Source organism: Teretinema zuelzerae, assembly GCF_021021555.1.
In the GTDB taxonomy this organism is placed as follows: domain Bacteria; phylum Spirochaetota; class Spirochaetia; order Treponematales; family Treponemataceae; genus Teretinema; species Teretinema zuelzerae.
The window spans coordinates 285,576-343,246 of sequence record NZ_JAINWA010000003.1; the positions used below are offsets into that span (position 1 = coordinate 285,576).

Genomic DNA, 57,671 nt, shown 5'->3' on the forward strand with positions numbered 1-57,671 from the left:
AGTGAGGGACTCTATCGATATGGACAATAGTTCGTTCAAGATGAGCTCTTCTTCCGGAAAAAGCGAGGGGCCGAAGGAAATCGGCTTGGATTTCGCCTCTATGGCTGCATCGGGAACGGAAGATAACGCGGAAGCTTCAGGAAAATCGTTTTCGCGAAGCTTGACGTATTTTTTCGCGGCTTCGAGAACTTGATCGGGGATCCCTGCCAGACGGGCGACATGAATTCCGTAGGAGTTCGCCGAGGCTCCCGATCGCAACTTCTTCAAGAATACAACGGTTCCTTCGCTTTCCAGAACATCGAGACAGAAGTGAGCCAACCGCGGGAATTGAAGATGAGAGAGTTCGTGATAATGGGTGGCGAAGAGCGTTTTAGCTCCGATCGAATGCAAAAGATATTCAGTTACCGATCGGGCAATCGCAAGACCGTCTTCAGTGGAGGTGCCCCGCCCTACCTCGTCCATTATCACTAAGCTTGATTTGGTCGCGGTGCGAAGGATATGCGCGGTTTCCGTCATCTCCACCAAGAAGGTCGATTCGCCGCGCGCCAGATTATCAGAAGCTCCCACCCTGCAAAAAATGCGATCCACAGGAGTTAACACGACGGACTCCGCCGGAACGAATGAACCGAGCTGAGCCATGAGGGTTATCAGGGCGGTTTGACGAAGAAAGGTGCTTTTTCCGGCCATATTCGGACCGGTGATCAACGCGAACGAAGGAGCATCGGATTCTGCCGCCGAATCAAGGGTTATCCCGTTCGGCACGAAGCTTCCCGAGGGCAGATGAAGCTCGACTACGGGATGCCGTCCTCCGCGTATATCCATAACCCCTGAATCAGAGAACGCCGGTTTTGTCCAAGCATACAGCGTAGCGGCATGGGCGAACGACTGAAGCGCGTCGAGGCGGGAAATGCGTTTAGCGGCATAGGATAAAGTTTCAAGATCTGCCCCGACTCGAGCTCGAATTTCCAGAAAAAGCTGTTGCTCTAATTCGGTTATATTCGCATGAACTCCGTTCAGTTCGGTTTCGAGTTCAACAAGCCGGTCGGTCGTAAAGCGTTCGCCGTTGGAGAGCGACCTGCGGCGGATGAAATGAGAAGGAACAGCGTGAAGGTTGCCTTTTGAAACTTCAAGATAATAACCGATCAGGCGGTTATAGCGAATTTTCAGATTCTGGATTCCGGTGTTATCGCGTTCTTCCGCGACATAGGCATCCAATACAGCTTGAGAATTGTCGCGCAAAGCCCTGAGTTCGTCCAAACGGGGAGACCAGCCGTCCTTAATGAGATTCCCTTCGGTCAAAAGAATCGAGCAATCTTCCTTCAGGCTTGAGGACAGAAGCTCTTTTAATTGAAGAATGCTGTCTGCTACGGCAGCTTCCATCCTGAAAGAAGCAGGAGCGTCGGAGGAGAATATCTGTTGTATCTTCAAAAAAGCTTCAAGTGATTGTTTCAGGGCGACCAGGTCTTTTCCATGAGCGCGCTCCATGGATACACGCGCGGCCAGTCGTTCGATGTCCAATACCGTTGAAAGATGATCCCTCAGCCGGGCAAGAAGGCGCTGAGAGCGATACAGATAGTCGACAAGACTATTGCGTTCTTCTATCGCGGAGCGATCGGTAAGCGGATGATGGATCCAGGCGCGCAGCAAGCGGGCGCCCATTGCTGTACGGGTTTGATTGAGAACTTCGTACAAGGTATAGCTCGATGATCCGTCGCGAAGATTCTGTACGAGCTCGAGATTTTTACGCGTCGAATCGTCGATGGAAAGAAAATCCGTTTCGCCGTATACGGTGATTCCTGAAACATGGGACAAGGCGGCTCCGGCGGTTTGATTGAGATACTCGATGACCAGAGCGGCCGAGGCTACAAGCGGAGACGCTTCGGTTAATCCGAAAGACTGAAGGCTGGCAGTTCTAAAAGCGCCGCATAAGCGCTTGTAAGCGGACTGCAGGTTGTAGCTCCACTCGGGATAGCGGTTAATCAACATCGAAGACTGGTCTGCGAGAGCTTCCGCCAATATCGGATAAGAGTCTCCAAGAGATTGAGGCACCAGAATCTCCCTGGGCTGAATCCGGCCCAGCTCCTTTCTGAATCGTTCAGGAGAATCGGGGCCGGAAAAAACCGTTCCCGCGAACTCTCCGGTTGTAACGTCTATATATGAATAAGCGCACACGCCGTCGGGAGAAACATAAAACGAGGCAAGATAGTTATTGACGTTCTGTTCAAGATATTCTTCTTCGACAGCGGTTCCGGGCGTGATTATTTCAACGACTTTCCGTTCGGCGATGCCTTTGCCCGGACCGGGAATCGTCAATTGCTCGCAGATCGCAATTTTTTTCCCGGCTCTGAGAAGACGCGCAATATACACGCGGGAAGCGTGATACGGAATCCCGCACATAGGATTTCCCGCTCGCTGGGTGAGAGTGAGATTTAGTAAACGGCTGACTTCGATTGCGTCCTGATGAAACATTTCATAAAAATCTCCCAGCCTGAAGAAGAGCACCGCATCGCGATGATCTTCTTTGATGCGAAGATACTGGGCCATCATGGGCGTTTGTTCAGACATGAAAACCTTTCGCGGTAAATTACCTGCGGCCCGTCAAACTGCGGATTACTTTCTCGGTAATGTCGACGGTGGGGCTGTACCAGAGAATTGAATTTCCTTCCTGGAGGCTTAAAACCATGCTGTATCCGTCTGCTTCGGAGATCTTTTTGATTTCATCGTACAACATGGAATAAAAATCGTCGTCGGAAACAAGGCGTTTTTTCAAAGCATCAAGTTCCGCGTTTTTCACCTTGGAGTATTCAAGAAGAACTGAGGTTTTCGAGTCGATTTCCGAACTTAAGCGCGCGGAAAGGGCGTTGTCTCCCACAGTTTCGGCATCCACCTTTTTCTGTCTGAGATTTTTCACCTCTTCTGACATGCGTTTAATCTCGCCCTGATACTGTTCTTTTTTCGCTTCATAATCCCGTACATTCCGGGAATCCCGGTAAAAGGCTGTGTAAATTCGGGACGTATCTACCACGCCGAAGCGGGTGATCTGCTGGGAAAAAAGAGAAGCCGAAAAAAGCGCTATCAGCAAACCGATGATTATTTTCTTATCAGACATAAGTAACTCCGTAATTATTATAGATTAGAAATATTAAAGGACAACACGAACTTCCAATCAGGACCGACCTTGTTGCCCCACTCGAATTCTCCGTCCTGGATTCTGAAGGTGTTCGCCAGCATAAGGCGCAGAGGAAACTGCGGAATCGAAAAACGGATGCTCGGTCCGAAGCTGCCGTAATAATCGTTCAAACTCAGGTTTGACAAATCAGACACGCTTTCCTTCACGGCGATACCCTCGAGGAACCAATCGCCCGCGATAACGCCGGGAACGAAGGGAACGCGGAACTCGAGCCGATGATCGAGCATTACGTTGCCTTTCAGATAGGAATAGAGGGTTGTCCATCCGTATCCGGTAAACATACCGTCGGGATACAGCTTGTTGGAATCGCTTACCGAAAGATCCGTGAACGGCACCTGTACTGAAATAGACGAGTAGGCGGCCAGAATAAATTTGAGATTGAAGGATTCGGTGACCGGATAATCCAGAAGCTTCAGATAGCCTTCTGCCTTGGTGTCGAACTGGAAATAATAATCTGATTCGATTTCCGGAAGTATGCCGTTTACCGTAAACTGTTGGCTCGCGAACCATCCGGTCGTGGGATCGTAATAAATATCGCGTCTATCGAGAGAAAGGCGGGTCCAGACCGAGTTTTCCCAGCCCCAGCTGCCGTGATGTTCGCGAATGCTTCTATCGGCTGGCCGGTAGAGGGTCGAATCGTACATGTTGCGGAGAACGGAGAAGGTTACGCCGCCTTTCAGCGTTACGCTCGCAAGGCGGGGATTCCACCGATAGCCTGTCGACGAGCCGAGGCTGTAGCTCCATTGCTCGTATTGCATTCGGTACGAATCGTCGATGCTCGACGCAGACTCGTAGTCGGAGAGGGAATTGTACGGATCCGCGACGTAGTCGTCGTCGTCCTCGTTGTCGAAAAGAGGGAACACTTCGTCGCGGTAGGCGTACAGTTTCTTGTGGGACAGGGACAGATTAAAGCTTACCGTAAGAGGGCTTCCGAGAAACCAGTTTTCCGAATATCCCAGGGCGACGCTCTGCGTGTCGGGAGATGCGGTTATATTGGTCGAGAAGGTTTGTCCGTTGCCCATGAAGTTTTTATCTTCCCACTGCACAAAGGCGGAAAGCGGGAACGTATCCGCGTCGGTAACGCCTGAAAAGGTGACGCCGAACTGTACGGAAGCGGTCGACTGTTCCTCGAGATTGATTACGATATCGACGAGATTCTCTTCGGAACCCTGGACAAGATCGGGGGCGACTACGGAGAAGTACCGGAGATTGTGGAGATTTCTCAGACTGTCCATCAACTTGGATTTCGAGAAAATATCCCCGTCTTCGAGCAAAAGCTCCCGCTCGATAACCCTCAGCTTTGTTTTAGTATTTCCTTTGATAATGATGTGCTCAATGTGGGAACGCTGGCTTTCCACGACGGTTATCACCCATGAAACACGTTTCTGCTCGGTGTTACGCAATTCCTGACGATTGATGTAGTTCGATGTATATCCGTTTTCAAAATAGACGTCCGCAACGGCCTGAAAACCCTCGTCGAACCTGTTCTGGTTCATGACATCGCCTTCGTTGAGGCGGATTTTCGATAAAAGCTGGTCGGTCGTGAAAATAGTATTGCCGGAAATAGTTGTCCCGCCGTAGGTATACTGGTCCCCTTCGTTTATTACAAAGGTGAGTTTGAGCAGGTTTTTATCCTCCGAGGAATCAGCGTCTACTTCCCGTATGACGGTTTCGATTTTCGCGTCGATATAGCCGCGTTCGGTGTAATAGCGGCGGATCGCGAGCTTATCGGCTTCAAGATCCATCTCCCTGAAGGTTCCGGGAGTAAGAAGCTTCGCTTCCTTAAGGGTCATTACTCCCCGAAGGTTTTTTGCGGCCATTACCCTGTTTCCTTCAAAATTAACTGCGGAAATGACGGTTTGCTTCCCTTCGGTTATGGTAAAACGGAAAACCAGCGATGAATCCTCTGAGGGAACGGCTTCGGAGACGATTTTTACTCCGGCATAGCCTTTTTCCAGATAATAATCCCGAACGGAACGTTCGTCCATGCGGGCTTTAAGCTCGTTATAAATGTCGCCTTCTTTTAAGGCGATTTTTTCCAGCAACTCGCCCTGTCTGAGTTTTCTGTTTCCCTTGAACTCGATGCGGGAGATGACGGGAAGTTCGGCAACGGTGAACTGAAGATTAACGGTTTTCTTGTCGGGATCACCTGGAACGGCGATCGGATCTATGGTTTCAAAATACTCAAGAGCGTACATTTTCTGGAGGATTTCCCAGTAAAGCTCATCGGTAAACGGTTTTCCGAGATAAGATGAAAAAACCCCGTCCAGTTCAGAACGGGCGATGTGTTTTAATCCGTTGAAGGTTACAGCCCGGATCGGCTTGTCCTGATACCAGTCGTCGGAAGTTTGAGCGTTTACTGCTCCGAGACAAAATACCAGCAAAAGCAGGGCAACCAATTTAGTGCGCATCAGAAGAGCTCCTTAAGGGTGAACTATATCATAAAACAGGTCAGTATGAAAACTTCCATGAAAGAGTAACCGAATTGTCAGCGACGAACAGGGTGTCGCGATGTTCCGGGCTGAATCCCCATCGAAGAAGGAATAGAGGCGTATTCACCTCGAAGCCTATCTCCGGCTGGGCAAGCAGATTGCCGTACGGCTCGATCAGAGTTTCCGCCTGAACGGCTGAACGGGGATCATAATAGCTGAAATGCAAAAGAGCATCGGCATAGATCGCTGATCCCAGATATTTACCGATATAAACAGTCGTGTTGTCGAAATAGTTACCGATTGTCATGCCGGTAGAATCCGTATCAAGCCCGCTTTGGCCGAGCAACGCATTTTGCAAAACAAGCGTACGTATTGAAAAAAGATCCAGATGGAGAAAATCCCGAACGGCATTTTCCGTATTTCTAAAAATACTCAGCTGGGTTAACACATCGGAGGATGTAATTACCAAATCCTTGAAAAAGGTATCCTGTGATGCGTCCCCTGTGGTCACTTGCCCCATGAGCGTCAATATTTCAGTCTCGGAACGCACTGGATCCGACGATAAGACGGGAGAAAACAGGGAAAGCGGCTGATTGTCGACGCTCAAAATAATGCGAACGAACTCTCCGTCGATATCCCGTTCCCGGATTTCAGCGCGGATGGTTACGTAGGGATCGAAAAGATTCTGGGTTTCGTTCAAGGTGATGCTGCCCTGCCTCAAGTAAAAATTCCGCTTCAAATAAAAGATTTCGCCTCCACGAAGAGCGGCGTTTCCTTTTAGCAGAAACGAATCCTGGCTGCTGTCTATCTTGATGGACAGCGGTTCGTCGGCCTGTATCAAGCCGCGGATAAAGGCCAGTTCCGGCGAGGGCCAACGAAATTCAACCTGTTTTCCTATCGCTATATTCAAATCAAGCAGCAGATCGCGGTCGGATTCGCTTGCATCGCCGCTTTTTGACTGGCCCGGAGTGAACATTGAAAAATAACCCTTTTGAAAATCGGCTTTTCCGGCCAGGTTCACGGCGCGTTCGTCGATCAGCAAGGCAATGTCGAAGGATGCGAAACCGGCCGCTCTGAATAATGAATTATTGAAATCGACGGGAACGGCGGAGCCGATCGTACGGCCGGAGACTTTAAATATTGAAGGAAACCAACCGTCGAATTCCGCGCTTGCTTCCATCAGGGCATTCGCGCCTGATATATCAAGAAGGAGGGACGGAATGGAAACATTTTTATCCCGTGCTTCTACCGCGAAAGAAATAGGTCCATGACGGCCCTTCAACACGTTTGGAACGGCATAATAGCAGTCGGAAACGTTCAATGTTCCGGAAAAATCAGGATCGGCCATCAATCCGGTGATCGTAAGGTCGCCGGAAATTTTGCCGGAATCAAGAGAAAAAAAATCGATTCCGGTCAGGGGCCAGAGATCGGCGATGTCGATCATGAGGTTAGACACTTGCAGATCCAACTCGGAGTTCCTGATGAAACCGTTCGATTGAAACGAAACTGCAAGTCCGGGCGCGGCCGACAGAGAGAAGGTGCCGTCATCCAGAAGGTATCCGGTGACTTTTTCGTTCTCGCCTGCATATAACGCGGTGACTCCCTGCTCTCGCACCAACAACGCGGAAACGGGCTTATCGAAAACCAGAGAGCCCCACGAGAAATCTTCAAACGTCAACTCAACGGTAAAAATATCGGGAATCGAATACCTCTGATCGTCGTTGTTCGATTGAAGGCTTTGGCCCATAAAAGTGAAAGACAGACCCGAACGGGCTGTGCGTTTCCCTAGAACCGAAGTCCACTGCGAAGTAATTTCGGCGCGCTGAGAACGAAGATTGTAGCTGCCGGAAAAATCGCTCAGGGAATGACCGCTCCAATACGCGTTCAATCCGGTGACCGAAACCACGTTATCCTCTAAAGTCGCTTTCCCCTTGACCTCAAGATTCGATTCGCCCAGCCGCATTGATGAACTTACGATATCTACGGAGGAATACAGGGTATCGAGGGATCCGCTGAGCGTGCCCGAAGCAGTCATTAAATTCGCCGGCGTCTGGCCTGCCGCAATGCGCATTAAAGGGAATGCTTCAAGCGAAAAACGGGCGTCGATATACACTTCCGAGCCGCTGGATATCACCGAATCGAATGCGATTTTTTCGCCGCTATCTGCTGAAGACAACGAAGCGTCAAGCAAATACCGGGAACCGAAAACACCGCCCGGCAGAATGCCGAGAGACGCGGTCCCGGATATTCGGGAATATTGATCGATTATACTGACGTCTTTCAGGAATACGCCCGAAGGATCGATGGAACCGGAGGCCGTAAGCACGGTTCCCAGAGGGAGCAGGGTTCCGAGTTCTTCGATTTCAAGGCTGTCGATTGCCGCATCCCAGCTGGTTGAAGACAGATAGGCGAAACTCGCTTCGCTGGATAGCGAAAAAACCAATCCTGAAATCGGTACGGGCAATCCGTTCGATTTAAAGGAACCGGAAACCCCTCCGGCGACATCGAATAAAATGGAAAGCGCGAGACCGTAATCGCCGTATATCGAGAGCGTTCTGTTTCCGAACAAACCGGAAAACTGAAACGGATATTGATTCACGGAAAGAGAGCTCGAGAATAGAAGATCGTCGGAACCGCCGAAGGAGGCGAGAAAATTGCCCGTTATTTCGGCTGCTGAGGAGGAAAACTCGATATTGCTGATTTGAACTTCGTCATTGTTACCGTTCGCAGAAAGTAGCAAATAGTACGATTCAGTATCGGTAGGAGCCATTACTAGCCGGGGACAGTTGAACGAAAATCCCTGAAAATCCGTAGAAAAGTAAATCTCTGTTGTCACGGCGGCGGATGACACCCCCTCAGGAATAGCAGGCGCGGCAGAATTTCCGCCGCCTGAAGCAATAAGACCGGTAGAAATCAGGTCGGAGAGGCTCAGCGAGTCGCAAAAGAAAAACCCCTGGAGAAAGGTCTCTTCGTCCCGGGAGAAGGTTCCTTCAAACCCCAAGGAACCCATCGAGTCGCGGGCAGCAAGACGAAGATCGTACCCATCCCCTTCGGGAGCAGCCCTGAGCTCGATCGAATTATACACGATAGAGCCTATAGACAACGAAGGAACAACACAGGAAAAGCCTGAATTCTCCCGGACGAAATAAGCGTCTCCTGAGGCTGCCAGGGCATTTGGAAGAATCAGTTTCTTCACGGAAAGAAAACCTTCCGGTATCCAGGAGCCGAATTCGAGGGAAAGGCTTGTTAGTATGTCGCTGAGAGGCCCCTTGAAGGATCCTTCTGAAATAGTCAACCCGGATGAAGAAATGTTCCCGTCAAGAATCAGGTTTCCTCCGCCGTAGAAAGAGTCGGGCACTCCTGAATCGAGCGCATACGTTCCCTGAAAACCATCGTTTTCATTGAATGAAAAATCCATTTTCCCCGATACAGTCAAATCCGCAAGACCGCGAATCGAGGACTGGACAGTACGAATATTGATCCATCGAAACGGAAGAAGCTGTTCGGAACGAAAAGAGCCCGCAATAGTGCGGGAGGCGAAATCATAACTCAAACCGATATCCACCGGCTGAAGATCCTGAACAGTATCGAGAGTCAAGACAGATTCGTTGATCGATGCGACCAATCCAATCCTTGATACGCTGAACGACGGAGATTCAAGAGTCTTCACGATGATTTTGGCGGAACCCGCGGTAAGGGATCTATCGAACCTGCCTTCGAGGGATACATTGCCTTTCAAGGGAAATACCGGCGAATCGTCTCCCGATTGCACGCGTAATTTCGTCTCCATCGAAAAATCTATTTCCGAACCGTCGATTTTAGCAGAACCGGAGGAGATCAGGCCGGATACAACCGAGTCGTCCTGGGTGTAGCGAAAAGACAAATTACGTAGAGTAACCTCCGGAGCCTTGATGAAAACAGGCTTTGACGATTGGTCGGAACCTGATCGAGCCTCGTTGCCCGACCCAACCGCAAATAGCGAGGAAAGCGTATCGAAGAGTTCCTGTTGGCCGGGGAGTGAAAAAGAAACAGAGCCGTTTTCAAGCGTAATTCGCTCGACGACATTTTCGGTATTCCCCAATAAAAGCGACACTACGGAGAACCGGATTGATACCCGTTCGATGCGGGCAAGCTGCACATTCGAGAGTCGGTCGTGTACGACTAAATCATGTATTTCCAACGACCTGAAAATAGAGGGAGAAAGCGAATGATAGCTCACGCCCAAGCCGGAAACCTTCTCCAGCTTTGCAACCAGCGAATCGCGGGCATCGGACAGATAGGCATCCATTTTTTTGGTTGCGGGGACAACGAGAACCAGAGATACCGCTAACAGGGCAAGGAACAGGAGTATTTCAATCGTATAAAGTATAACGGGACGTTTCATGCCAGAGTAGTATCATAACAGAATTTCCGCTATTATCCTATCATGATAGTACGCAATTTTTTTGTTTTCGAAGGCATCGACGGAACGGGAACAACTACTCAATTGAAGCTGATAAAAGAACGATTCCTCCGCGAAGAGAATGAAGGACGGGAGCTTATCGTAACCTGCGAACCGACTACGGGACCTATAGGCGCATTGATACGCAGAGGGCTATCCGGCGAATATCGATTTACAGCGGATACGATGGCGCGGCTCTTCGCTGCCGACCGGGGCGAACACATTTACGGCTCAGACGGCATTCTTGAGCAAACGAAAGCGGGAAAAACAGTGATCTCCGACCGATATCTCTTTTCCACCCTCGCCTATCAGGGATCAGCGGGGGATCCGCAACTGGCAGAGCAATTAAACGCGGAGTTTCCCCTGCCCGAATACCTCTTCTATTTCGATCTGGACGCTGACGCGGCGATGAACCGCGTCGAGAAAAGAAATGCCCGATTAGAGATATACGAGAAAAGAGAGTTTCAGCGCATTCTGAGAAATCGCTACGCCTCAATACTCGAACACTATAGAATCGAACATCCGGAAATGAAAATCGTGGTAATAGACGCGTCGCTCGGAATTCAAGAAATCTCCGAAAAAATCTGGAGTATCATCCGGAACAAGCCGATCATTGAGACATGAGGCGCTTCCTCTCGCACTTTAACAAATTCGTCATATTCGCATGCGTTCTTTTCAGCGTTGCCGCGCCTTCGTCCTCCTGGGTAGTCCGCTACAAAGAACAGTTTTATGAATTGTATCATGTCCATTACAACCAATACCCTGACGACGCGATGGAAAACATCTATTGGCTTGAACGCGCAGTCGAAGCGGATTTCGCGAACCCCCTCTATGCGATGGGCAAAATAGAGAACGAAAAAGACTGGGAAAAGTATCGCTATCTTTTTATGATGCATATAAATCTGAAACTCGTTGAACAGCATCTCAGGCTCGGTTCGAAGTGGGATAAACAAAACGCTTATTTTTTCAACGCTCCCTGGAAAGAACAGAACCTGGACAGCCTGAAAACCGCCGAATCCTGTTATACGACAGCCCTCGTGTACTGGAACGAGGCCGCGCTCTGGGCTGAAAAAGCTAATCAGAGTCAATTCCGCTTTCTATTCTTGCAGGATCTGCAGGCTTGGGAAGACGAGAGGGAAAGAATTGCGGTTAAAAAACTTGATTACGGCAGAACAATTCGCAGAGAGCTTGCACGGTTGGAAAAGGTGCGCGCAGACTTCCTTGCAATGGACGAGAATACTTACTAATATGCACTCATGGACAGTTTTACTTTTACGGTGCAAACAGGCCCCGTCGCGGTTTTTTTTCATAAAACAATAACCATACCCGTATTGCCGCGCTCGGGCGGAATCTACGTAGCGGACGAAAACACCCTGCCGCTGCTTCAAAAGGCTAAAAACTTCGATTCCTCGATGCCTCTGGTTGTGCTTGCCCCCGGAGAGGAAGAAAAACAGCTTTCCAGCGTAGAACGAATTCTGGAAGCGGCGCTGAACGCGGGATTGGCCCGAGACAGCGTTTTCGTCGGCTTCGGCGGCGGAGTGGTCACGGATATGACCGCTTTCGCGGCGTCTCTTTACATGCGGGGAGCTGGTCTCTGTCTTGTTCCTACGACGCTTCTCGCCATGGCGGACGCCGCGGTAGGCGGTAAAACCGGCGTCGATTTCGGAAATTTTAAAAATTGCGTGGGAACCTTTTATCCAGCCCAGGAGATACACATTTCCGTAGACGCGCTGAGAACGCTCCCCCAGGCGGAATTCATGTCGGGACTCGCTGAAGTGGTCAAGACGGCAATGCTGTATGCCCCGAAACTATACCAAATCCTTTGGGAGAAAAAGGAATCGATTCTTTCAAGAGACGGCGATCTGCTTCTCGAGATCGTCAAGCGGTGCGTGCAGGCAAAAGCCCATGTCGTGGAGCGAGACCTGAAGGAAACAGGGGAACGGATGTTCCTGAATCTGGGGCATACCTTCGCCCATGCGCTTGAAACCGTCGCAGGACTCGGCACGATAAGCCACGGCGAGGCGGTCGCCTGGGGAATCGCAAGAGCGCTGGAACTCGGTAAACGAGCCGGAATAACAGACCTGGATTGGGCGAAAGAAGCAACCGGGCTTATCGCCTCGTACGGGTATTCGATTGCTCCCGTGCATCCTGTTCTGGCAGGGCGAAACGAGGCCGAGACGCCGCAGCTCCTTTTGAATGCGATGAAAAACGATAAAAAGAAAAAAGGCGGCGTCGTCAGATTCGTTCTCCAGCGCGAAATCAACTCGACCCTGGTTACGCCGGTTCCCGACGCCGAGGTTTTGGCGGTACTGGCATGAATGCATATCTGGATTGGGCGGCCGCGAGCCCTCCGGAACAGGATATCCTTGAAGAAGCGCTGACCCTCTCGATGGAAAACTGGGCGAATCCATCAAGCCTCCACGTGCTCGGTAAAAAAGCCGAGGCGAAGCTGGAAGAAGCCCGGGAGCGAACGGCTTCGGTTATGAAGGTCTCAAGCGAGAAATTGCTTTTCACATCGGGAGGAACGGAATCGAATCACATCCCCCTTCTCTCCCTGATCGGAAGATCATCGAAAGGCTCGATCGCCGTCGGAGCGACCGAACATCCCGCCATTTCAGAACAGGCGAAAATGATGGCGAACGCCGGCTGGAAGATCATCACCATACCCTGCGACAGCAGCGGAATTATCACGCCTGAGGCGGTGTCCAGAGCTATTCAAGACGATACAGCCCTCGTCGCGATAATGGCTGTGAATAATGAAACCGGCGCTATAAATCCGATTTCGGAGATCTCTAAAACCCTGGCGGCGCGAAAGGAAAACAGACGGTCTGTTTTTTTCCATGTGGACGGAGTGCAATGCGCTGGAAAAATTCCCTTCGTGCATCTGCTGAGCGAGATCGATTCTTTCTCCGTCAGCGCGCATAAAATCGGCGGTCCGCGCGGCATCGGGCTTCTCTACATGGGAAAACGTCTTGAGCCGTTTATACGCGGCGGCGGTCAGGAAGGAGGACTGCGGCCCGGTACTGAGAATCTATTCGGCGCATGGGCGCTGTCCCGCTGCCTCGAGCGAGCATGCAATCCGGAAATATACGAGTACGGCAGGAGCATAGAGGCGTATGCCTTCGAACTTCTTGCCGGAATCCCCGGAGTAAAGACCATACCTGAATCGCGTTCGCCTGGCGACGAACGCTTTTCTCCGTGGATTATTCAGCTCTCGAACGAGGCGCTTCCCGGTGAGGTGTTGGTTAGGGCTCTTTCCGGGCATAACATATGCATATCGACAGGTTCGGCATGTTCATCCAAAAAAATCAAGCGGCCGATTCTGCATGCGATGAAAATTTCTTCCGAGGTTTCTCAAAACGCGTTCAGGGTCTCGTTCGGCCATCGAACAACACGGGAAGAAATATTCTTTTTCGCCGAAAACCTGCGGCGCATTCTTAAAGAGCTATAGGAGCCATATACATGGAAAACGCGATATATCTGGTTAAGGTCGGCGAGCTGACCCTTAAAAGCGGAAATATAAAAGATTTCGAGCAAAGACTGGTCCAAAACACCCGCCTCTATCTGGAAGGAAAAAAAACGAAGGTTCAGATTCGCGCAGGCCGAATGTATGTCGAAGGGCCGGAAGATTCGGTTCCATCGATAGAACATGCGCTCACTCATCTGGTCGGCATCGCCGGCTGGGCGAGGGCCCGCGTCGTCCCGAAGGATATCCAGGCGATCAGGGAAGCAGTCGTCCTGGAAGCCCTCGACGCGAAAAAGCGCGGAGTTCGGACATTCAAGGTAGAAGCACGGCGGTCGGATAAACAGTTTCCCTTAAACTCGTACGAAATCGCGAGATTATCAGGCGAAGCGGTATATGATAAAGAAATAATGGCGGTAGATGTTCATAAACCCGACATGACGATTCGGGTCGAATTGAGGGAGCGCTGTTTCGTTTACGGTTTCGAACATCCCGGACACAGGGGCCTTCCCTGCGGAACCGGAGGCAAGGGACTCCTCCTTTTGTCGGGCGGAATCGATTCGCCGGTCGCAGGATTCAGGATGTTGAAACGCGGAATGAAAATCGATTGTCTCTATTTCCATTCACACCCCTACACCTCTCCCGAGGCTCAACAAAAAGTGGAATCGCTCGCGAAGCGGCTGGCCATCTACGGCGTAGGGACGCATCTGAATATTGTGCCCTTTACCGAGGTCCAGCAATGCATCAGGGACAACTCTCCGCCGGATTACGCTACCGTCATGCTGCGCATGGCGATGATGAAGGTTGCCAACATGCTGTGCCGCTCGACAGGGGCCAAAGCGATCATTACAGGCGAAAGCCTCGGCCAGGTTGCAAGCCAGACAATAGAAAATCTTTCGGTAACTAACTCATGCGCCGATTTTCCGGTGCTTCGCCCGTTAATCGGCCTCGATAAGGAAGAAATCATACAAACGGCGAAAGAGATCGGCACGTATGAGATTTCGATTCTGCCCTATGAAGACTGTTGCGTGCTCTTTTCGCCGAAGCATCCTGTTTTAAAAGCTCAGATAGCTGAAACCACCGAATTGTTTAACAAAATGAATATCGAATCTCTTCTTGAAAAGGCATTCGCTGAAAGAGAACATAAACGCTTCGGATGGAAATCCGGAGATTCTGGACAGGAAATAGTAAAAGACTAAGTCGAAGCCGGCGAGCCTTCAGGGGCTTCGTCCGCTTCCGACGGCTTCTGTTCAGAGGCGCCGGAGGCAGGGGTTCTTTCGCCTTCAAGATCCGGAGCAGCGCCTTCCGTCGAAGAGCTTTCAGGAGTCTCCTCGGGGGCCGCGAGCTTGGCCGCGATTTCTTCGATTCGCTTCTGTTGATCGGTGTCGGGAAATCTATTTTTTATCTCCTCGAGCACGGCCAAGGCCTTCTCTTTTTCTCCGGCGATCCGGAGAACATCGACATAATTTAAGCCGGAAACAGGATCGTCGCTGAACCTCTGCCACAAGGCTTCATAGGTTGAAAGCGCGGATTCGGTTTTTCCGGAAGCCGCGTAGGCATAGGCCAAGGCCGATGAAACTAACAGATTTTCGCTGTCTCGTGAGAGAAGCCCTTCGAGCAGCGGAATCGCGGAACCCCAGTCCCCTGACAACGCCTTGACCCGGGCGAGAGAATACTCTGCGGCATTTCGATACTCGGGAGCTGCGGCGGCCTTTTGATAGAAAAGGGCGGCTTTGTCGTATTTTGACAGGCCGGCATAGCCGTCGCCCAATTCCATATATTCAGCGCCGAAAGAGCCCTTCGCTCCTCCTCCTGATGCGCAGGAAAAAAAGCAAACGGAAAAAAGAACGAGGGCTGCTTTCAGAAGACCCGAGCGCATCAATGAGATCCGAGCACTATCTGTTCTATTTTTCGCAGCTGCGACCGGTACAAGCCGGTAATGTCGGAGCCGTAATCGGCGACAAGCTGGATGATATTCCGGGGCGTCTCTTCGGTGTCCTTGCCGTTGATGCGGTCTCCGGCATCTCCCAATCCCGGCATGATGTACGCCGACGAGTTGAGCACCGGATCCATCCACAGGGTGTATACCGTGCAGTTTTCAAGGGCGCGGACGACCCGAAGGGCGCCTTTCAGTGCCGATATAACGTTGAAGAAACTGATCGAACGGGGCTTGACTCCGTTGTCGATGAGATATTTTACTACGGTTACAAGGCTTCCGCCGGTAGCGTTCATCGGATCGGCAAAAATCAAATCCTTTCCGTTCATGTCTTCGATATTGAAAAAAGACTTATCCAAATCAAGAATATATTCCATATTATTTTCTTTCTTCGAATCGTCACGCTTGATCTTGAACAGCGCAAAAGGAGTAACATAGCCGTGAGAAGAATACTCCTCGATTTCCTTAGACATGATCATCGAAGGCAGGAGGGCGCCGCGAAGCATTACGCACATAACGGAGTTCTCGATTTTATAATCGATATCTGGAATTTTATGCACTGCGTAATTCTGAACAGGCGCAGTGACGGGGGTTTTCACCACAAGATAGTTTTTATTTTCGGAGTGATTTCTGTTATATGCCAAACGGAAGAGCATTTCATATGCGCGCTGCGTGTAGTATACGAATTCGTTATGGCCGGTTTTAATGTCCCGAAGCTTTGCGATAACCCGAGAAGCTTCTGCGTGGCTTTGTTCTTCGGTCTCAAAGGAATATACCTTAATGCCGGGCGCTTCCTTGCAGATCTCCTGCATCACATGACCCATTTCATTATATATTTCAATGACTTTTTTTTCTTCATTCGCCAGAGCGGAACTGAAACCGCCGGCGGCGAGAATCTTGAAAGAATCCATCGCCCGCGCGTACAGACCATCCATCCTGTCAAGATAGGCTAAATCTTTCTCCGTAAGATAACCATCCAACGAATCCGCACCTACAACTACCTTGCTCATATATACTCCTTCAGCATTTTCGAATCGATACTAGCATAAAAAAACCGTCCCGAAAAGGGACGGTTTGAAAAAAAAACTTACTTAAACCAGATTCTGAAACCGGCGGAAATCGGAAAGAAGAAATCCGATAACCCGAAGGAAGGCAGGAAGTTAAGACCGAAAGACGGGGCCACCTGAATGAAGGGCTCGAAGGTTCCTTTCGCAAGGAAGGCATTCAACCCTAAAGGAAGCCGCATGCCGGCGTTTATTCCGAACTCGTCGGCGAACACCGTGTTCGCGAAAAATCCGAAACCAAAAAACCAGTTGATCCCGAGGCTTCCGAGATTTCCCAGTCGATCGTTGATTGCCCAGTAATCGCCTGTAAGACCCACGGTGGTAGTATCATCTCCGATAAACCAATTCACCGCAAAAACGAGAGGAACGGAATCCAGCTTGAAGGTTATCGCGGGACCGGGTTCGAACACAGCTCCGGCGTTCCCGTTGAATTGCAGACCGACGCCGAAGGAGAAGGCTCCGGTAAGAGGAAGAAGCAGCAAGGCGGCAAGAAGAACCAACACTTTCCTTTTCATTTTATACTCCTGATAAAAAAACAGACGAATAACCCGGAACACACCCGGGATTTTGAAAATTATAGTACAAAAAAATGATGAAAACAATCAACCAAGGTAAATTTTTACCTTGCCGACATCAGAAGATTTTTAGCGGCCGAGGCGACGGTGTAATCGGGAGAATTCTCGGCCAGGACCTCGAGAATATACTGCGCCTGAGTATTAAATCCTCCGGAAAGCAATATTTCAGAGTATAAATACAACATTTTCCAAACATCGTTCCTGTCCGCCCAATCGCGTACTTCAGGCAGCTCATTCACCCGCTTCATCAAGTTGGAAATATTCGAGTAGGACCATTGAAAATCGGCATCCGCGCATGCGTGAGAGAGACGGGTGACAGCGATCAATGCCGCGAGAGACGAAACAACGGTCAACCGTTCGCCTTTCTCTCCCAAAGCAAAATACTGAACCGACAGACGCCGATAGGCTTCATACCCCCTGTAATAGTCATGCCTGTACAATAGAAAAAATTTGTCCATTGTCGTTTCGGTTGCAAGGGTTCTCATCATCGCCGACAAAAACGATCCGGATCCGGTTCCGGCCGTAAAAAGCTCGTCTTCGCTCAAAATGGTGAGCAAATATTTTTCGGCGCCGTTGTAATCACCGATTAATTCGGACAACCGGGACATTTCATACAACACGGTGTAGCGTTCGTCGGGAATATACAGCATATCGCTGTAGTCCAAGACCTTTGCATAATAACTGAGAGCGAACGATATTTCGCCTTCGGCTTCATAGATTCTACCGGTTAGAAAATCCGCTTCGGGGTATGCGACGCGTCTATCAAGCCACTTGAGGAGCCCTGATACCGACGACAGGGATTGTTTTCCCGAGCTCATGCGCAAACTGTCTTCGATAGCTTTCAGCGCAGATGTCTCATTTCGCTCGCGAAGGACGATCTGAACCTCGGCTATCGAATCTCCCGCTTTGCGGACCTCGGCGCTGTCGAGAGCCGAAACCAGATCAGCCTTCATTCCGATCACGCGCTGACGGTGCATAAGCTTCGCGCGCTCGCATAAGCTCATTGCTTCTCCGGGAACTCCCTTATCCAGCGCTGTTTGAGCTCTGGAGAGAATCATCCAGGGTTCTTCCTCCGCTGACGAAACAGAATTCAAAACGCACGAAAAGAATAGTATAATCAAAAAAACCGTTTTTTGTGCAGGCATTACAGTTTATTCAACTCTTCCCGAAAAGCCGCATCGGCCGACTCGTATCCGTCGGAGACGGATACGGTTTTAACAATTTCTCCGCGCCGGAAAATCAGAACCTTGTCGCCGGCTCCGGTGATTCCGATATCGGCGTGTTTTCCCTCTCCAGGTCCGTTCACAACGCAGCCCATAACCGCGACTGTTATGTCTTTCTTCAGCGACATCAGCTCTGTTTCCCATCGGGAGACGAAGCCGTGGACATCGAAACCGTTTCTTCCGCAGCGCGGGCAGGAAACGATGCGCACGCCGCCGGTTCTGATGCCGCACTCCGCAAGGATTTCCCTTCCGGCTATCACCTCGTTCCGAATAGAATCAGACAAACTCACCCTGACGGTCGAACCGATGCCTTTCGGCAATAGACGGGAGAACGCGAGAGTGCTTTTCACAACTCCGCTGATGAGGGGACCGGCCTCTGTAACGCCTAAATGAAGCGGAATGTCGAAGCGGGAAGCGAAGGCCTCGTTGCATAAAACCGTTTCCTCCACAGTGGAAGCCTTCATCGACACCAGGTAGTTTTGAAAGTTCAATTCCTCGAAAACGCCGACCTCCCGAGAAGCGGCTTCGACCAGGGCTTCTGCACGGATTAGTGCGGAGGAGGAGCCTTTAGCGGCCTGAGCTTCGACTTTTTCTCTCAAGTCAGCGGGAAGGGATCCGGAATTTACGCCGATTCTGATGGCGGCATTTTTATCCTTCGCCTTGGAGACGACTTCCCGAACCTTGTCCCTGGAACCGATATTGCCCGGATTTATTCTGATTTTAGCCACATTTCCGTCGAGACACTTGAGCGCGAGACGCCAGTCGAAATGAATGTCTGCAACCAATGGCATCGAAGTCATCGAAGCAAGAGAGACAAGCGCTTCGGCGCTATCCATGTCCGGAACCGCGAAGCGCACGATATCGCAGCCGAGCTGCTCTAATACCATAAGCTCGCGCGCGACTTCATCAAGACCCGTAGAAGAAAGAGGAGCCTTCCACATAGTTTGTATCGACACAGGCGAGGATCCGCCGATTTTCAACTGCTTTGTCATTCCGGAACCGCCGAGCGCGACGGTGCGGAGAGTCTTTGTGCTACTCATATCAATAACTATATCGGCAAAAAAAAAGGTTGTACAGAGCGATAATCAGAAATAAAAAAAGGCTGTCCGCGAATGTATGCGGACAGCCCATGTCGATTAACCTTCTGAGAAAAATTAGACCGAAATAAGTCCGAAAACCATGACGAACAGGGCAACGGTTTCGCACAAACCGACGACGGTGATGTACTGGGAAAAGCCCTTGCCTGTTTCTGCGAGAGAATCGGAACCGGCGGCTCCCGCTGCTCCCTGGGCTATCGCGGATGCGGCGATTCCGAGACTGCAAACGAGTCCGACTCCGAGAAGGAACCAGTCGCTTTTCTGTGAAGCGAGCATGGCGTTCATCAGAAGGAATCCGTAAATCGTCTGCGTAAGGGGAGCTCCGGCGAAAGCAACGAGGATGAAGGGAGCGGGCTTGTTGCTCATGTAGCAGCGCTTCCAGGCGCCGATAGTGGCCTGTCCGGCGAGAGCGAGACCGATTGCGGATCCTACAGCGGAAATACCAAGAACAGCAGCAGCACCAAATAATCCAAATGTCATATTTCTCTCCTATTTTTCTACCGCTTTTGCGAACGGTTCATATTTAAAGCCTGACCAGGTCAGACCAAGATGGTTTGAGAACTCAAGCGTGTTGAGTCGTACTCCGTGGACGATAACAGAAAGCGCGTTCATTACGAAATTGAGTCCATGCCCGAAGAACAGAATCAAAAGAGCGGCGAAAATAATGAAGCCTCCCAGGAATGGTCCGGCCATTGAATTGATCGTCGCGCTGATCGCCGATCCCGCCAGGCCTACAGCCCATAGACGGATATAGCTCATAATGTCGCCGAACATGTTTACGATTCCGAGAAGCATGGTGATTATGTTCTTCAGACTCTCAAGAATGCCCTTGCCTACGCTTCCGTCGTAATTGATGAATACGAAGTTGAGCAGAAATCCGACGCCGATAAGGCCGAGCACCACATTAGTGAGCGGATATTTCTGCGCATCCACCACGAGATTCAGAACGACGAAATACATGCCGATGGTCATCATCAGCGACCCCAGTTCTCCAAGGCTTTTAAAGGATTTAATGTACCTGAAAACCCCGATTACATGAGCCAGAGAGATCTGAATCAAACCGAGGGTGAAGCAGAATATCTTGATATTTGTCGCGGAATCGGGATTCTCGTTCGAAAATGCCGGCAAAGCGATTGAACGCAGTGCATCCGGAAGCGAGGCCGCCGGAATTCCGAACCAGGTGCAGGTGATCACGCCCCAGACGACGGTCATCAATCCCAGATACAGGAACATTACCAATCCGGTTGCGACCTTTTTTCCCTTTCTGAGGGAAGAGACGATCAAACCGGATGAGATCAGAACCAACAGAGACCCGTAGCCTGCGTCTCCGAAAATCATCGCAAAGAAAATTCCGAAGAACAGCAGGAACCACAGCGAAATATCGAGTTCCCGATAGCCCGGAACCGTGCCGAGAAATTCCAGCAACGGAGAAATCAGGTTTACAACCCTGTTGTTGCGAATCTTGGTCGGCACGAGATCTTCCTCGGACGGAACGTCTGAAAGAAGCGCCCACCCATGAGACGCTGCCGCCTGTTTCACCAGATGCACGTCTTCTGTCGGAACATAACCAGTGAGCCATGCGAGCGATCCCGACTTCGACGCGGAAAGTTCAATGCTCTCCATCCCGGCGCGAACGGTTTCGAATTCAAGTTCTGCGGTTATTTCTCGTTTGAGGGCTTCGATAGACGCAAGGTTAAGCGCGCATTCTGCAAGCTCTTTTTCAATCCGCGGAAGCGAAGCGCGCGCCGAATCGACCTGGGCCTTCATCTCAGCGGTGGAAATTTCAGGAAGAGCGAGCTCGACCGCATCAGCAGGCAGGGATTCCGGAAGGAGATCGTCTTCCTGAACGAGTACGCAACGCGCGACCTTGCCTTCCTTTGAAAGGAGAACCGTTTTAACGGAATCTGCGAGTTTCGCGTAACTTGCTGCGGACATTTCAAGCGGAAAGAGGTAGATTCCCTGGTCCGCCAACGAGTTGAAGGAAGAGGGATCGACCTCGCCCCAGGGCGACAATCGTTCGATCTCCGCAACATTCCGCGCTATTAATTCTATAGCGGACCGTTTTTCATCCCGCAGGATGAAAACAGAGTCGACGAGTGAAAGAGCTGAATTCCTGTCGAGCGAGGCTGATGGAGCACGTCCCTTTTCCGGTTTTATCTCGGATAACACGCCCAGGCACTGATCTATCCGCGAGAGTTGCGCCTGAAGTTCTGAAACGTCGTGGCTCGCAGCGGTGCGCTTTTCGATATGGAGAACGCCGAGATCCCTCAGGGAGGAAAGCGCCGTTCGCCTTTCCTCATCAAGCATTACGAGGGTAATTTTCTTCATTGGAACAATCATTTACCTTCCTCTCCTGCTTTCTCCAGATTTTTTTTCGAAATTTTGCCCCGTACAACCGACGCAACCTGTTGATCTCCCAGATACACGGTAATTTTCTTGATATTCGCCCGCGTTTCCGGAATTTTGACCTTCTCGAACAAATTAACTCGCTGGGTAGTCGTCCGCAGCTCCTGTTGAAGCAATCTAACCTGTTCATCGAGAACACGGGCTTCAAGATCGAGGCTCAACACTTTTTCGAGCCTGTCGGAGGCGGTGTCGACCCACAGGGGCGTGCGATATAAATCATACTGCAGGCGCTCGAAATCAGCTCCGCTGAACACGGGAATCGAAACGCCGGCGATGTTTCCGACCGACGTCCGCACCTCGCGAACCTGAACAGTGTCAGGAGCGAACGATGCGGAGTCTCCGAACACGGCGATCCAATCTTCGAATTCGGCGTTCAGACGGTCGCGCTGGGCGCGAACATCCCTGGCCCGCAACTCGATTGTGCGAATCTCGGTCTGGAGCTGCTGTTTCTTGAGCTGGAGCGTAGGTAGATAGCGCCGATACATTTTCAGGCTTTCTTTCTGCGCTTTAAGCTCATTTTTCGTCAGCTTAATTGCCATTGGCTCCCGTCCTATTTATTTAGGCCAGTACTGGTTTATCAGTTCCGACTTGATTCCGGTTTCTTCCGGTTTGAAACACTCTGCTAAAATCTTCCATCCGGCGTCGAGCGCTCCCTCGAGCGGGATGTTGACCGAAAGATCCATCATCTGCTTTTCAAACAGCAGTCCGTATTTCAGAAGCTTGTTGTCCCATTCGGACATCATGAATCCCATGGATTTTTTTTCAAGGGTATCCTTATACGAAGAATATAGCTTGATCATATTGTCCATCAGAGCGCGGTGATCGGGACGCGTTTTTCCGTTTACGTTCTGCTTGAGGCGGGAAAGGCTTCCGAACGGTTCGATGCGTCCGTTCTTGAGGTAGAACTGGCCTTCCGTGATGTAGCCGGTATTGTCGGGAACAGGATGGGTAACGTCGTCTCCGGGCATCGTGGTAACCGCGAGAATGGTTACCGAACCGGCGCCTTCGAAATCGACAGCCTTCTCGTAGCGGGCAGCAAGCTGGCTGTAAAGATCTCCGGGATATCCGCGGTTCGACGGAACCTGCTCCTGTATGATCGCGATTTCCTTCATGGCGTCCGCGAAGTTGGTCATATCGGTGAGGAGAACCAGAACGTCTTTTCCCTGAAGGGCGAACTGCTCTCCAACGGCCAGGCACATATCGGGAATCATGAGGCACTCAACGGTCGGATCGGCCGCTGTATGCACGAACATGACGGTTCTGCTCATCGCTCCGGCGTTTTCAAGGGTCTCCTTGAAGACCAGATAATCGTCGTACTTCAATCCCATGCCGCCGAGAACGATAACGTCGACTTCCGCCTGCATCGCGATGCGGGCGAGCAGTTCGTTATAGGGCTCGCCGGATATCGAGAAAATCGGGAGCTTCTGGGATACGACGAGGGTGTTGAACATATCGATCATCGGAATTCCGGTGCGGATCATGCGTTCGGCCATGATTCGCTTGGAGGGATTGACCGAGGGTCCTCCTATCTGTACGAGGTTGTCCTTGAGGGCGGGGCCGGAGTCGCGGGGATTTCCCGAACCGTTGAAGATGCGCCCCATGAGATTGTCGGAAAAGCTTACGCGCATCTCGTTTCCGAGGAAACGAGTCTGGTCGCCGGTAGAAATACCGCGTCCGCCGGCGAAAACCTGCAGGGAAACCAGATCGCCGTTGAGTTTGTTGACTTCAGCCAGCGACGTCCCGAAGGAGGTTTCGATTTCCGCAAGCTCCCCGTATTTAACGCCGCTCGCCTTTACGGTGATGACAGAGCCGTTAATTGATTCAATCTTGCTGTATACCTTTTTCATGGCTTACTCCGCAGTCCCGGCCTGCGCATGCACAAGGCCGATCATTTTTTCCGCTTCCGGATCGATTCCCTTCGACATTTCTTCCAGGGATCCGCGAATCTCGTTTTCGATCTTTCTGAACGAATCAGACTTCCATTCGGCGTAGTTGTAGTCGATGAAGAGCATTCTGATTTTATTGAACCAGGAACGAGCAGCGTCTTTATCCGCGAAATCGAACGAGGTGCCGAGGACAGTCAGAATGAACTTGAAGAGGTAATACTGCCGTTCCGTGGAAACAGCGGCATCGACGGGATCGAAGGAGTTCTGCTGCAGATAGACCGCATCCAGGAAGTTTCCCTTCAGATAGACGATGAAGTCGTCCAGGCTGGTTCCTTCTTCTCCGACAACCTTCATCATCTGCTCGACTTCTGTTCCGCGCCTCAGGAAGGAGCGCGCATAGGACACAGAGCGCGAGTCAATGATCGAAGGATATTTCGACCAGGAATCGAGGGGATGGATGGCCGGATACTTTCGGGCGTCGGACCTCTCGCGGGAAAGTCCGTGGAAGGCGCCTACGACCTTCAAGGTCGCCTGGGTAACCGGCTCTTCGAAGTTTCCGCCCGCCGGCGATACCGTTCCGCCGATCGTAACCGATCCGGTCGATCCGTCTGCAAGGCGCACGATGCCGGCGCGTTCATAGAAAGCTGCGATGTACGATTCGAGATAGGCGGGGAAGGCTTCTTCTCCCGGGATCTCCTCGAGGCGTCCGGACATTTCCCGGAGAGCCTGGGCCCAGCGGCTGGTAGAGTCCGCGAGCAGAAGGACGTCGAGGCCCATCTGCCGATAGTATTCAGCGAGAGTAACGCCGGTGTATACGGAGGCTTCGCGGGCCGCGACCGGCATCGACGAAGTATTGCAGATGATGATCGTCCGCTCCATAAGAGATCGGCCGGTGCGCGGATCGGTCAATTCGGGAAATTCCTTGAGGGTTTCCACGACTTCGCCGGCGCGCTCGCCGCATGCCGCTATGATTACGATGTCGACCTCAGCGTTGCGGCTGGTCGTGTGCTGAAGAACGGTTTTTCCGGCTCCGAACGGCCCGGGGATGCAATAAGTTCCCCCTTTCGCAACCGGGAAGAAAGTATCGATCGTTCTTGTTTTGGTGGTGAGAGTTTCCGTCGGCATGAGGCGTTCTGCATAGCAGTTTATTGCACGCTTAACCGGCCACTTGAAGCTCATCGTAACGGGGATAACGTTTCCCTTTTCATCGGTTAGCTCGGCGATCGTATCGCTGAGGGCGTAATTACCGGCCCCCTGGATGCTCTTTACCTTGTACGAGCCGAGAAAACCGAACGGAACCATGATTCTATGGGTAAAACTGCCCTCGGGGACGGTTCCGAGCGTATCGGCGCGGGCCACGGTATCGCCGACCTTCGCGACGGGAGTAAATTCCCAGCGGGTTGCGTCCGGAAGGGGATCAAGGTAGATTCCTCTTTCGAGAAAGAATCCGGCCTGCTTCGCAAGATCGGGGAGAGGATTCTGGAGTCCGTCATACACCTGGCCGAGAAGGCCCGGTCCCAGTTCAACTACAAGCAGATCTCCCGTGAACTCTACGGTGTCTCCTACCTGTATTCCCTTCGTAATTTCAAAAACCTGCAACTGAGCGACGTCGCCGCGGATGCGGATAACTTCGCTCTTCAGCTTTTTTTCACCGACTTTTACGTAGCCAACTTCATTAAGGGCAACCGTACCGTCGAATTCGACGCTGATCATGTTGCCGTTGACGGCGACTACCGTGCCTTTTGTATCCGTCATGCTTCTTCTCCAAGGATCTGGTTATAGATTGAGGTATAGGATGCTCGGCCCGCTTCTTTAGTAAAGCGATCGCCGCGTTCATGCAGAAGGAGGCTAATCGCATAAGCGAAAAGAGCCTCGGAATCGAAAAAATGATTTCCTCTCAGCGATTCGGCCCAGCTTCTTCTGATGTTTTCCAGTGCGCGTTCCGCGTCCAAAGGACTTTCCAAGCCCGAAACGTTTTTAGCCGCCTGCTGGATGTCAGGATATTTGAGGACAGATTCCTCTTCTTCCTGAGTCCAATGTACATCGCGTTTAAACCGCGCGGCCCGAAGGCGCTCGAGGCACAACCGGAGTATGCGTTCCCGTTCGTACCAGGAATCGACCAGAACAGAACCGGTTTTATGCTCGGGTCTGGGAGGCTCAAGGGAAAGCGCGGCAAGTATTTTATTATCGCGCGCCGAAATAAAACGCGAGGCAGTTTCCTTAAATTGGTCGTACGTGACGGGAAGCGGGAGATTCGGAAGGATTCCGGGCAGCTGCGCCATCAAGTAGTAATAACTGCTCACTTCCCTACAGCTCCTTCGCGGCCGACTTAAGAATTCCCGCTACCCGGGGATTCAGATAGGCTGCAAAAAGATCGGCGACGGCTTCTGCTGAAAAATCATAATAGGCTGAACCGTCTTTGGTGCCGATCCTGAAACCTTTGGAGACATCGGTACTGATCTTCAGTTCCATGCCCTTGGCGATCTGGGACTTCAATGCCGAGGTAAAACCCGACTCGAGTTTAGCCGCGTCAGAGGGAGAAAGGAGCACGGCGATATCGTCGCTTCCCTGGGACGAGCTCCAGGACTTGACCACTGCGGGAACAAGTTCGGCAAGAAGAGACTCTGAATAGGCTGAAGCGGTCTCCGCGCGGATAAGCGCGTTCAATTCTGCGATGATGCTGTCGCGAAAAGCAATGATCAGGTTTCGGCCGGCCTGGGAAATGGCGGAGACGGAAGCTTTTTCGCTTCTTTCCGCTTCTTCGGAGGCTTTTTTCACAATTGATTCGGCTTCGCCGCGGGCGTTCTTCACGATTTCCGCGGCCTTGGCCTCAGCATTTTTGATAATATCCGCGGCCTTGGCCTCGGCACTCTCAACACCGTCTTTTCTGATTTTTTCGACAAGTTCCTGTAACTGGACGTCCATAGTCACCTCTCTCAAGTTATGTTGAATGCTTATTGCTCAAAATCGAAATGCCATACCGTTTCCTGGCGATATCGGTCGCCGGGAAGAAGAATGCTGGGAGGAAATTCGGGCCTGTTCGGAGTATCGGGGAAATGCTGGGTTTCAAGGCAGAATCCCGCGTTTTTTTCATAGCGCGCGCCGAGCTTGCCGATTTCGCCGGAGAGAAAATTACCGGTATAAAACTGAACGCCGGGCTGGGTTGATTCTACGGTGAGCTTGCGTCCCGAAACGGGATCGGTAACCAAGGCGACCGGATTCAAAGGATCGCCGGCACGGTTGATCTCCCAATTGTGGTCGAAACCGCCGGGAACTTTATCAATATCGAGGCCGATTTTCTTACCGGCTCTGAAATCGAAGGGCGTTCCCGCGACATCGAGAATTTTTCCCGAGGGAATAGCGTTTTGATCGACAGGGGTGTACCGATCGGCGAAGAGCTGAACCTCATGGTTCAACACTGAACCTGAATCGTGGCCGGCGAGGTTGAAATAGGTATGATTGGTAAGATTTACATGAGTCGGCTGGTCCGTTTTAGCGGAATACCGAAGCACGATGTCGTTTGCAGCGGTCAGGGCGTACACAACCTTCATATCGAGATTTCCGGGGAAGCCTTGTTCGCCTGCGGGGCTTCGCCTTCGAAAAATAACGCCCGCTTCGCGCGAATTCGCGAAGACTTCGGCGTCCCAGACCGTCTTGTGATAACCGGGCCGCCCGCCGTGAAGGCAGTTTCCGTGATCGTTGGAATCGAGGGACCAGGTTTGTCCGGCAACCTCGAAAGCAGCTCCTGAAACGCGGTTTGCAAAGCGGCCTACCAAACATCCGAGATAGGGACCGTTCAACGCGTATCCGTCGAGGGTGGAATATCCGAGAACCACGTCTACCGGGATTCTATTGGAAGAAGGAAGAAGAATGCTGGTGATGGCGCAACCTAAATTCGTTACCGAAAAGGACATTTCGCCGTTAGTAACCGTGAAAAGAGACACTTTCTTGCCAGAAGACAAGGTGCCGAACGATCTTTTTTTGACTTTCATCTTATGACTCCCATGTACATTAGAGCATACCATGAGTTTATAGAACTGCATCGGACTTTGCAAGTGAGCTTGCTTGTAAAAGTGTTTTTTTGCGGGTATAGTTTTTTCGGGAGGCCGCTGCGTCATGGCTGAAGATTATTACGAACGTCTCGGAAGCATCTTGAAAGACAGGCTAAACAGCGATGAAGATCCGTTCGCTTCCTGGGATCCCCACGACGGAAGGGGAAGAAAGGCTGGCAACAGAACGGAAAGAAGACCCCCTCCCCGCACCGCGAAAAAACCGGAATTAATCGCTGTTCCGGCAGAGCTCTCGGCCGATTACGCCGTACTCGGCCTCCCTCCGGGCAGCTCCCTCGCGGAATGCAAATCGGCGTGGAAAAAGCTCATGATGAAATGCCACCCGGACCGCATCGAAGGCGATCAGGAACAGAAAAACGAGGCTGCGAGACGGGCTGCGGGAATCACCGAAGCCTGGAGACGCATTTCCAGATGGTTCGACACCGGCATCGTTTCCTGACGACTACGCATCGCCTTCGTTTTCATCGAGATCCAGCGAACCATCCTTTTCCACGCCGTAGTCAGATAATTTCCGATGAAGCGTTTTCCGTCCGATTCCCAACACCTCCGCAGTCTTGCTTTTATTGCCGTTCTGAGTCGATAGAGTTTGCAAAATAACCTGTTTTTCCGCTTCCGCCATGGTCACCCCGACCGGAATATGAAGGAGCGGAGTCTCGTCGCCCTGTCTGATCGACGGAGGAAGATCGTCCAGAGTGATGATCGAGCCGGAGCTCATCACCACCGCGCTTTCGATGCAGTTTTTCAGCTGGCGGATATTGCCGGGCCAGTCGTACGCGTACAAGGCGGACCTGGCCTTCGGATCGATGCCTTCGATCTTCTTCCCGTTTTCCTCGGCAAATTCCCTGATGAAGGCCGTAATCATGAGCGGCAGATCGTCCTTCCTGTCGCGGAGCGGCGGGACGTGTATCCTGACCACGTTCAGGCGATAATACAGATCTTCGCGGAAGCGGCCTTCGGCGATCTCTTTCTCAAGATCGCGGTTCGTTGCGGCGATCACCCGGACATCGACCTCGAGGGTTTCCTCCCCGCCGACGCGCTCGAACATCTTTTCCTGGAGAACGCGAAGTATTTTAATTTGCACGGTTTGGTCTATCTCGCCGATTTCATCGAGAAAAATCGTGCCCGAATGAGCCAACTCGAAGCGTCCGCGCTTTCGGGAGACCGCGCCGGTGAAAGAACCCTTTTCATGGCCGAACAGCTCGCTTTCGAGCAGGGATTCAGCCAGGGCGGCGCAATGTACTTTAATAAAGGGATTGGCGCTTCGAGGCGAAAGATTATGAAGGGCGTTCGCGATGAGCTCTTTCCCCACGCCGCTTTCTCCGGTGATGAGAACGGAGGCCTTGGTCGCCGCGACGCGCTTCACGACGTCGAAAACCTTGAGCATGGACGGGCTTTTACCGATTATGTGCTCGAAGGTTTTCCGGCCTTCTACCTCCCGCTCCAGCTCCCGATGCTGCAATACCAGTTCGCGGTTTTGCAGCGCCCTCTTCACTAAAAGGGAAAGCCGGTCGAGATTCAGCGGTTTCGTCAGAAAATCATACGCGCCCGAACGCATAGCGTCGACTGCCGTCTCGACCGTTCCGTGGCCGGTCAGCACGATGACCGGGACGCCGGGTTTTTCGCTCGTCACCCTGCGCAGCACTTCCTCTCCGCTCACGCCCGGCATCCGAAGATCGGTGATGACCAGATCGATTTCGTTGTGCAGGGCGATTTCAAGGCCTTCCTTGCCGTCGCTCGCCTGCATCACCTCGTAACCGTCCATTTCAAGGGCGGCGGCAAGGCCTGCGCGGATATTTTTTTCGTCGTCGATTACGAGTATGGTAAATTTAATCATGTGGAAAACTCCTCATAGCCGAGCAGCTTCTGCGCGCGACGGAGAACGGGCAGCGTTATGGTGAAGCAGGTACCCTTGTCGGCCTCTGATTTCACCTGTATGTCTCCTCCGTGCTCCTTCACTACTTTATACGTCATCGTCAAACCGAGTCCGGTTCCGTCGACCTTCGTCGTAAAATACGGCTCGAATATCTTGTGAATCACGTCGTCGGGGATGCCTGTTCCGGTGTCTTCCACCGCAAGCAAAATCACATCGTCCCTGAGGCGGGTTTTCAAATGGATAGAACCGCCCAACGGCATGGCCGCGATCGCGTTTTTAACCAGATTAATGAGCATCTGGCGCAGGAAACGGTCGTCGCCGCGGATCGAAGGCAACCCCTGGGCAAGATCGAGCTGCAGATGGATCTTGTGCTGTTCGAGCTCGCCTGAGAAAAAGTCCGCCAGAGAGAGCACGAGGGCGTTGATGTCCACGGGAGAAAATTCGAATTTCAGGGGTCTGACCGCGAACAGGAAATCCACCACGATCCGGTTAAGCCGCTCGATCTCTTCGTCGACGACGTCGAGATACTTTACGTTCTGAGGCGAAAGGGTCTCTCCGCAGGAGGCGATGTTTTTCCGTAAAAGCTGCACATAGATGCTGATCGATCCCAGCGGATTTTTGATTTCATGCGCGACCGTCGCGGCAAGATTCGTCAGGCTCGCCAGGCTTTCAAGCCTGCGGTTCCTCATTTCGTCGGCACGGCGGTCCGTAACGTCTTCTATCGTTATGATCGTTCCCCTGACGCTTTTGCTTCTGACGAGAGGCATGACGGCAAGGCTCAGGATGCGTCGATCAGACGCCGTATCGATGACGAAGTCGCGGGGAGCGGCGTTTTCTTCCGATTCGATGGTTTCGTGCACGAAGGCGGAAATCTCCGGATCGCGGATGCAGCTCCATACCGGCCGATCCTGAATATCGTGAAATTCCATGGGAAGTATGCGAGACGAAGCCTTGTTGTTCTGCACCATGATGTGGAAGGAATCGCAGACGATGATGCCGATGGAAACAGAATCCAGAACGGCGTCCAACAGTTCGTATTCTTCGGTGACGAGGCCGAGCAGACTCTGCATCTGCTCGTTGTTCATTCTCGAAGTCTTCTGCAGCGCCCTTCTGATGAATTCCCTCATAAGGCGGCCTTCATCTCTTCCCGAAGTTTTTCAATCGCCGCCTGGGCGCCGATATTATACACATTAACCGAATCGGAAGCGTCTCTCAGCAAAACCGTCCACCGGCTGAAACAGGAAATTTCGCGCGCGTCTGCTGAATCGTTTCGAAGCGCGTCCCGCATATAGCGGGCGATCCGGCTCAAGAACAGCGTCCAGACGATCGAAGGCTTGCATCGATTCAGGATTGCAAGTATCGAGGCCGGAGCGCCGGAATCAGAATCCATACGAGGTGCGGAATCGGAACGGAGCGACTCCTTCAAGGCCGGAAGCGGCCGGCGTCCTTCGTCGAGGGCGTCGAGAAGGATTCCGTTCAGGAAGGCCGAAGCCGCGGCGGAGATCTGCTCGGGCGAGACCGGAAGAAAGCGGTTGAAATAGGCATCGAGCGTGGAGCCTTCCTGAGGCACGTCCCTGAAAACCCGGGAAATTACTTCATGCTGAGACGCGATGGATCTCTCCACGAAGGCGTAGGTGCGAACCCTGGACAGTATCGTGGGAAGGATGGCGCCTCTGCGGTTCGTCGTAAGAATGAAGGCGACGTTTTCCGGCGGCTCCTCCAACACTTTCAGGAAAGCGTTGCGCGCGGATTCCTGCATGCGATCGGCGTTTTCGACAATCAGTATTTTGCGTTTTCCCGCCGGGCTCAGCCGAACCCAGGAAGAAGCGTTCCGCACCTGGCTGACGGGAATCGAATCAGTAAGAAAATCATCCTCGAGCTTTCCCGCGAGATTCTTCAGGGACTCGACCTTTTTCTTCAGCGCTTCGGAGTCGCTTTCTATCGGTCGGCGCGGGGAAAACTCCTCAAGCGCTTCTTCGATGTCGGCTAAAAGAGAGGCGGCTTTCGAAAAGCGGGATTCGTCGCCTTCCTGCAGTACCGGATGAAAGCGAAGCGTCAATTTACGCACGGCCCGTATGAATAGATAGCGCGAAGCCTGTGTTTGAGATCTCAAAAAAGCTTCCGCCGATGCCTGAATTTCCAGATAACAATTGCGCGAACCGATAATTAATAGATCTGGATGAACCAATTCCTTATGCCGAAGACAGGAAGGACATTCGCATTGCCAAGGCGCGTCGGCGTTTTTGCAGGATAACGAGCGGGCCAGTTCCAGGGCAGCGGTCAATTTTCCCGAAGACGACGGGCCAGAAAAGAGTATCGAAGGGGGAAGCCTGCTGCCTCGTATATCGTCCATCAATAAAACGGCAGCTGGTTGGGAAATGACGTTCTCGAACATTATGTATGCATCCTCCGGGATGGGTAATTCTGACTATGCCGGCAAAAAGCCGGAAATCGCGGATCGTCCTTCTTGAACAAAGGGCAGCAGGAGACGGGCGAACAAGCTTCCCTCCAACAGCGACGAAACGTCGAACCACGGCTGCATGGTCATGAGTGAAAGCACGACCATGACAAGCAGAACGCCCTCTGCGAAACCCAGGAAAAAGCCGAGGGCGCGGTCCAGATTCGCCATGGTTTCTCCCTCGAAGGCATTGCCCGCCAACTGTTGCAAAAGTTTTATTGCCAGATACAACACCAGAAAAATAGAAAGGAAGGATGCCGGCGCCGCGAATACGCCGGGACCGAGAATGCGCGCCGCATAGGGTTCCAGGGTGCGGAAAAAGAGAATTCCGCCCATCAGGCCGATGAGTATCGCGGCTCGGGAGAAAAACTCCGCGATAAAGCCTGTAAGCGTTACCTTTATCACCAGCAACACAATTATCAATAAGCAGACTAAGTCGAAGGGAGCTATCGTCATACCGGCCCCTGAATGGTCGTTTCAATAAGCATATCCGCGATGATTTGCGCGGGGTTAGCCTGAATCAATCTTGCCGACGCGGACGCCATGGCAGCGAGCGCATCCGGATTCTGCGCAAGGTTGCTCACGACGGCGCATAATTTCTCCGCCGACGCGTTCTCTCCTGTGAGACTAACTGCAGCTCCGCGAGTCTCGAAAAAGTGAGCGTTTTCAACCTGGTCTCCGCGGGAACTTCCTTTCTCCAGAGGAATGAGGATCATCGGTTTTCCCGCGGCCGCGCATTCCCAAACCGTATTCGCTCCGGCCCTGGCCACCACAAGGGATGCGGAAGCGAGAACGTCGGCCATCTCGTCTCTGATGAACGGATACGGCTTGTAGCGCCCGGCGGTTTCAGGGTCGTCGTAAAGCTCCGTTTGATCGAAGTGGGAAGGACCCGTCTGATGAACGACGATGAAAAATCGGCACAATTCTTTCAACGACCGGCTCACCAGTTCGTTCACCTGCCGCGCGCCGAGGCTGCCGCCGAGAACGAGCAGAATGGGAAGGCCGGACTTGTCCGCTCCAAGAAAAATCCGCCCTGCATCTGAGCGCGCGGAGTAGAAGGCGGATCGCACCGGATTGCCGACGACGACCGCTTTCTGTTGTTTGGAAGGAGAGAAGAATTTTTTAGTTTCATCGTAGGTAACCAGAATTTTCTTCGCAAACAGGGAATTGATGCGGGTGGCAAGGCCGGGAGAGAAATCGCACTCATGCGTGAACACCGGAATTCGCAGAACCCAGGCTGCGCAGCACACCGGAACGCTTACGAATCCGCCTTTCGAAAAAACGAGAAGGGGGCGATCCTTAAGCAGATATCCGAGCGAAACGAAAAAACCGCCCGCGATTCTGAATATGTCCGTGAAGTTTTGAAAACTCGCGTATCTGCGCAATTTGCCCGTCGGGATGCCCTTGAATGATATTCCGGCGCCGGAGACAAGTTCGCGGTCGACGCCGCGCGAAGAACCGATCCAATACACCGAAAGATCGGATTTTTTCAGAAACTCTTCGATTATTGCCAAACCCGGAAAGATGTGGCCGCCAGTGCCTCCGCCGGTAAACACGATGCTTTTCATGGAAGCGATTGTATCATGATGAGGTATGGTTGAAAAGCTCCAGCAATTTTTCATTTTTAAAAAGACGGGCGTAATCCTTCGAAGACATTCCAAGGCTGTCTTTAATGTCGGGACTCGCGCCGTGCGCAAGAAGGAGGGAACACATGTCCGCGTCTCCCCTTCCCGTGGCAACGACCAGAGCCGTTTGTCCGTCCTTGCTTCTAATGTCGGGGTCAGCTCCTCTTTCCAGAAGAATTCCCGCAATAGCTGCGTCGTTCTTTTGAACGGCGTCCATAAGCGGGGAATACCCGCGATCATGGGACAGTCTGTTTATATCCGCGCCCGCGTCGATCAAACGGGAAACAACCTTCGGAAATTGAGCTCGAACGGCCAAAGACAATACGGGGGTTCCTTTCGCGTCTGCAAGAGAAGGGTCGAAACCTGCATCCAAAAAAAGAGATACCGATTCGGCGTCGCCCGAGGTAACCATCATGATGAAATTCTCGTCGAAGCAGGAAATGCCGCGATCAAGCAAGATGCGCCTTGCATGGGCTTTTTTATCTTCGATGCGGAATCTTTCTATTTCAGTATATATGAAATCTTCGAATTCTTCGGGTTTTAAAACCACTCCCAGATGGCGGATGTTTTCAGGAATAACCAGTCCTTTCGCGATTTCCACGACTATTACCCGGATGCCCTTTCCCAACGCCATGCCGGCGAAAAAAAGGAAGGAGGAAAGATCGTCCGAGTCTCCGTCCGATATGTACACGAGATGGGACTTGCTGTCCAGAACCTGCACGGGATTTCTGCAGTACGCGCTGTCCCAGATTCTTTTAATATTGAAATACTCGACGCCGCATCCTTTAGTGGTCATGATGGATCCGACAACCAACGCCTTGTCTTCTGTGGAAGGAGAATGAATCAATGCGGTTCTCACAATACACCTCGCGCTTGCGGATTCTTCAATTACAGTGTCGGATTAAAAAGCAAAAAAATAAAGAACCGCCGTTTAAAACAAAAAAAAACCACCCTTATCGGGTGGTTTGCCGTCGGACAGAATTGAACTGTCGACACATGGATTTTCAGTCCATTGCTCTACCAACTGAGCTACAACGGCTTGATGAATTACTTATACCCAGTATGAAAAAAAAAGTCAATACAACCAGGAAAAAAAACCTGATTTGGCTTGAGTTGATTTTATGCTCCTTCGGGAGTATAGTTGCAGACGGAGGACTTACACTATGAAAAGACTTTCAAGTTTCCTGTTGACTCTCGTGCTTGCCGCTGGTTTCGCAAGCGCGCAGACGCCAGACGAAACCCTCGACCAGTTCAACGCAGCCCTTGAAGATTTTCTCGTCGAAATCAACACCGCCCTTCCGGACAACGCAGTCGTAGGAGGCGCATGGTCCGACGCATATATCGGCCAGATTGTGGGCATCCCCCCTCATTTCGGCGCGGGCGTCGCGGCGGGTGTTTCAAGATTTCCCGTAACAGCTCTTAAAACAGCCATTGAACTCACGGGTCAGGACTTGCCCGTTGAAGAGCTCGTTCTTCCCAATTTCGCTATCGAAGGCAGAATCGGAGGATTCCTGCTCCCCTTCGACATCGGATTGCGGGGCGGACTTCTCCCGGAATTCACGTTCGACGATGTAACAATCGGCTATATGAACATCGGAGCTGACATACGCTACGCCCTTCTGAAGGGAAACCTCGCGATGCCGAGCGTAAGCGTAGGCCTCGGATACTACTACACCTCGGGAAGCGTATCTTATATGTTTGATCCGAACGATCTTGTCGACTTTAACTATCCCGGAGCGGAAGAACCCAATCTCCCCGACCAGGAGCTCGCAATCGATTTCTCAACCCAGGTCATCGAAGCCAAGGCTCAGATTTCCAAGGGCTTGATCATCGCGACCCCCTACCTGGGAGCGGCAGCGTCGCTTTCCATGTCCGAGGCGACATACAAGCTGATCAACCAGACGAAGACCGTCAGCACCGCGGACGACCCTCAGCTGGGAATGAGGATTTACGGAGGAACTTCCTTCAATCTCCTCCTTCTGAAAATCGATCTGACCGGCATGTACAACATCCTCAGCGGAAACTGGGGAGCGAACCTCGGAGCCCGCATACAGCTGTAATGAAAGGCTGAATCCTGCTTATTACGCGCAGGAATGTTCGATTCAGGCGCGTAATGGGCGAGAATGCAGAAGAAGGCTGTCCTGCAAGTAGTTGCATGGCAGCCTTCTCTATTTTAAAGATAGGATGGGATAATAAGGGTGAAGGAAAAGTTAATGCCGCCGACCGGGGCGGAAACCGGGTAGTAGCCGCGAGTCCGCCGGTTTTCTATGCGGCAGGCTGGTATCGGTATGTGTTTTATGCTGACGACGTTAGAGCATACCAGAACGCGGCTTCCGTAATCGTGATTGATTTGGACGATAGAAGACCCGTTCGCGCCGGGAGAAACTGACTGGACCTGGAATTCCGGCAACCCGCACAGTTCTCCGTCCTGTTCGAAAAACAAAAAAGGAACGGTCAAGGATGGATTCGTCTTAATTGCGGTCAGAGGAGCCGTAGATTGGAGCAGAGGCGCATACTCGGCAACGAGCGCGCGATACTCAAGCAAAATAGTGATCAGCATCCTTCTCGATTCATGAAGCGACTTGAAGGCCCTCGCGAAGGGTATCGTCGATTGGGTCGAAGAGTCGTACACAGCGCGTCCGCAAAGGGCGTCCTCGACTCTTCTGCGGTCAATTTCCTCGATGATGATCCGGGGCGAAACGCTATGCAGAATGTTCGAAAAAATCCGCGGAGGAGCGGGCGACGTGCACATAACGGAAAGATAGTGGAGAGAGTCGTCGGATTTGATGATCGCGTCTATTACTATCGCTTTCGCCTCGATGAATCCGAGGAGCATCCGCATTCGCAGATTGCCTGAACGCACCGAGCGGAACGGTGAAGACTCTTCATAAATGCGGACCTGGTATAAATACTCGCTTCTGGCGCATGAATGCTGAAGAGGGAGAAAATTATCCGATTTATACAACCGTTCAGTCGTTACCATCTTTTCAAGTATCGACAAACTTGTCACATACTTGAATTGTTCATATCCAAAATCAGTTCGACCTCTCCAAGCGACAGCGACAGAGTCGAGGCTATTAAATCGGAAGAAAAGCCTTTTTGAAACAGATCGACGACCTTATCGCGGGTCGTTTCGGTCGGCAGAAAAGTCTTAGAAGATGGGCGGGGCGCAGGTTTTGTGTAGATTACCACCGGCTCGTCGCGGACGACCACGGGCTGAGAGTGAAGCGTTGCAGAAGGAGCATGAGGCGCTGCCGATGGTGTTGGAAGCGGCGGCTCGTAGGGAACAGAGATAATATCGGCCACCTGCCGTCTTTTTTCTGTTTCTTTACCGGCGAGGGCCGTACGCCTGTCGGCCTCGTCGATGAGAGAGCGCAGCGACGCAATCCTGCTCTCGAGAAGGGCGACGTCGCGATCCGCCTCGCGCCCCAGATCCACAAGAAGCCGGTCGACTTCCTGTCGTATATCGCGAAGAATTCTCTTTTCGGAAAACCTCGAACGCAAAATGTAATAAAAAACTATGAAAAGGAGGATATTTAGAAGTAACAGAAACACCGCGGTAAACGTCATGAATTATCCTGAAATATCTATATGTTTGCCTAAAGCAGGATCCTGTATGATCTCCTTGTCGGGAGCCGGTTCATCATTCTGTGAATCTTTTTGCTTTTTATCCGGATTCGGAGCCGGTTCTTCTCCGGAAGAACCGCGTTCATGAACCGCTCCTGCGGACTCGTCTCCCGCCTCGGTTCCGTGGACGGTACGGAGCCGCTCTGCCGCGTCCTGTACATTCTTCGCCATATCCTGGTCTCTCGCCGCCTGAGCGGCCTGTTGCTGTTGGACCTGGCTTTTGCCTATCTTATCGAGCTGAGTATACAGGGTTTGCAGGTCAATCGGCTGTATAGCCACTGGGAACCCTCTTCATATCATCGTCGGCGCCCTGATATTTTCCGTACCGGATCAGACCGTTTTCCAGATAGAACGTGGTCGCCTTGCAGTCGGCCCGGACTTCTTCCGTGAAGTCCCTGATCACGATTTTAACGCCGGCGTATACCTTGACGGAAGCGGACACCTTTCCCTTTGTTTTCAGGGTATTAAGGTAATCCTGAATCTGCTTGATTTCAAGATCGACTTCTTCCAATTCGGTTTTAAGGATGTATTGGCGTTCGCCGTACTTTTTAAGTATTGCTTCCTTTTCTTCGGGAAAGTCCTTTTTCTGCTTCTTCATATTAAGCAGCGTGTTGAAATTCAATTCTACGTCTTCAAGTTCTCTTTCAGCCGCTTGTTTGTTTGCAAGAAGAACGTCCAGGCGTTCCTTGCTTCTTGGATCGAAACCGACGTTTAGAACAGTTTCGCTCGCTCCGCCGAGGCTGCCGAGGCTTTTTGCGTGTATTTCTTCAGCTGCGCTCAAGATTCCGCCGATGATCGCCGCGCGCTTGCCCTGGCAGAGAATTTTACGGTTAGCCGCTACCTGTGAATTGATGATTCCGTCCGAGACGATGACGAATTCGCCGGCTTCCACCTTGGTGTTTTCGATGAATTTAGACCATATCGATTTTCCGGCATGGACAAAGCCCTCTCCCTTTCCGGCGATGCCCTGGCCGACGACTATATCGCCTTCGGCGTCGAGATCGGACTTGCCGACCGTACCCTTGACTTCGATATTTCCGGAAGCCTTGACGGAGAAGCCGTCTTCAACGTTTCCGCTGATGTACACATTGCCGAGGAACATGATGTTGCCGGTTTTAAGCGAAACATCGCCGTCTATATTGAGAATCGGCTCGACGTTGATTTTATTATTCAAGATCAGAACCTGGCCGTTCGTTTCCGCTACGATCGTCAAGCCGTCTTCTGCCAGCCGGGTGTTTTTTCCGAGCGGCATCGGAATATCTTTTCCGTTTTTCGCTTCGAGATATTTTCCCGTGACCGTCTTACCGCCCTTTCCCCGTTCAGCCAGAATTTTCTGGGCGAGGGGCTGGCCTTCCACGACGTTCTGGACGAGGTTGAGTTCTTTGAAGTCGACTTTACCGGAAGCGCTTTCCTTGAGCCTTATTTTTGTGCGATCCGTTTCAAAATTATAAATGATTTTCGCGTCGGCGCCGTCCTGAGGCTTTATTCCCTCCGCAACCAGATAATTCTGCTTGTAGATCGGTCTATCCTGGAATTCCCGGATCCGCTCTTCGTCGATGCCCGCTACGACGCGATTGTTTTTTAAAAAAGCTATGATCATGTCCGCGGAAAGATCCGCTCCTCCAGGGCCTGGGGGGGTTGCGAAGAGCCAGGCCTTCATTTCCTGATCAGTGATATCGACAGACATGAGAGCGTCGTTGCCCGGGTTGTGTTTATAAGGCCCGATTTTTACGTATTCTCCCGCCGCGGACTTCACCACGGGTTTAAGAACATCCTCTGCAAAGCCTGTTAAACCGCGATCCCTGAGGCGTTCCATCGCGTCCCGCACGGTAGCGTCTGATCCGTTTCCGACGGGAGGAGTTACTTTTATGAAAACACCGTCGAAGGCGCAGAAAACAAAGACATCGCCGTTGCGGTCTTCAATAACAGGTACGGCTTCGGCTGCAGTCGTATCGGCGGCCGCTTTTTTCTGGGCAGCGAGGGCTGCTTTCTTGGACTTTTGGGTTTGATACGCCCTCAAATACCAGTTTTTTTTATTTAACGCAAAAAAGCTGTTGGTTCCGCGCTGCAGAATTTCATATTCTACGTCTCGAACAGGAACATTAAGCTGTATACCGGCATTGGCTAGAGCCTCTTCCAGAGTATCTCCGGTTACCTCGACAAAAACCCGTGACTGATCTTCCTCAAGCTGACGTGCCATTGCCTCGCGGATTTGTTCAAGATTGACCACTGCGAATCTCCCCGGCCTATAGAATGCCTTTCCTGATGTTCGTCAATTTAGCCCGCAACCGCAAGTTAGCCTTTGTATGCAGCTGAGAAACCCGGGATTCGGTAACGTTTAAAACCTGACCGATTTCTTTCAATGTCAAATCCTCGTAATAATAGAGGACCAACACCATTTTTTCTTTTTCCGGCAGTTCATTGATAGCTTCGACGATGACCCGTTTAATCTCTTCTTTTTCGACGATGACGTCAGGATTCATCGAAGAAGGAGATTCGATGCTGTCTCCGATCGATATCCGTTCAGAATCGTCTCCCGAGTACCAGACATCGTTGAGCGACATGATGGAGGTGCCGGAAATCTTGAAAAGGGTTTGATGGAATTCGTCTTCCGAAACTCCGAGAGAGCCGGCCACTTCGCTGTCGCTCGCGGTCCGTCCCAGCCTGGATTCAAGACGGGAGACGGCATCCTCGATTTCGCGCGTTTTTTGGCGGACTGAGCGCGGAACCCAATCCATTGAACGAAGTTCGTCGAAAATGGATCCCCTGATTCGGGTTACCGCGTATGTTTTAAACTTAACGTTTTTATCCGGATCGAATTTATCGATTGCGTCCAATAATCCGAACACTCCGAAGCCGACCAGATCGTCGAATTCGACATTGTTCGGCATGCCGACAGCTACCTTACCCGCAACGTATTTAACCAGAGGAGCATATTGCTTGATAAAAAATTCTCGAATCGCGGGGTCCTTTTTCTTTTTATAGTCTTCCCACAATTCTTCTTCAGTTTTTTGCTCTAAAAGCGCATTCCCCATGTACTACACCCTTTTGTTATGTCTAAATCCCGGCCAAAATTCGGCGGTTCAAGGTTCCCGAGCCAATATAGTCCTAATCGCCTTTGCCATAGTTACCGCTTCTCCCGGAGACGAACCGGAATCGTCGCCCGAGAAAAGCGAAGATGTTCCTCCCGGGGATGAATCGCCAAGCCCGGAAGAAATCTCGTCTTTCTGCTCCTGTTCGACTCCCTGAGCCGGAATAAAATCATCCAGATCAGGCAATTCATCCAAACCGTCTGTTCGATGCGCCGAATGCTTTGCGGCTTGCTGCGCTGCCGGGGAAGCAGGATATCCGGGAATAAAAGCCGGTTTTTCCTGCACCGAAGCTGAACCGCCTGATTTTTGATTCGCGAGAGAATCTCCGGGCAAACCCTCTATTCCAGGCGATGATTCGGCTGATCCCAGTATACCACTTTCTGGAGAATTTTTCTGACCGGACAGAAAATCGGGCAATGGCGCATCCGAAGGAAAACCGCCGGAAGCGGAAGAAGAATCGGATAGAGGATCGTCGATCGTTATGTTTACGGACGATCCGGGAGAATCCTCATCCGCCCCTGAATCTGAAAAAGGCGAGGTAAGCTCCGGAAGAAACTTCTGAACCAGAAAAAGAATTCCGAAGGCTATCGCCCCCCAGAGAACAGACATTCCCGACGCGCGAAAAAAAACGAGGGGAAAGGGAACTCCGCTTACAAAACCGGTGAGAAGGGAAAGAAGGAAACCTGCAACTGCAGCGAATACAGGTGCTTTCGAATTGAACATGCCTCCCCCTCCCCATATAGACTATGCGAAAAAGAGGGTCTGGTCAAGGTTTTTTTAATATGAGGGAGGGCTCGCCCGTCAGCTCCAGTCGCGCCCGAGAAGCTTGCGCATGAATCGTCCGAATCCTTCGGTTTCCTGAAAATCGGTTTTCTCGATTCGCGACACAATGTGTCGGAGACAGACCGAAGCCTTGCCTTTCGGGTCGTTTATTATAAACGGTTTTTGACGCAGTACCGATTGACTCACCAACAAATCGTCGTATATGAATCCCAGATACTCGATTTTCAGATTGAGAAATTGAGCGGCGATTTGAATCATCCGATCGGCCACCCGTTTGCCTTCAGAAGCGGTTTGAACGCGGTTTACGATCATTTTAAGATTAATATTCAAATTGTCGACTTCGGTAGCGATGATTTTAATCATCCCGTACGCGTCGGTAATTGCCGTCGGTTCGGGAGTGGTGACTACGACTACTTCATCCGCTGCCGCTACGAAGCCAAGCACGTTTTTCGAGATGCCCGCGCTGGTGTCTATGATGATGATGTCGGCGTCCGAGAGCGAATACAGTTCTTCGATGAAGGAGTTGCGCTCTTCTTCGGTCATGTTCGCAATTTTAGAGAAGCCGGAGGCTCCGGCAACCAGTTTGATCCCGTATTCCGTGTCGAGAATAATCTCCGACATTTTCTTCTGTTTGCGCATGACATGGTAGAGATTATACTGGGGGATCAGGTTCATCATGACGTTAACGTTCGCCATTCCGAGATCGGCGTCGATGAGAATAACCTTCTTGCCCATCTGGCCGTAGGTGATCGCCATATTGGTGGCGACGTTGGTCTTGCCGACGCCTCCCTTCCCGCTGGTGACGGTGATGATTCTGGTTTTCCGGGCGTTCCGCGGAGCCGGATCCGAGACCGCTTCTTGAGTCTCCTCGAAACGGTTTTTGTCCTTCATGAGCAATCGCAGTGTTTCAGCCTGATCTTCCATTACTGTCTCCATTCAAATCTATTTTCCGGCAAGGGAAAGAGCTCCTCGATTTTGCTCCGGTTAATCCGGAATCCGTCGAGGTTGGTGAGGAACCGGACGACCGATGCCTGTTCGAAATCCTGCGGAACGCGCTGGCCGGTCGTAACATACGCCACAGGTTTTCCGCGCTCCTGCACTACGCTCAATATATTGCCTACATGAGCGGTTTCATCGAACTTGGTGATGATAAGGGAGGTGACTCCGAAGGTTTCATACTGCTGCATGATCTCCCTCATATCGCTCGCCTTGGTTGTCGCGCTCATCGTCAGATGCATTTCGGAAATCGTTCCCGCGGCCTCCAGAATATGCCGCATTTCGGCGATCTTACCGTAATCCTTCGGGCTTTTTCCGATCGTATCTATAAGAATAACATCGGCATCTTGATGAAGAACCATGAGGTCTTGCAGATCGCGGGCAGATTCCGCGAAAGAGACGGGAATATTCATGAGATTACCGTAAATTTCAATCTGCTGTTTGGCTCCGATGCGGTAATTATCGATAGTAATAACCCGGACATTGAGAGGCCGCGCGCTTTTTACCGGAGCGAGGGAATACGCCGCCGCGAGTTTAGCGACAGTGGTGGTTTTTCCGACTCCGGTGGGGCCGACAAGAACGATGATCCGCGGCTTGTCGTGATGAGCGAGATCGGCTATCGGAACCGACTCGCCTATCCAGGATACGACTGCATCCTGGACAGAATCGAAGGAATCGAGTTCTTCAAGGGAAAACTGTTTTTTAAGGCGGCCGATCATTGTTCTGATGAATGATGCGGAGAAATCGTTCTGTTCAAGAAGTTTTTCGATCCGGGATATGGATTCGTGTTCTTCTGAACGGGATGCGCCTTCTTCTTCCTTATCGAGGCGGGATTCGAGCTTGCGGACAACCTTCAGGATGGTTTCCAGACTGTCCGGCTCTGTTCGCCCGCTGGAAGAGGAAGAGGAACTTTTCATTGTAGTAGAGGCGGATTCGGCGGTTCTTGCGGCGAGAGCGGCCATATGAGGCGCAACCCGGGTAGCCAGTTCCGGCGATGTTTGAGCCGCCTGCCGGATGATTTTCTTACGCTCTTCATCGAAATCTACCGGCCGGGCGCCGTAACCGGACGACATAAGGCGCGACGGGTCGCGGGTAAGCATGAAGCTCAGTTCGACGCCTTCTTTTTCAAAAAAACCGAGGAAGCCGCCCATACGGATTTTTTTTTGTCGGAGAATATGTATATTTGGACCGTATTTTTCCTTGATTCGCGAGAGGCACTCGTCGTAGTCCGGCCCCTGTTCAGTCAATATATCCATTCACCCCACCCTGTATCATCTATTCTTCCAATTTAATCTCGCCGAGAGACTCTACTTTTATTTCATTCGCTATTTCAGGCACGGACAGTACCACTAGATCGGGGATTTCGCGCTCGGTCGAGCTCTTGATCAGAATTCTCGCTTCCTCGGGGCAGAGGATGATGGGCAGATACCCCGCCTGTTGGACGGCTGCGACAGAACGTGACAGAGAGCGGATCCAGCCTCTTTGAATCACCGGCTCAAGAGCGGCTATCGGACCGTTTACGGTATCAATGCGCGCATCCACTATCTTTTGCGTCAGGGACGGCTCCACCGTAAGAACATGGAGGGTATGGCTGTCGTCGGCATACTGAAGGCAGATCTGGCGTGAAAGAGATTGCCTGACCTTTTCTGCAAGTACGGTAGTATCCTTCGTTATAGGACGGTAATCAGCAAGGGTTTCGAGAATGACGACCATGTTTCTGATCGATACCTGTTCGCGTAAGAGATACTGCAAAACCTTTTGAATCTCTCCGAGCGAACAGATTTTCATGACTTCGTCGACGACGGCTGAATAATCCTTGCGGATCGCATCGACGATGGACTGGACTTCCTGTCTGCCGAGTATTTCGGAAGCATGGCGCTTTATAATCTCGGTTAAATGCGTAGCGATTATGGAGGGAGGATCCACAACGGTGTAGCCCGCGCGCTCGGCCCGCTCCCTGTTTTCCTCCGCGATCCAGATCGCGGGAAGGCCGAAGGTCGGGTCTACCGTTTTTTCGCCCGGGAGCTCTTCGGTAACTCCGCCGGGATTGATTCCGAGATACCAGCCCATGCGTATCCGGCCGTGAGCGACTTCCACGCCCTTGATTTTAAAGCAGTACTCGCTCGGTTCCAGGCGCATGTTGTCGATGATGCGGATTCTGGGAACGACGAGGCCGAGATCGAGAGCGGATTCCCGCCTGATGCGGGTGACGCGCTCCAGGAGTTCGGCGCCCTTATCCTTGTCGACCAGGGGAATAAGGCCGTAGCCCAATTCGAGGGAAAGAGGGTCGAGGGGAACTACGGGGCTTATATCGGCCGGCGCTTCTCCCGTTTTTTCCTTTTCCTTTTTTTCAGCCGTATCGAGCTTCGCCTTGAAACTGGCCGATTCGGCCTGGCCGAGCTTCCAGCCGAAATACACGAAGGCTCCCGCCAAAGGTATGAGCACATACCAGGGGAAGCCGGGAAGCAGCGCGAGAACGGCGAGAGTCGCCGCGGCGATATAATATACACGGGCATCTCGGGAAAACTGTTTTTTAACGTCTGTGCCGAACGAATCGTCGGAAACGGAGCGCGTTACGATGAGGCCGGTCGCAACCGACACGAACAGGGCAGGAAGCTGGGAGAGAAGGCCGTCGCCGATGGTCAGCGAAGCATAGGTTCCGATGGCCTTGCCGAACGGTTCTCCGCGGAAAATCATGCCGAAGATCAAACCGGCGATGATGTTCATCACCGTAATGAAGATGCCGATCTTTACGTTTCCGGACACGAACTTGCTCGCTCCGTCCATTGCTCCGTAGAAGTCCGCTTCTCGCTGAACGTCTTTTTTTCTGCTTCGGGCTTCGTCTTCTGTGATGGCGCCGGAGTTGTACTCCGCTTCGATTGCCATGTTCTTGGTTGGCATGGCGTCCAGCGTAAAACGGGCGGCGACTTCGGCGACGCGGGTAGCTCCCTTGGTGATGACGAAGGCCTGCACGGCGATTATGATGATGAAAATGACGAAGCCGATGACGATGCCTTCGGTTCCGCTGGATCCTATGACGAAGGTGCTGAAGGCCCGAACCATCCGTCCGTTGAATTTCATGCCCTGGGAAAGAATCAGGCGCGTGGAGGAAACGTTCAAACCCAGGCCGAATACGGTCGAGACGAGAAGCAGGGTCGGAAACACGGAAAAATCGGTTGCCTTCCTGGTATACAGGACGATCAGAAGGATGACCAGATTGAGGACCAGATTCAAAGCCATCAACAGATCGAGAAGAACGGTAGGAAGCGGAATGATGAGCATCAGCACGATGAGCACCGCGCTGACAGCTACTATGAGATCGCTTCTATTTCCCAAGACTCCGTTTTCAGCCATCTATACAACCGTTAAAGTTCCCTGACGATTTGAGATTTTTTACTGTTCAGGGCGTAGACCTTGGCGAGAATTACCGCTAAAGCCTGATAATATTCATCTGGAATCATATCACCGATTTCGACTTCCGCATAGAGAGCGCGGGCCAGAGGACGGTTCTCCACGATGGGGACTTCATGTTCACGGGCGATTTCCCTGATGCGCAGGGCGAGCTGGTCGGCGCCCTTTGCGGTGAGCATGGGAGCGCGCATGGTGGAACGGTCCCATTGCATGGCGACTGCGTAGTGGGTCGGGTTGGTTATGATCACGTCGGCTTTCGGAACGTTGACAGCCATGTTCTGGCTTAACAGTTCGCGCATGCGCTGGCGCAGCCGGCTTTTCACCAGCGGGTCTCCCTCCATCTGCTTGTATTCTTCCTTTATTTCCTGCTTCGTCATTTTCAGCGATTCCATGAACTGGCGGCGCTGGAAGATGTAGTCCGGAATAGAGATGGCGAGAAAGAGAAACCCGGCTGTAAGCAGCAGCCGCGAAGCCATATCGGCGATAAATACGATGGACGACCAGAAACCTGCTTCCAGCATCGTCACGAGCTTGGGGATTTCGCCGCGGATGCTCGACCAGGCTACCAGAACGATGATGGCGACCTTGATCAGGGATTTCGCGAGATTGAACAAGCCCTCCGCGGAAAACAGGGCCTTCGAAAAAAAACGGGCGAAATTGGGCGAGATCTTGGAAAGCTTCGGAGTGATGCTTTTCACGCTGAAAATAAAACCGCCGTTCTGCAAAACGTTGGAGGCGACTCCGGAAACAAGGGCCGTCAGAGTCACCGGCAGGACGAGGCGGATGAAGTAATGAAAAAAAGCTCCGACGAGGGCGGGATCGTTCAACTCGGTAGAGGCGCTTCGCGAAAAATAAAAGCGGATCAATTCGACGAAGGTGTTGAGCATCCACGGCGCGAACAGGATCAGCGATATGGCCGGCAGAAGGAGAACGAGGGCACCGTTGAGTTCCTGGCTTTTTGCGACCCGGCCCTCCTCCCTCGCTTTTCTGATCTTGTAATCGGTAGGATCTTCGGTTCTTCCCTCGTCCTCGGCTGCGAACCATTGAAGGTCCATCAGCTCGAGAACAGCGGATATTTCAATGCGCTCCTCGGACAGGAGGGAGCCGGAAGAAGCGGGGACGAAAAGGCGAGGATGAACAGGGGTTGAGGCCGTCATAAAGGAAGTCCTGCGCGCGCAAGCAAGTCTTCCAGTGACAGGAAGCCCTGGCCCATTATTTGAACAAAGAGATTTATCATCAACGGAAGAGAGACCATCAAAAGGAAAAAGGTGACCAGAATCGTTATGGGGAATCCTTCCGAAAGAAGGTTCATCTGGGGCGCCGCTTTGGAGAGGAGGCCCATCGAGACGTGTATCAAAAAAAGCGTTCCGACGATCGGAAGAGCTATTATCATGGCGTTTGAAAACAAAGAGGTTAAACCGCTCAGGAAAAAAGTCAAAAAGACGCCCTGGTTGTCCATCAGGGAAAAGCAATTGAGAGTTTGAAAACTCCGCAGAATGCCTCCCAGAAAGAGGGTCTGAAATCCGTCTATTTGAAGAAATACAAGCATGGCGATGAGATTAAGATATTGTCCGAGCAAGGGATTTTCGATCTGGGCAAGCGCGTCGTATACTTCAGAAGCTCCGAAACCCATCTGATAGGAAAAGAATTGGCCGGCCGAACTGAATGTGGCGAACAGAACGCTCACGAAAAAACCGGTAATGATGCCCAGAAGCCCCTCCCCAACGACGAGAAGGGCGAAATGCAGGGAGAAGGGTTCCACGTCCCATCCGGCGGGATAGGCTTGGGGAAGAACCAATACGGCGACGGAACCTGCCAGCGCGACTTTTGCGATTCTGGGCACCGACTGTATTGACAGCATGGGAGTTGAAAGCATCATGCCGAAAATTCGAGCCGCAACCAAAAAAAACAAAGGAGCTCGAACCAGCAGACTCTCGAAAGGACTCATACGAATTTACCGCACCATTTGAGGTATGAGGGCGAACAGTCCGAAAGTATAGTCTCTCAGAGAAGCGAACATCCACCCGGCTAAAAGCGCCAGAACGCCGAGAATGGTCATGATCTTTGGCACAAAGGTGAGCGTTTGTTCCTGAATAGACGTGGTCGCCTGAAAAATAGCGACGATCAGGCCGACGACCAGGGCAGACATGAGAATAGGCGCGGATAGAACGAGAATTTCAAAAATGCCGCCACGCATAATGGCTACGACTGTACCTAAGGTCATACGACGGAACCTCCCGGTTTATTACAGAAAGGAATTGAACAATTGCTGCGTCAACAGGCCCCAGCCGTCGACCAGAATAAACAGAATGAGCTTGAAGGGCATTGAAATCTGTACAGGAGGAAGCATGATCATGCCCATCGACATGAGGATGCTCGCAACGACCATATCAACGATGATGAACGGTATATACAGCAGAATGCCGATCTTAAAAGCTACGGTGAGCTCATGCAGGATAAAAGCGGGAATAAGCACGCGCGTCGGCACGTCCGCAAGCGTTTGCGGCTTGTCGAGCTTCGCCATCGACATAAAAAGAGCGATGTTCGACGTATCGGCGGACATCTGCCGGTACATGAACATGCGTATAGGCCCCTCGGCTTGCGTGTACGCCTCTTCGATTCCGATCTGTCCGTCCGCGAGTGGTTTAAAAGAACTGTCGTATATCTGGGTGAAGGTAGGCCACATGATGAACAGGCTTAAAAAGAGGGCGATTCCGTTGAGCACCTGGGTCGGCGGAACCTGTTGAAGTGACAGAGCTCTTTTAATGAAATCGAGAACGATGGAAATTCTGAGAAAGCTGGTCGTAAGTATGAGAAGGCTCGGTGCGATCGATAAAATCGTCAAAAGAAGCAGCAATTGTATGGAAAAAGCTACTTCCTGATTCGATTGAGGCTGGCGTATGTCAAGATTAATGAAAGGAATATTCGCCGCAGGCCGGGAACCGTTTATCGAGGTTCTTCCCTGGGCGGCTCCCGAGGGAAAGGAATCGGCGGTCTGAGCTTCCAGGGGAATCGCCGTCAGAGCGAAAAGCAGGAGACAGACTACGCCGAAGGAAGCCGGGCGTCCTTTCATTGCTGGTCTCCTTCGCCCGAATTCCGGAGCCGTTCCCGCTGTCGCCTGAGAAAATCCGCAGTATCGGCTGCCGAGTCGGAAAGGTAGTCGTCTTTCGCGGGCCGCTCGGTTTGGGTATTCTTTTTTTCGCCGGTAAACTGGGACAAAGGAAGAAATTTTGCGATCAAAGACGAAAACCCCGCGGCGGCCGCGGCCCCTCCGGTCCGTGAGGATTCCAGCAGCATGGAATCGATAAGCTCGCGGTCGGTTATTTCCGTCAAAAGAGTGCAGGAATGATCGGCGAGGCCAATTAAAAAAGCCCTATCTCCGACCGACACGACGCGGACCGACTGCGTAGCTGATAAAGGAAGAGACGCCAGAACCTTGAGGTAGGGATCGTCTGCTGCGTTGAAGCGTGTCGATTTCTTTAAAAGATTCATTATGCCCCAGAGTCCGGCGCATACGAGCAGCAGAACGAGCACTACCCGTACAAGGGCGCCCGCTCCGTTATTCGAAGACTGATACGCGGCCGGCGAATCGGTCGCTTCCTGTTCAAGAACTATCGAAGATTCGGACTGAACGGCATCTTGCCCGCCCTGAGCGGCTTGGGCGTGCGCACCGAGCGTAAAATAAAACAAGAGAGCGCCGCAAGCGAGAGCTCTCTTAGAGAAAATAGCATTCATGAAGTCCCCCCACCCGTATGCGAGTTACATTTCCGAAACCCGCTCTATCGGCGACAAAATCTCCGTAACGCGGACGCCGAAGTTTTCATCGATAACGACGACTTCGCCTTTTGCGATCGGTTTATGATTGACTAAAATGTCGACGGGCTCTCCGGCGAGCTTGTCAAGTTCGATAATCGTTCCTTCGCCCATGCCGAGAATTTCCTTGATGACCTTCCGGGTGCGGCCGAGTTCTACGGTCATCTCCATGTACACGTCCATGATGAGACCGATATTCCCCTGCTCCGTGCCCATAGGACTCATTTGCAACGAAGGATATTGGACAGCCTGTACATTGGGATTCATTCCCATAACCTGGCCCATGCCCTGCATCTGGCCCATGCCCATGTTCGGCATCTGACCCATGCCCATGCCTTGCATCTGACCCATGCCCATGCCTTGCATCTGGCCCATGCCCATGTTCGGCATCTGACCCATGCCCATGTTCGGCATCTGGCCCATGCCCATATTCGGCATCTGACCCATGCCCTGGCCCATTCCGTTCATACCCATTTGATCCTGGCCGAAACCAGCGCCGTCGCCCTGCGAGGCGCCGAAGGCGTTTGAAATATCGATAGCGGTCTGCAAGGGCATGATTTCCCAAAATGAGAAGGCCGTGCCGTCGAGGTTGACCGGATATGTAACAACTGCGAAATCCTGTTGCGGAAAACGAACCATGGCTTTCGGCACGTTCAGGGATTCTGCCGGCGCATTCGATACGCCTTTCAAGCCGTTTTTATCAAGGGCGGTGAGCTGAATTCCGACGAACTGAGAAATCGTCTCGCTGATAACCGACAGGGACATCTCGTCGAGCTCGGCGTTCGGCTCATTATTGACAAGGCTGACGATTTTCTGTGCGAACTCCTGGGGCAGAATAAAGACATGATCGCCCTGCAGGCCCGATGAATAATCGATCATGCTCGCTACGACCATTTCAGGAATCTTCCGGAGGAACCCGTCGCGTTTCAATACTTCAATAGTGGTCTGGCCGCAGGAAGCATCCTTTCCGGTCATAGAAGCAAGATTCGAGGACAGGCCGGGAATATTATCTCCTACATAGCTTTGAAGGGCTGTTTTCTGGCTTTCATTCAGCTGAGCCGAAGGAGCGGAGGAGGAAGCACCCATTCCGCCCATATCGACGCCGGCTAACAGGGCATCAATCTCGTCCTGGGATATGGATCCGTCACTCATAGGTATCATCTCCTTCTACAGATAGTTCTTCGAAATCTTCCTGATCAATATCGGCCAGTTTCTTCAGCACCTGAACAGCAACCTTTTTTCCGATAACGCCGGCCTGACAGAGAAATTTTTTCTTGCTTCCGACGCTCAGGGTGAACGGATCGCCGACCCGCACGTTAGAAAGACGCACGATGTCTCCGACCCGAAGGTTGAGCACGTCGCGAACAGGCAGGTTGATCGTGCCGATCTCGGCCACGACGTCCATATCGACTGAAGACAGTTTTTCTTTTAGAACGCCCATGTACTGGGTGGTCGAGCTTCTGCGTACCGAAGAAAACCAGAACTGGCTCGAGAGCTTCGAGATGATCGGTTCGATGGTTATGTAAGGAATGCAAAAGTTCATCATGCCCTCTTCTTCGCCAACCTTGGTTTCAAGGGTGACGAGGACGACCATTTCCGAAGGCGGAACGATCTGGGCGAACTGGGGATTGGTTTCAATCTGCCCGAGCCGGGGACGGAGGTCGATTACCTGGGTCCACGCTTCGCGCATATTGGCAAGGATGCGCACGATGATGCCTTCCATTACCGATTGTTCGATGTCCGTCAGATCCCGCTGGACCTTGGTGCCCTTTCCCGTGCCGCCGAACAGGCGATCGATGATGGAAAAGGTAACCGAAGGATCGATCTCGAGGATGGCGTTACCCTTGAGCGGATCCATATTGATGACGGCTAGAGTCGTAGGGGTCGGGATCGAACGGATAAATTCTTCGTACGTCAGCTGGTCTACCGAGGCGACGTGGACATGGGCCATGCTCCGCAGCTGGGCGGAGAGGGCTGTAGTCGTCAGACGGGCGAAGGTTTCATGCATGATGGATACGGTTCGAATCTGTTCTTTCGAAAATTTGTCCGGACGCTTGAAGTCGTAAATCTTGATTTTGCGCGTGTCGTTAACCGGACGGAAATCCTCCGTTTCGGTATCGCCCGCGCTGATCGCGGTGAGGAGCTGGTCTATCTCGTCCTGCGAAAGAACTTCTGTCATCTTTCTTTATTGCTCCACAATCTCGTATTTGGTGAACCGTACATCCTTTATTTTCGATTTAGAAAGGATGTTGTCGTTAATGTAATTTCTGATCTCGATCTTGATTTTTTCTTCGTTCTTCAGTTCCGCAGCTGTTTTTCTCTGGATGAACGAACGGAGAAAGTCCTTGATTTCTACAAGACGGGAAGAAAGCTCTGCGGGAGTGACCTTATCGTCGAAAGTATAGCCGAACGCGACGTCCATGACTACGGAAGCGGGGATGGAATCGGTCGTGCGCGTTTGAATGGTGCCCACAGCCTGATACCACTGGAGCACTTCGCGCAAGCCGGTATATTCTTCAGAAACGGGAATTGAAGTTTGATTCTTGCCCGAGCCGCCCATGATGTTAACGGTGACTACGACGACCGTTATGATGAAAATAAGGGCGCCCAATACGATCGCCACCCATTTCAGGAGCTGGGGCAGCATTCCTCCGCCCGATTTTTTTCCTTCGCCTGCTCCGGCGTCTCCGCCTTCCAGATTGATGTCGTCCTGATCACTCATAGTGCATTTCCTTTTTTGCTATCTATATTACCATCAAAAATGACCCGCGTCCAGAATAATTATATCTACGCGGCGATTGTACGCCCTGCCTTCGGGGGTGTCGTTCGAATAGTACGGCCGCGTATCCGCGTATCCCGCGACCGAGAAGCGGGCTTCTTCGGCTCCGAAATCGGTCAGATAATGAAGCACGTTCACCGCTCGAGCGGTCGAAAGCTCCCAATTGCTGGGCCAGAGAGCGGGATCCGTATCTCCGGAATCGGTGTGTCCTTCGATCCTGAAGCGCTGCCCCGCGATTGCCGGGTCCGACAGGAGCTGGCTGATCCGCAACAGGGTATCGCGGGTTTCTTCAATGTTTAATTCTGCGCTCGCAACTTTGAAAAACGAATCGGCCGCGAGTGTTATGACCAGGCCCCGCTCGTCGCTGGTCACCGAAATCTTGTTCGTCTTTATATCCGGGGCGAAAAGGCTGACAGCCCGCTTCACCGCGAGTCCGAGAGATTTGCCTTTTTCCATGGAAGGAAGCGTGTTTATCGTGTTTCCGAGATCGGAAAGCCGGCCAGCGGCAAGGGACTGCCCGCCTCCGGTCAAATCGTTGCTGACGGAAGCGGTCATCGTGGCGAGCTGGGTGATATCTACTTCGGAAGGGTCGTACAACATGACGAAAAAGGCCATCATGAGGGTAACCATATCGGCGTAGGTATTAAGCCAACCGGAACCCGCCGCCTGCGCCTCCCGCTTCTTTTTTGCCATTACCGTCTCCCTTAATCTTTCATAACATCTGATTCGATCGCTTTGCGGTCTTTCGGCGTCAGATAGGTGAGCATCTTCTGCGCGAGGATGCGGGGATTGTCTCCGGCCTGGATTGAGAGAACGCCCTCAATGACCATCTCTCTCGACTTCACTTCCATAGAATTCTGATAGCCGAGCTTTCCGGAAATCGGTACGAAGAGCCAGTTCTGCATCATCGAACCGTAGAGGGTAGTAACGAGAGAGACGGCCATGTTCGGACCGAGAGAACTCTTGTCCTCGAGGTTCGAAAGCATACCGATAAGGCCGATAACAGTTCCAAGCATTCCGAAACCAGGAGCGAGGGTCGCCCATGCGTTGACGAGTGTAATCCAGACCATGTGTCGGCCTTCCATCTGGTTAAGCTCGTTCTCCATGAGCGTGCGGATGACCTCGCCGTCCGTTCCGTCGACAACCAGGCGGAGGCCGGCGCGCATGAACTCGTCGTCGAGATCCTGGATTTCCTCTTCCAGAGCGAGAATGCCTTCGCGGCGCGCTTTCTCGGAGAAGGACACGAGTTTTTGAACCAGGGCTTTTTCGCCGAAATCGAAGGTTTTGAAGACCCGGCCCATAACGTTGAAAATGCCGAGAACATACGACAGAGGATAGGTTGTGAAGAGGCAGAGGAATGATCCTCCGCCCGTGATGAACAGAGAAGGGATATCGATGAGGCCGCCGAGAGAACCTCCGGAAAACGCGCCGAACGCAACAACGCCGAGTCCGCCGAATATACCGATAAATGACGCTATATCCATTGATATCTACTCCTCATTTTTAAACGCGCCGATCCGGCGCCTGTATTCTACGATGCTGTCTATGACCTGTTCGGGTTTTTCACGCACCACGAGATGTTTGCCGGAAAGCATTACCAGAGTAACATCCGGATTCGCTTCAATCAATTCGATTTGATGGGGATTAATCCAGTACTGTTTTCCGTTCAATTGCGTTACAGATATCATAAGACCTCTCGAAAAACAATGCGCGGGCGGATGAATCTGCGTTTTAAACAGCCTATCCACCCGCGCAACTATATCCTATTAGCGTTTCAGATTCAACACGGTATCCAAAAGCGTGTCCGAGGTTTGAATAGTCTTCGAACTAGCCTGGAAACCGCGCTGGGTGACGATCAGATCGGTAAACTGCTCCGTCAGATCGACGTTGCTCATTTCAAGGGCTCCGGCGATGAGCTTCCCCTTCCCCGCCACTCCGGATACGCTGACATTCGCGACGCCGGAGTTGTTAGACTGCATGTAGGTGTTCTCTCCCGCCTTTTCGAGTCCGCCCTGGTTCGCGAATCCTGCCAGCGCGATCTGGCCGAGCGTGCGGTTAGCTCCGTTCGAGTACACGCCGGTGATGGTTCCCGACTGATCGATCTTGAAGTTTTCAAGATACCCCATCGTGTAGCCGTCCTGCTCGTAGGCCTTAGTGGAACTCCGCTCGGCGAACTGGGTGACCGTATTCACCGTCGAGCCGATTTCGCCAAGATTGATGTTGAAGGTTTGTCTGCGGGGAGCTCCCGTTTCGTCGGCATTAGCTCCGGTTACATTGAAGGAAGCCTGGATGACTACCTGCCCCGCCGCGGCGGACGCGTTGCCGGCTGAATCCTGGATTCCGGCCAGCTTGCCGAAGTTGTCGAAATTGACGATGAAGGTATTGGCCGTTCCGTCGGTAGTGCCTACGCCGACCCGCGTAGCGGTGGCGTCGGCGTTCTGCGGATCGACAAGGGCGGTTGCCTGCCACTGATTCTGGGTACCGGGTACGCGAGTAAAGGACACCTCAAGCTGGTGCTCTTCGCCAAAATCGTCGTAGATCTTGAAGCTGGTCGCCCAGGTTGAATTAATGACGTCGGCGCGGGAAGCCCCTTCCGGAATCTCGGGAAGGCGTTTATCTAGATTGCACGCGTAGTTGACGCTTGTAGTCGCGCGGGCGGAAATCTTCTGTCCAACCGGAATGGAGAGGTCTTCGGTCTGGGCTGAAGTGTTCAGAATGAACTGCCCGTCGACGTCCTGAGCCTGCCAGCCCTGAACCCTCATTCCGTTGGCGGGATTGACGAGGGTTCCCTCGCTGTCGACTCCGAAGGTGCCGGCGCGGGTAAAATAGGTTTTTTCTCCGGATTTCATGACAAAAAAGCCGTTCCCCTGGATCGCGATGTCGGTTTGTATGCCGGTGGTTTGCAGCGAGCCCTGGGTGTGGATGGTGTCGATGCTCGCGACGTTCATGCCGAGCCCGACTTCCTTGGGGTTGACGCCGCCGAGTTCGTCAGTGGGACGTGCCGCTCCGGACATCTGCTGAGAAAGCAGATCCTGGAAATTGACGCGGCCCCGCTTGAAGCCGGTTGTATTGACGTTGGCGATATTGTTTCCCAGAACATCCATTCTGGTCTGGTGGTTTTGCATTCCGGAAACGCCGGAATAAAGCGATCTCATCATAATGAAGTACCCCCGTTTTGTGCATATACGGTCTTGACTGCAGACCAGTCGTACCAGGAACCGTTAACCTGGACTTGCGGATAGTCTCCGCGGGTTGCCGCGGTAATCTGGCCTGAAACTTTCGAATCGTCGATTTCGATGTCGACGTTGCGGCCGACGGCGCTCGCGGCTTCGGATCCCGTAAGAAGAGAAGTCAAACGCGTAAAGCCTGAACTCATGTTCGTCATTTGCTCAAGGCTCGTGAATTGGGCCATCTGCGCGATGAACTGAGTATCCTCCATCGGCGCAGTAGGATCCTGGTGGGACAACTGTGCGATGAGGAGCTGGAGAAAATCATCCTTGCCGAGTTCCGTCTTGGCTGTCCTTCCGTTGACCGCAAGCGTCTTGTTGAATGTGTCCACCTGAAGCTGCGTCACGGCATGGTCTTTCGATGACATGGCCGTATTGAGCGAACTTCCGGTTAACATTGATCCGATGTCCATACTACCCCTTTATAAAGCGTTTGCTCTTACGCAAACACGTTTATCCCGGACAACGAACGTCCGGTGATTCCGCTGATTCGAGTATCGGCAGATGAACCGTCCGACATTACAGAAGGAATCGACGATGCGTAAAAAGGCGAAATTTTCGCCGCTTCGGCTTCTGCCTGCTTTCCGTAGGAAGAGCCCTCTCCGGACCAGGAAAGATCGAAGCCGGCGCTTTCGAATCCGCCTTCGGTAAAGGCTTCAGAGAGCCCGGTCAGGTTATCGCTGAAGGCGTCCCAGGCCTCCTGGGAGGAAACAATGATTTTTCCGTTTATTTTCCGGTCCGACAGGTCCAGACGAATCTGGACGCTGCCGAGGCTTTCCGGATGCAGGGTAAGCCTGATTACGCCGGAATTGTTGTCTCGGAGTATTATCTGTCCGGCTTTGACGAATTCGGAGGATTGAGCCGAAATCTCGGACGACAGCATGCGGGTGAACGAGTTCTGTCCGCCTTCGGCAGGACCGCGGGAATACATTCCTTCGCCCCGGTCGCTTTTTACCGAAGCGTCGGCGCGGAAACCGATGGACATGTCTATCGAGGATTCTTGAGCAGGCGTTTCCGCGGCGGTCGAAGACGTTTCTGACGTTCGCAACGGCGAATCGCCTTCTATTCTGCGTTCATCGCGCAAACCGATGCGAGCCTTGGACTCTTTCTTTGTTGCGGTTCCGGAGATTTCAGTTCCGGAGGTTTCTGCCCGCGCATGAAGCGAAAGAGAATCTGCTTCTATCGACAGTCGTTCGCCGGCGGCGCCGGACTCTGCTTCGTCCGCGTTCGTATGAGTATTTCGTTTGATTTCCGGCTTGAGAGCGATATCGATTCTGTGCGCAATTCCGTCTACACGGGCGCCTTCATCTTCGCGCTCCGGTTTTTCGAGCGGAAGTTCGGCTTCGAGGGCCGTACGCGCAGACACTTCTTCCCGAAGCGGGGATGCCTTTTTTCCGTTTTTCTTGAGATTCGATAGCGCTTCATCGGGAGACGCGCTATCAATTTCGTTCCGATTGAGAGACCGTTCTCCCTTCGGCGCGTCCTTTGTCTGCGGATTGAAAGAAACGAGCTTCGAGGTTTTTCCCTTCGAGCCTTTCTTCAAACCGGACGCTGCGTTCTCCGGGACAGACATGCTGTCCTCTGCTCCTCTTTCGGCGTAGGCCCCTTCCATGGAACCGGCGATCATCTTTTCGATGAGCGCGAGGAATGAAGATCCCTTTCGTACAGATTCCGCGCCTGTCTTTCCCTCTAATCCCTTCCTCGTCGATTCGGCGATTTTATCCGCGGCTACGGGAAGTTGAAGGTCAAGCGTCTGTATCACGTACAATCCTTCGCACGGGCATGTGCATCATGAATAAACGATGCGGAGAATGCTTGACCGGAACTGTTACCGTGCCTCAGGTTCCCGGACAAAGCGGTATACGGACTCATTTTCCGCATGCCTGCTCTTCAATTGTCGCCAGGGATGAGAGGTCTATTGACTGTTTTTTTTTGCGGGGATGAATTTAATCAGGGAAGAGAGAGCGGCTTGTTGGCCATTTTACGCTGAATTTCCGCCGCGCGGGACGCGGGCATAAGGGAGAACCAGTAAGCGACGGAGGAAGTTTTACCCTCGGCGGCGGCGATCGATTCAACCGTTCTCAGAATATCGATGATATCCTGATCGTCCATCGCCAGAAGATTTTCAACCGCGTTTTTGGGAGGCATTCCGTTGACATAGCGGGCTATCTGATCGATATTCGCTTCGCGTTCTTCCTTTTGCC

Annotated in this window: 54 protein-coding genes and 1 tRNA gene (2 of these 55 cut by a window edge); 7 read left to right on the forward strand and 48 right to left on the reverse strand. The window is 52.1% G+C overall.

The window, feature by feature from the left end:
• The 4 genes in view from mutS to K7J14_RS08630 are tightly spaced (at most 40 nt apart) and all read right to left on the reverse strand, a layout consistent with a single transcriptional unit that may run on beyond the window.
• Positions 1 to 2,565: the 5' portion of a DNA mismatch repair protein MutS gene (mutS, locus tag K7J14_RS08615; protein WP_230755309.1), read on the reverse strand. The gene continues 57 nt to the left of window position 1, outside the view; only the first 2,565 of its 2,622 coding nucleotides appear in the window; its start codon is at positions 2,563 to 2,565; the stop codon falls past the left edge of the window.
• A gap of 19 nt (positions 2,566 to 2,584) precedes the next feature.
• Complete coding sequence (locus K7J14_RS08620) at positions 2,585 to 3,109, reverse strand: OmpH family outer membrane protein (protein WP_230755311.1); 525 nt, start codon at positions 3,107 to 3,109, stop codon at positions 2,585 to 2,587.
• A gap of 17 nt (positions 3,110 to 3,126) precedes the next feature.
• Positions 3,127 to 5,601: an outer membrane protein assembly factor BamA gene (gene bamA / locus K7J14_RS08625; RefSeq protein WP_230755313.1), complete on the reverse strand. Its 2,475-nt coding sequence runs from the start codon at positions 5,599 to 5,601 to the stop codon at positions 3,127 to 3,129.
• 40 nt (positions 5,602 to 5,641) lie between these two features.
• Positions 5,642 to 10,006 carry a translocation/assembly module TamB gene (locus K7J14_RS08630; RefSeq protein ID WP_230755315.1) on the reverse strand — a complete coding sequence of 1,455 codons (4,365 nt, stop codon included), beginning with the start codon at positions 10,004 to 10,006 and terminating at the stop codon, positions 5,642 to 5,644.
• A gap of 42 nt (positions 10,007 to 10,048) precedes the next feature.
• On the opposite strand from K7J14_RS08630, the gene tmk reads away from it, so the two are divergent.
• The 5 genes from tmk to thiI are packed head-to-tail and all read left to right on the forward strand — an operon-like array spanning position 10,049 to position 14,725.
• Complete coding sequence (gene tmk, locus K7J14_RS08635; RefSeq protein WP_230755317.1) at positions 10,049 to 10,687, forward strand: dTMP kinase; 639 nt, start codon at positions 10,049 to 10,051, stop codon at positions 10,685 to 10,687.
• Positions 10,684 to 11,310 carry a hypothetical protein gene (locus K7J14_RS08640; RefSeq protein WP_230755319.1) on the forward strand — a complete coding sequence of 209 codons (627 nt, stop codon included), beginning with the start codon at positions 10,684 to 10,686 and terminating at the stop codon, positions 11,308 to 11,310. Before tmk ends, K7J14_RS08640 begins: the two co-directional genes overlap by 4 nt.
• A 9-nt stretch (positions 11,311 to 11,319) precedes the next feature.
• Complete coding sequence (locus K7J14_RS08645; protein WP_230755321.1) at positions 11,320 to 12,381, forward strand: 3-dehydroquinate synthase; 1,062 nt, start codon at positions 11,320 to 11,322, stop codon at positions 12,379 to 12,381.
• Positions 12,378 to 13,514, forward strand: coding sequence for a cysteine desulfurase family protein (locus tag K7J14_RS08650; protein WP_230755323.1), 1,137 nt, complete (start codon positions 12,378 to 12,380; stop codon positions 13,512 to 13,514). The genes K7J14_RS08645 and K7J14_RS08650 overlap by 4 nt, the downstream gene beginning before the upstream one ends.
• Positions 13,515 to 13,525: 11 nt before the next feature.
• Positions 13,526 to 14,725 carry a tRNA uracil 4-sulfurtransferase ThiI gene (gene thiI, locus K7J14_RS08655; protein WP_230755325.1) on the forward strand — a complete coding sequence of 400 codons (1,200 nt, stop codon included), beginning with the start codon at positions 13,526 to 13,528 and terminating at the stop codon, positions 14,723 to 14,725.
• On the opposite strand, the gene K7J14_RS08660 is transcribed toward thiI, so the two are convergent.
• The 13 genes from K7J14_RS08660 to K7J14_RS08720 form a co-directional block, all read right to left on the reverse strand.
• Complete coding sequence (locus tag K7J14_RS08660) at positions 14,722 to 15,405, reverse strand: tetratricopeptide repeat protein (protein WP_230755327.1); 684 nt, start codon at positions 15,403 to 15,405, stop codon at positions 14,722 to 14,724. The two genes, thiI and K7J14_RS08660, sit on opposite strands and share 4 nt — an antisense overlap.
• Entirely contained in the window at positions 15,405 to 16,472 is a 1,068-nt protein-coding gene (locus K7J14_RS08665; protein ID WP_230755329.1) for a uracil phosphoribosyltransferase, read from the reverse strand. The genes K7J14_RS08660 and K7J14_RS08665 overlap by 1 nt, the downstream gene beginning before the upstream one ends.
• Positions 16,473 to 16,549: 77 nt before the next feature.
• A complete protein-coding gene (locus K7J14_RS08670; protein WP_230755331.1) occupies positions 16,550 to 17,041 on the reverse strand; it encodes a hypothetical protein in 492 nt (163 codons plus the stop codon).
• A 104-nt stretch (positions 17,042 to 17,145) separates the two neighbouring features.
• Positions 17,146 to 18,195 carry a hypothetical protein gene (locus tag K7J14_RS08675; protein ID WP_230755333.1) on the reverse strand — a complete coding sequence of 350 codons (1,050 nt, stop codon included), beginning with the start codon at positions 18,193 to 18,195 and terminating at the stop codon, positions 17,146 to 17,148.
• A gap of 50 nt (positions 18,196 to 18,245) precedes the next feature.
• Positions 18,246 to 19,364 (reverse strand): (E)-4-hydroxy-3-methylbut-2-enyl-diphosphate synthase, encoded by a 1,119-nt coding sequence (ispG, locus tag K7J14_RS08680; RefSeq protein ID WP_230755335.1) that lies wholly within the window; start codon positions 19,362 to 19,364, stop codon positions 18,246 to 18,248.
• A 114-nt stretch (positions 19,365 to 19,478) separates the two neighbouring features.
• Entirely contained in the window at positions 19,479 to 19,901 is a 423-nt protein-coding gene (locus K7J14_RS08685; RefSeq protein ID WP_230755337.1) for a V-type ATP synthase subunit K, read from the reverse strand.
• Positions 19,902 to 19,910: 9 nt separating this feature from the next.
• Positions 19,911 to 21,761 (reverse strand): V-type ATP synthase subunit I, encoded by a 1,851-nt coding sequence (locus tag K7J14_RS08690; RefSeq protein ID WP_230755339.1) that lies wholly within the window; start codon positions 21,759 to 21,761, stop codon positions 19,911 to 19,913.
• The gene (locus K7J14_RS08695; RefSeq protein WP_230755341.1) at positions 21,758 to 22,366 is read right to left on the reverse strand and encodes a V-type ATP synthase subunit D; all 609 of its coding nucleotides are present in this window, start codon (positions 22,364 to 22,366) and stop codon (positions 21,758 to 21,760) included. Before K7J14_RS08695 ends, K7J14_RS08690 begins: the two co-directional genes overlap by 4 nt.
• Positions 22,367 to 22,381: 15 nt before the next feature.
• Positions 22,382 to 23,674, reverse strand: coding sequence for a V-type ATP synthase subunit B (locus K7J14_RS08700; RefSeq protein ID WP_230755342.1), 1,293 nt, complete (start codon positions 23,672 to 23,674; stop codon positions 22,382 to 22,384).
• Positions 23,675 to 23,677: 3 nt separating this feature from the next.
• Complete coding sequence (locus K7J14_RS08705) at positions 23,678 to 25,468, reverse strand: V-type ATP synthase subunit A (RefSeq protein ID WP_230755345.1); 1,791 nt, start codon at positions 25,466 to 25,468, stop codon at positions 23,678 to 23,680.
• The gene (locus K7J14_RS08710; RefSeq protein ID WP_230755347.1) at positions 25,465 to 26,016 is read right to left on the reverse strand and encodes a DUF2764 domain-containing protein; all 552 of its coding nucleotides are present in this window, start codon (positions 26,014 to 26,016) and stop codon (positions 25,465 to 25,467) included. The genes K7J14_RS08705 and K7J14_RS08710 overlap by 4 nt, the downstream gene beginning before the upstream one ends.
• A gap of 4 nt (positions 26,017 to 26,020) precedes the next feature.
• On the reverse strand, positions 26,021 to 26,638 hold the full coding sequence (locus K7J14_RS08715) for a V-type ATP synthase subunit E family protein (protein ID WP_230755349.1): 618 nt from the start codon (positions 26,636 to 26,638) through the stop codon (positions 26,021 to 26,023).
• A gap of 29 nt (positions 26,639 to 26,667) precedes the next feature.
• The gene (locus K7J14_RS08720; RefSeq protein WP_230755351.1) at positions 26,668 to 27,705 is read right to left on the reverse strand and encodes an aldose epimerase family protein; all 1,038 of its coding nucleotides are present in this window, start codon (positions 27,703 to 27,705) and stop codon (positions 26,668 to 26,670) included.
• Between the two features lie 124 nt (positions 27,706 to 27,829).
• Here K7J14_RS08720 and K7J14_RS08725 point away from each other — a divergent pair, with 124 nt between their 5' ends.
• Positions 27,830 to 28,222, forward strand: coding sequence for a J domain-containing protein (locus K7J14_RS08725; RefSeq protein WP_230755353.1), 393 nt, complete (start codon positions 27,830 to 27,832; stop codon positions 28,220 to 28,222).
• A gap of 3 nt (positions 28,223 to 28,225) precedes the next feature.
• Here K7J14_RS08725 and K7J14_RS08730 read toward each other — a convergent pair whose 3' ends face one another.
• The 7 genes from K7J14_RS08730 to K7J14_RS08760 all read right to left on the reverse strand — a co-directional run bounded on the left by K7J14_RS08730 (position 28,226) and on the right by K7J14_RS08760 (position 34,778).
• Entirely contained in the window at positions 28,226 to 29,614 is a 1,389-nt protein-coding gene (locus K7J14_RS08730) for a sigma-54-dependent transcriptional regulator (protein WP_230758833.1), read from the reverse strand.
• Positions 29,614 to 30,741 (reverse strand): two-component system sensor histidine kinase NtrB, encoded by a 1,128-nt coding sequence (locus tag K7J14_RS08735; protein WP_230755355.1) that lies wholly within the window; start codon positions 30,739 to 30,741, stop codon positions 29,614 to 29,616. The genes K7J14_RS08730 and K7J14_RS08735 overlap by 1 nt, the downstream gene beginning before the upstream one ends.
• Positions 30,742 to 30,779: 38 nt before the next feature.
• Positions 30,780 to 32,051, reverse strand: a complete 1,272-nt coding sequence (locus K7J14_RS08740) for a hypothetical protein (RefSeq protein WP_230755357.1) — start codon at positions 32,049 to 32,051, stop codon at positions 30,780 to 30,782.
• Positions 32,052 to 32,084: 33 nt separating this feature from the next.
• Complete coding sequence (locus K7J14_RS08745) at positions 32,085 to 32,570, reverse strand: CvpA family protein (protein ID WP_230755359.1); 486 nt, start codon at positions 32,568 to 32,570, stop codon at positions 32,085 to 32,087.
• On the reverse strand, positions 32,567 to 33,682 hold the full coding sequence (murG, locus tag K7J14_RS08750) for an undecaprenyldiphospho-muramoylpentapeptide beta-N-acetylglucosaminyltransferase (RefSeq protein ID WP_230755361.1): 1,116 nt from the start codon (positions 33,680 to 33,682) through the stop codon (positions 32,567 to 32,569). Before murG ends, K7J14_RS08745 begins: the two co-directional genes overlap by 4 nt.
• A 13-nt stretch (positions 33,683 to 33,695) precedes the next feature.
• Entirely contained in the window at positions 33,696 to 34,598 is a 903-nt protein-coding gene (locus K7J14_RS16220) for an ankyrin repeat domain-containing protein (protein ID WP_230755363.1), read from the reverse strand.
• Positions 34,599 to 34,705: 107 nt separating this feature from the next.
• Positions 34,706 to 34,778 (reverse strand) — tRNA-Phe (locus tag K7J14_RS08760).
• A 124-nt stretch (positions 34,779 to 34,902) separates the two neighbouring features.
• On the opposite strand from K7J14_RS08760, the gene K7J14_RS08765 reads away from it, so the two are divergent.
• Positions 34,903 to 35,799 (forward strand): hypothetical protein, encoded by an 897-nt coding sequence (locus K7J14_RS08765; RefSeq protein WP_230755365.1) that lies wholly within the window; start codon positions 34,903 to 34,905, stop codon positions 35,797 to 35,799.
• 113 nt (positions 35,800 to 35,912) lie between these two features.
• Here the strand turns inward: K7J14_RS08765 and K7J14_RS08770 are convergent, their stop codons facing one another.
• The 24 genes from K7J14_RS08770 to K7J14_RS08885 all read right to left on the reverse strand — a co-directional run.
• A complete protein-coding gene (locus tag K7J14_RS08770) occupies positions 35,913 to 36,722 on the reverse strand; it encodes a hypothetical protein (protein ID WP_230755367.1) in 810 nt (269 codons plus the stop codon).
• Between the two features lie 23 nt (positions 36,723 to 36,745).
• On the reverse strand, positions 36,746 to 37,309 hold the full coding sequence (locus K7J14_RS08775) for a hypothetical protein (protein ID WP_230755369.1): 564 nt from the start codon (positions 37,307 to 37,309) through the stop codon (positions 36,746 to 36,748).
• Positions 37,310 to 37,312: 3 nt separating this feature from the next.
• Entirely contained in the window at positions 37,313 to 37,645 is a 333-nt protein-coding gene (locus K7J14_RS08780) for a hypothetical protein (RefSeq protein ID WP_230755371.1), read from the reverse strand.
• Positions 37,626 to 39,596, reverse strand: a complete 1,971-nt coding sequence (locus K7J14_RS08785) for a FapA family protein (protein ID WP_230755372.1) — start codon at positions 39,594 to 39,596, stop codon at positions 37,626 to 37,628. Before K7J14_RS08785 ends, K7J14_RS08780 begins: the two co-directional genes overlap by 20 nt.
• 16 nt (positions 39,597 to 39,612) lie before the next feature.
• Positions 39,613 to 40,401, reverse strand: coding sequence for an RNA polymerase sigma factor WhiG (gene whiG, locus K7J14_RS08790; RefSeq protein WP_230755375.1), 789 nt, complete (start codon positions 40,399 to 40,401; stop codon positions 39,613 to 39,615).
• A 48-nt stretch (positions 40,402 to 40,449) separates the two neighbouring features.
• A complete protein-coding gene (locus tag K7J14_RS08795) occupies positions 40,450 to 41,181 on the reverse strand; it encodes a hypothetical protein (protein ID WP_230755377.1) in 732 nt (243 codons plus the stop codon).
• A gap of 78 nt (positions 41,182 to 41,259) precedes the next feature.
• A complete protein-coding gene (locus tag K7J14_RS08800; protein WP_230755379.1) occupies positions 41,260 to 42,165 on the reverse strand; it encodes a MinD/ParA family protein in 906 nt (301 codons plus the stop codon).
• The gene (gene flhF / locus K7J14_RS08805; RefSeq protein ID WP_230755381.1) at positions 42,165 to 43,493 is read right to left on the reverse strand and encodes a flagellar biosynthesis protein FlhF; all 1,329 of its coding nucleotides are present in this window, start codon (positions 43,491 to 43,493) and stop codon (positions 42,165 to 42,167) included. Before flhF ends, K7J14_RS08800 begins: the two co-directional genes overlap by 1 nt.
• Positions 43,494 to 43,512: 19 nt before the next feature.
• Entirely contained in the window at positions 43,513 to 45,591 is a 2,079-nt protein-coding gene (gene flhA, locus K7J14_RS08810; RefSeq protein ID WP_230755384.1) for a flagellar biosynthesis protein FlhA, read from the reverse strand.
• Between the two features lie 11 nt (positions 45,592 to 45,602).
• Positions 45,603 to 46,805, reverse strand: coding sequence for a flagellar biosynthesis protein FlhB (flhB, locus tag K7J14_RS08815; RefSeq protein WP_408033983.1), 1,203 nt, complete (start codon positions 46,803 to 46,805; stop codon positions 45,603 to 45,605).
• On the reverse strand, positions 46,802 to 47,596 hold the full coding sequence (gene fliR, locus K7J14_RS08820) for a flagellar biosynthetic protein FliR (RefSeq protein ID WP_230755386.1): 795 nt from the start codon (positions 47,594 to 47,596) through the stop codon (positions 46,802 to 46,804). Before fliR ends, flhB begins: the two co-directional genes overlap by 4 nt.
• Positions 47,597 to 47,602: 6 nt before the next feature.
• Entirely contained in the window at positions 47,603 to 47,872 is a 270-nt protein-coding gene (fliQ, locus tag K7J14_RS08825; protein WP_230755388.1) for a flagellar biosynthesis protein FliQ, read from the reverse strand.
• Between the two features lie 21 nt (positions 47,873 to 47,893).
• Positions 47,894 to 48,721 (reverse strand): flagellar type III secretion system pore protein FliP, encoded by an 828-nt coding sequence (fliP, locus tag K7J14_RS08830; RefSeq protein WP_230755390.1) that lies wholly within the window; start codon positions 48,719 to 48,721, stop codon positions 47,894 to 47,896.
• Positions 48,718 to 49,383: a flagellar biosynthetic protein FliO gene (gene fliO, locus K7J14_RS08835; protein WP_230755392.1), complete on the reverse strand. Its 666-nt coding sequence runs from the start codon at positions 49,381 to 49,383 to the stop codon at positions 48,718 to 48,720. Before fliO ends, fliP begins: the two co-directional genes overlap by 4 nt.
• 24 nt (positions 49,384 to 49,407) lie before the next feature.
• Positions 49,408 to 50,613, reverse strand: a complete 1,206-nt coding sequence (gene fliN / locus K7J14_RS08840) for a flagellar motor switch protein FliN (RefSeq protein WP_230755394.1) — start codon at positions 50,611 to 50,613, stop codon at positions 49,408 to 49,410.
• A complete protein-coding gene (fliM, locus tag K7J14_RS08845) occupies positions 50,606 to 51,640 on the reverse strand; it encodes a flagellar motor switch protein FliM (RefSeq protein ID WP_230755397.1) in 1,035 nt (344 codons plus the stop codon). The genes fliN and fliM overlap by 8 nt, the downstream gene beginning before the upstream one ends.
• A gap of 6 nt (positions 51,641 to 51,646) precedes the next feature.
• Positions 51,647 to 52,183, reverse strand: a complete 537-nt coding sequence (locus tag K7J14_RS08850) for a flagellar basal body-associated FliL family protein (RefSeq protein WP_230755399.1) — start codon at positions 52,181 to 52,183, stop codon at positions 51,647 to 51,649.
• 33 nt (positions 52,184 to 52,216) lie between these two features.
• Positions 52,217 to 52,933 carry a flagellar motor protein MotB gene (gene motB / locus K7J14_RS08855; protein WP_230755401.1) on the reverse strand — a complete coding sequence of 239 codons (717 nt, stop codon included), beginning with the start codon at positions 52,931 to 52,933 and terminating at the stop codon, positions 52,217 to 52,219.
• An 11-nt stretch (positions 52,934 to 52,944) separates the two neighbouring features.
• Positions 52,945 to 53,724, reverse strand: coding sequence for a motility protein A (locus K7J14_RS08860; RefSeq protein ID WP_230755403.1), 780 nt, complete (start codon positions 53,722 to 53,724; stop codon positions 52,945 to 52,947).
• Positions 53,725 to 53,730: 6 nt separating this feature from the next.
• On the reverse strand, positions 53,731 to 53,928 hold the full coding sequence (locus K7J14_RS08865) for a flagellar FlbD family protein (protein WP_230755405.1): 198 nt from the start codon (positions 53,926 to 53,928) through the stop codon (positions 53,731 to 53,733).
• Between the two features lie 78 nt (positions 53,929 to 54,006).
• Positions 54,007 to 55,398 (reverse strand): flagellar hook protein FlgE, encoded by a 1,392-nt coding sequence (gene flgE, locus K7J14_RS08870; RefSeq protein ID WP_230755407.1) that lies wholly within the window; start codon positions 55,396 to 55,398, stop codon positions 54,007 to 54,009.
• A complete protein-coding gene (gene flgD / locus K7J14_RS08875) occupies positions 55,395 to 55,880 on the reverse strand; it encodes a flagellar hook assembly protein FlgD (RefSeq protein WP_230755409.1) in 486 nt (161 codons plus the stop codon). The genes flgE and flgD overlap by 4 nt, the downstream gene beginning before the upstream one ends.
• Positions 55,881 to 55,906: 26 nt before the next feature.
• Positions 55,907 to 57,229: a flagellar hook-length control protein FliK gene (locus tag K7J14_RS16225; protein WP_230755411.1), complete on the reverse strand. Its 1,323-nt coding sequence runs from the start codon at positions 57,227 to 57,229 to the stop codon at positions 55,907 to 55,909.
• Positions 57,230 to 57,417: 188 nt separating this feature from the next.
• Positions 57,418 to 57,671: the end of a periplasmic-type flagellar collar protein FlbB gene (locus tag K7J14_RS08885; protein WP_230755413.1), read on the reverse strand. The gene runs 370 nt beyond the window's last position; 254 of the gene's 624 nt are visible here — the last part of the coding sequence; its start codon lies beyond the right edge, outside the window; its stop codon occupies positions 57,418 to 57,420.

What these genes read in the sequence shown, in the direction of transcription:
- K7J14_RS08620 (WP_230755311.1), bottom strand. Translation starts at nt 3,109, where the DNA reads ATGTCTGATAAGAAAATAATCATCGGTTTGCTGATAGCGCTTTTTTCG.
- bamA (WP_230755313.1), bottom strand. Translation starts at nt 5,601, where the DNA reads ATGCGCACTAAATTGGTTGCCCTGCTTTTGCTGGTATTTTGTCTCGGA.
- K7J14_RS08630 (WP_230755315.1), bottom strand. Translation starts at nt 10,006, where the DNA reads ATGAAACGTCCCGTTATACTTTATACGATTGAAATACTCCTGTTCCTT.
- tmk (WP_230755317.1), top strand. Translation starts at nt 10,049, where the DNA reads ATGATAGTACGCAATTTTTTTGTTTTCGAAGGCATCGACGGAACGGGA.
- K7J14_RS08640 (WP_230755319.1), top strand. Translation starts at nt 10,684, where the DNA reads ATGAGGCGCTTCCTCTCGCACTTTAACAAATTCGTCATATTCGCATGC.
- K7J14_RS08645 (WP_230755321.1), top strand. Translation starts at nt 11,320, where the DNA reads ATGGACAGTTTTACTTTTACGGTGCAAACAGGCCCCGTCGCGGTTTTT.
- K7J14_RS08650 (WP_230755323.1), top strand. Translation starts at nt 12,378, where the DNA reads ATGAATGCATATCTGGATTGGGCGGCCGCGAGCCCTCCGGAACAGGAT.
- thiI (WP_230755325.1), top strand. Translation starts at nt 13,526, where the DNA reads ATGGAAAACGCGATATATCTGGTTAAGGTCGGCGAGCTGACCCTTAAA.
- K7J14_RS08660 (WP_230755327.1), bottom strand. Translation starts at nt 15,405, where the DNA reads ATGCGCTCGGGTCTTCTGAAAGCAGCCCTCGTTCTTTTTTCCGTTTGC.
- K7J14_RS08665 (WP_230755329.1), bottom strand. Translation starts at nt 16,472, where the DNA reads ATGAGCAAGGTAGTTGTAGGTGCGGATTCGTTGGATGGTTATCTTACG.
- K7J14_RS08670 (WP_230755331.1), bottom strand. Translation starts at nt 17,041, where the DNA reads ATGAAAAGGAAAGTGTTGGTTCTTCTTGCCGCCTTGCTGCTTCTTCCT.
- ispG (WP_230755335.1), bottom strand. Translation starts at nt 19,364, where the DNA reads ATGAGTAGCACAAAGACTCTCCGCACCGTCGCGCTCGGCGGTTCCGGA.
- K7J14_RS08685 (WP_230755337.1), bottom strand. Translation starts at nt 19,901, where the DNA reads ATGACATTTGGATTATTTGGTGCTGCTGCTGTTCTTGGTATTTCCGCT.
- K7J14_RS08690 (WP_230755339.1), bottom strand. Translation starts at nt 21,761, where the DNA reads ATGATTGTTCCAATGAAGAAAATTACCCTCGTAATGCTTGATGAGGAA.
- K7J14_RS08695 (WP_230755341.1), bottom strand. Translation starts at nt 22,366, where the DNA reads ATGGCAATTAAGCTGACGAAAAATGAGCTTAAAGCGCAGAAAGAAAGC.
- K7J14_RS08700 (WP_230755342.1), bottom strand. Translation starts at nt 23,674, where the DNA reads ATGAAAAAGGTATACAGCAAGATTGAATCAATTAACGGCTCTGTCATC.
- K7J14_RS08705 (WP_230755345.1), bottom strand. Translation starts at nt 25,468, where the DNA reads ATGACGGATACAAAAGGCACGGTAGTCGCCGTCAACGGCAACATGATC.
- K7J14_RS08715 (WP_230755349.1), bottom strand. Translation starts at nt 26,638, where the DNA reads ATGGACGTCCAGTTACAGGAACTTGTCGAAAAAATCAGAAAAGACGGT.
- K7J14_RS08720 (WP_230755351.1), bottom strand. Translation starts at nt 27,705, where the DNA reads ATGAAAGTCAAAAAAAGATCGTTCGGCACCTTGTCTTCTGGCAAGAAA.
- K7J14_RS08725 (WP_230755353.1), top strand. Translation starts at nt 27,830, where the DNA reads ATGGCTGAAGATTATTACGAACGTCTCGGAAGCATCTTGAAAGACAGG.
- K7J14_RS08735 (WP_230755355.1), bottom strand. Translation starts at nt 30,741, where the DNA reads ATGAACAACGAGCAGATGCAGAGTCTGCTCGGCCTCGTCACCGAAGAA.
- K7J14_RS08740 (WP_230755357.1), bottom strand. Translation starts at nt 32,051, where the DNA reads ATGTTCGAGAACGTCATTTCCCAACCAGCTGCCGTTTTATTGATGGAC.
- K7J14_RS08745 (WP_230755359.1), bottom strand. Translation starts at nt 32,570, where the DNA reads ATGACGATAGCTCCCTTCGACTTAGTCTGCTTATTGATAATTGTGTTG.
- murG (WP_230755361.1), bottom strand. Translation starts at nt 33,682, where the DNA reads ATGAAAAGCATCGTGTTTACCGGCGGAGGCACTGGCGGCCACATCTTT.
- K7J14_RS08765 (WP_230755365.1), top strand. Translation starts at nt 34,903, where the DNA reads ATGAAAAGACTTTCAAGTTTCCTGTTGACTCTCGTGCTTGCCGCTGGT.
- K7J14_RS08770 (WP_230755367.1), bottom strand. Translation starts at nt 36,722, where the DNA reads ATGGTAACGACTGAACGGTTGTATAAATCGGATAATTTTCTCCCTCTT.
- K7J14_RS08775 (WP_230755369.1), bottom strand. Translation starts at nt 37,309, where the DNA reads ATGACGTTTACCGCGGTGTTTCTGTTACTTCTAAATATCCTCCTTTTC.
- whiG (WP_230755375.1), bottom strand. Translation starts at nt 40,401, where the DNA reads ATGGGGAATGCGCTTTTAGAGCAAAAAACTGAAGAAGAATTGTGGGAA.
- K7J14_RS08795 (WP_230755377.1), bottom strand. Translation starts at nt 41,181, where the DNA reads ATGTTCAATTCGAAAGCACCTGTATTCGCTGCAGTTGCAGGTTTCCTT.
- K7J14_RS08800 (WP_230755379.1), bottom strand. Translation starts at nt 42,165, where the DNA reads ATGGAAGATCAGGCTGAAACACTGCGATTGCTCATGAAGGACAAAAAC.
- flhF (WP_230755381.1), bottom strand. Translation starts at nt 43,493, where the DNA reads ATGGATATATTGACTGAACAGGGGCCGGACTACGACGAGTGCCTCTCG.
- flhA (WP_230755384.1), bottom strand. Translation starts at nt 45,591, where the DNA reads ATGGCTGAAAACGGAGTCTTGGGAAATAGAAGCGATCTCATAGTAGCT.
- flhB (WP_408033983.1), bottom strand. Translation starts at nt 46,805, where the DNA reads ATGACGGCCTCAACCCCTGTTCATCCTCGCCTTTTCGTCCCCGCTTCT.
- fliR (WP_230755386.1), bottom strand. Translation starts at nt 47,596, where the DNA reads ATGAGTCCTTTCGAGAGTCTGCTGGTTCGAGCTCCTTTGTTTTTTTTG.
- fliQ (WP_230755388.1), bottom strand. Translation starts at nt 47,872, where the DNA reads ATGACCTTAGGTACAGTCGTAGCCATTATGCGTGGCGGCATTTTTGAA.
- fliP (WP_230755390.1), bottom strand. Translation starts at nt 48,721, where the DNA reads ATGAAAGGACGCCCGGCTTCCTTCGGCGTAGTCTGTCTCCTGCTTTTC.
- fliO (WP_230755392.1), bottom strand. Translation starts at nt 49,383, where the DNA reads ATGAATGCTATTTTCTCTAAGAGAGCTCTCGCTTGCGGCGCTCTCTTG.
- fliN (WP_230755394.1), bottom strand. Translation starts at nt 50,613, where the DNA reads ATGAGTGACGGATCCATATCCCAGGACGAGATTGATGCCCTGTTAGCC.
- fliM (WP_230755397.1), bottom strand. Translation starts at nt 51,640, where the DNA reads ATGACAGAAGTTCTTTCGCAGGACGAGATAGACCAGCTCCTCACCGCG.
- K7J14_RS08850 (WP_230755399.1), bottom strand. Translation starts at nt 52,183, where the DNA reads ATGAGTGATCAGGACGACATCAATCTGGAAGGCGGAGACGCCGGAGCA.
- motB (WP_230755401.1), bottom strand. Translation starts at nt 52,933, where the DNA reads ATGGCAAAAAAGAAGCGGGAGGCGCAGGCGGCGGGTTCCGGTTGGCTT.
- K7J14_RS08860 (WP_230755403.1), bottom strand. Translation starts at nt 53,724, where the DNA reads ATGGATATAGCGTCATTTATCGGTATATTCGGCGGACTCGGCGTTGTT.
- K7J14_RS08865 (WP_230755405.1), bottom strand. Translation starts at nt 53,928, where the DNA reads ATGATATCTGTAACGCAATTGAACGGAAAACAGTACTGGATTAATCCC.
- flgE (WP_230755407.1), bottom strand. Translation starts at nt 55,398, where the DNA reads ATGATGAGATCGCTTTATTCCGGCGTTTCCGGAATGCAAAACCACCAG.
- flgD (WP_230755409.1), bottom strand. Translation starts at nt 55,880, where the DNA reads ATGGACATCGGATCAATGTTAACCGGAAGTTCGCTCAATACGGCCATG.